Genomic DNA, 57671 nt, shown 5'->3' with positions numbered 1-57671 from the left:
CAGCGGTGGCATTGATTATTGGCGCGTGTTTGGGTCATTGGGGTGGTTTCGTGGTCAATGCGATTGGCTTGACGATCGGGAACTTGTTGCAAGTCCAATTATTTGCCCGTGTCAGAAATCATCGCAGTAAAAAGCCGGATTCGCGTGTTTACCGCGCATTAATTAAGATGCAACATCCAGCGCTTGGTGTATTAATTGGCTATGCAGTGCCGATGATTCCTACGGCCTTTGTCAACTTGGCGGCTGGAGACACCCACCTCACCCCCCGAGCACAGGGCCTGGCGTGTTTTGGGGGTTCAACGATTGTCGCGTTTATCTACGCCTTTGCGGGCGATTTGCTTATTTTGAAGCAAGATTGGAAGAGTTTATTGATTCTCTTGATAGTCGCTGTTGTGATTGGTTTAACGGAATATGGTATCCGGATGCGGCGGAGTGATAAAGCTCGCCAAAAAGTCGAACAGTTTGACGCATTAAATTAAAGTTAGAAGACGTCCTGAGGAGGGCGTCTTTTTTATTTGTGTGAAAATGTATATGATAAGGTATGATATTAAAAGTGATTGAGATACTGAAGTAAGCTCGTTAAACGAAATAACTTATACTATAATAAATATAAAAGAAAAATACATGGGGCACGCAATCGTGAGTAAGAAAAATACACTTTTGGTAACATTAGCATTATTATTATCCAACACAATGGCGGGACTCGATGGGACAATTATCAACACGGCTTTGCCCGCTATTATCAGTGATTTACACGGGATTCAATATATGGGCTGGATTGTGGCGGTTTTCCTTTTGGGGATGGCGGTTGCGACCCCCTTATGGAGTAAATTAGGCGAACGGATTGGAAATCGTGGGGCTTACCAGCTGGCGACATTATTATTTGCGGTTGGTTCGATTTTTCAGGCGGTTTCGGGGAATATCGTCTTCTTTCTGATTGCACGAACGGTGATGGGCATCGGTGCTGGCGGGATGAATACTTTACCATTCATTATCTATGCCGACTTATACAAAAATTTACGCAAACGCGCGCAGGTGATTGGTTATGCGACTGCGAGTTATAGTGCGGCTTCAATTGTAGGACCCCTAATTGGTGGCTGGATTGTCGATACGTTTAGTTGGCATTGGGTCTTTTATATCAATGTACCAATTGCCCTAGTATCAATTGTTTGTGTTCGTTATTTCTTTAAAGAAACGCTTAAATCACATCAAACCGGAAACGTCGATTATTTAGGTGCTGGGATTATGATTACCAGTTTGGTGACTTTATTGACGGGGATTCAAATGATTGGGACGGGTTCGCTAGCACTCGTTTTAGGATTGGTATTTGCTGGTTTAGCTTTATTAGTTGTCTTGTTTAGAGTTGAAGACCGGGCAGTTGATCCGATTGTGCCGAACCGCTTATTTAAAAATCCGCAATTGGTGACCGACTTTATTTTATTTGTTGTTTTATGGGGCGCATTTATCGCGTTTAATATCTATATTCCAATGTGGGCGCAAGGTTTACTTGGATTAAGTGCGCTACTCGGTGGAATGACGCAGATTCCAGGTGCGGTGACCAACTTAATTGGCTCATTGGCGGGTCCTGCAATTCAGCCTAAATTGGGTAAACACCGCGTTGTGACATTGGGAACAGTTGCGTTTTTAATTGCGTTTAGCGGTATGTTGATGATGGGCGACCAAGCATCGTTTTGGTTCTTACTGTTGATGGGGGCCTTTGAAGGTTTCGGGCTCGGGATGAGTTTTAACGTCCTACAAATCAGTGTTCAAGAAGATGCCGAAGAACGTGATGTTCCCATTGCGACGTCGTTTGCCTATCTCTTGCGAATTCTCAGTCAAACATTCATGTCATCGATTTACGGTGTGATTTTAAACCATGCCTTAACACGCGGCATTGCCGAATCGCACGGTCAAATTACGATGGCGATGATGAATAAGTTAAGCAATCTCCAACGCGTTCACGAATTACCAGCGCACTTATTACCAGCGATGCGCGCGATTATGTACCAAGGCTTGCATAACATCATGCTGATTGCGACAGTCCTATTGGTGATTGTGCTCGCGTTTAATATCTGGTTACAGATGAAGGCGAAAAAAGAAAATTAAAAAAAGTGTTGAAGGTCGTGAGTAAGTTGGCCCTCAACACTTTTTTTAATAATAATATTTTAAATCACTCGCCGGGCTTGGGTAGTTATAGATGGTATCGGTGAGTTCCGTTGCGGTTGTCTGATGTTTAATCAGGTTGGTAAAGTAATTAATGAGTTCTTCAGCAATTGTGGTGTAAGCCGCAGCACCGACGAGTTGGTTAGTTTGATTGTCAAAAATGGTGATGACCATTGCGTCGGATTCTTGAATACGATTGAAGGTATACCAATTTGTGACGGTTTGTTGATTAATGCGATATTGACTAGGAGCAGCTTGTGCAGTTGCAACAGAAACGCCTACTTGTGATATTTGTGGGCTTGCATATACCGTATGTGGAATGAGTGGGTAAGTAATGGGTGCTGTCTTTTTAGCGAGTAGTTGATTGGCGACATAGCGGCCTTCAAAACCAGCAACTGGTGTTAATTTGGGTTGGACACGATCTACGACGTCACCAATGGCAAAGACGCGGGGATTACTACTCATTAAATGGTCATTGACTTGAATGCCATGCTGGTTCGCTGTTACCCCAGCTTTTTCCAATGCCAGTTGGTCGATATTGGGTTTACGGCCCATTGCGGCAAAAGCGGCGTCGACTGTCAGTTTGAAATTAGCTTGATTACTGAGAGTTAGCTGATTGCTAGTTTGCGTAATTGTTGTGACGTCAGTGTCAAAATGAAAGTGAATGCCTTTTTCCTGAAGACTGGTGACGAGTTTATGTGTTAAAACTTCAGGGAAGTCGCGTAAAATACGCTCGTTATGTTGAATAATATGGACTTCTGCACCAGCAGTAACTGCAATATTTGCCAGTTCAATGGCGATATACCCGCCACCAATAAAGGCAACCTTTTCTGGTAAACGATCGAGGTCTAAAAATTCATTACTGGTTTGTAGTAAATCGTGACCCTCGATTGTAGGGAGCGTTGGTGTTTGACCGGTCGCAATGATGAAATGGTTGGCAGTGTAAGTGCCACCATTAATCTGCAAGGTTTGAGCATCACTGAAGTGGGCGGTGCCCGTGACGGTTTGGATGCCGGCATGTTGTAGACCGTTGAGGGTACCAGTCGGGATTTGTTGCGTATAAGATTGCTTAAAGGCCATCAGTTCAGACCAGTTAATAGCGCTAGTTCCGACTAAGCCATTTATTTGGAGTGCTTGTTGATTGTCGAGTGCTTCGACAGCTGAATAAAGCATTTTTTTAGGATCACAGCCACGGTTGGGGCAAGTGCCGCCCCATAAATCATTTTCAACGACTAAGACGGACTGTTGTTCAGCGAGACTGTAAGCCGCCGCTAAGCCGCCAGGACCGCCACCAATAATGATTGTATCAAAATGTGTTTGCATATTAAGACCTCCTCAGATTTCAATTCGGGTTCATCTTAGCATAGTCACAAAGCGAATCAAAAAAATTGGATTGGGCGTTTAAGCACGTCAATTGGTGGGCTGATTGCTAAGTGGTACAATAAGGTAACAAATCGTTAACCGGCAAAAGGAGTAGCACATGATTGAATTTGAAGGTGTCACTAAGCAATATGAACAAAGCTTAGCATTAGATGGCTTGACGTTAACCATTCCAGACAATGGTCTATTTGTTTTGGTTGGACCGAGTGGTAGCGGAAAGACAACAACGGTTAAAATGATTAATCGGTTAATTGAACCCACGAGTGGCACAATTAAGATTGACGGCCAACCCATCAATCAAATGGATCTCCAAACGTTACGGCTCAATATTGGTTACGTTCTACAAAACATTGCGTTGTTTCCACATCTCACAATTGAGGAAAATATTACCATTCAATTAGAGGTATTGAAATGGACCAAAGCTGATCGTCAAAAACGGGCACGCGAACTTTTGGAAATGGTCCATTTAGATCCGGATCAGTATGCTAGCCGTTATCCAAGTGAATTATCAGGGGGACAGCAGCAGCGGATTGGGATTATTCGTGCGTTAGCAACTAGTCCTAAGGTGATTTTGATGGATGAACCCTTTAGTGCACTTGATCCGGTGACCCGTACACAATTACAAGATCTCGTTTTGAGTTTACAAAAGCAGCTGCATAATACAATTGTATTTGTGACCCACGATATGAAAGAAGCGTTGCGCTTGGGCGATGAAATTGCGGTAATGCGCCAAGGCAGTATTCAGCAAGTCGGGACAGCAAAAGCGATTTTTAATCAACCAAAAAATGAATTTGTTCGCGAATTTTTTGACATTGAACGCCAACAAGCATCGTTGACAGTTCAAGATTTATTGGCGGCCGATTTAGGAACTGTTGTTAATAATCAGCCGCAAACGATTACGTCCAGTGCAACATTAGCTGAATTAGCGCAACAATTAGTAGACCATCCAGATGGGGGCGTAGTTGCCACTGATGGTCAAGAACAACGGCAATTGACGATGACCGATTTAACAATGCTCATTGCGAAACGGGGGCTATAACGATGATGCAACAGATTGAACAAATTTTAACGACCCAATCCGGTGAGTTGCTACAAGCACTTGGGCAACATTTGGAGATTTCGTTATTGGCGTTATTAATTGCGGCGGCTATCGGGATTCCGTTGGCGATTGTTTTAACAGCTCATCAGAAATTAGCTGAAGCAATGCTGCAAGTCACAAGTGTCTTACAGACAATTCCGTCTTTGGCGCTCTTAGGATTATTGATCCCGCTTGTCGGAATTGGGACGATTCCGGCTGTGATTACGTTAGTACTTTATGCCTTAATGCCGATTTTTCAAAATACATACACTGGTTTGATCGGAATTGATCCAGCATTAAAAGAGGCAGAAATAGCCTTCGGGTTGCCGCGCGCTAAACGGCTACTACGGATTGAACTGCCACTTGCGATGCCGTTGATTATCTCGGGTTTGCGGATTGCACTCGTGATGATTATCGGGACAGCTACCTTGGCGGCCTTGATTGGTGCGGGCGGCCTCGGGACGTTTATTCTTGTTGGGATTCAGTCAAATAATAACGCACTATTACTGGTTGGAGCGACACTTTCAGCGGTTTTAGCGTTAGTGGTCAGTGCATTAATTCGCTGGTTAGGGACATTATCCTTTAAAAAAATCACAGTCAGTTTAGCCATTTTTGTTGGCCTTTTCGGCGTGATCGAAGGAATGACACGGTTTCAAGCGCCGCAGACCACCATCACGATTGCTGGGAAATTGGGTAGTGAACCCGAAATCTTGATGAATATGTATCGTGATCTAATTTTAGAAGACCAGTCTAACTACAAAGTAACGATTAAACCCAATTTCGGTGGGACCACATTCTTATTTAACGCCTTGAAGGCTGATAAGATTGATATTTATCCTGAATTCACAGGAACGGTTTTACAAACGTTGGTGAAGTCGCCAACTAAGACAAACCAGAATCCAACTAAAACGTATCAACTTGCAAAAAAATCGCTACAAGAACAGTTCAATATGACGTACTTACTGCCAATGCGCTATCAAAACGGTTATGACTTGGCGGTTACTGCGGCCTTTGCCAAGAAATATAATGTCAAAACAATTTCGGATTTAGCCGCTTTGAATCAACCATTTACGGCCGGTTTTGATCCTGATTTTTATCACCAAAAAGATGGGTATCAAGGGTTAAAGGACACCTATCAATTAAATTTAAATGCTAAAATTATGGAGCCAAGTATTCGCTATAAAGCGATTGCGGACGGCAAGGTCGATGTGGTCGATGGTTATACAACCGATGCGGAAGTCGCACGGTACAAACTAGTTGTTTTAGAAGATGATCGTCACTTCTTCCCGCCTTATCAAGGGGCACCGATTATGAAAGCCGGCTTTGCCAAAGCGCATCCGGAAGTCGTCAAAGCATTGAATCGCTTGGCAGGTCAGATTACTGAAAGCCAAATGCAAGAGATGAACTACCAAGTACAGGTCAAACACCGCAAAGCACGCGATGTGGCCCACGATTACTTGGTTAAACAGAAATTAATCAGGCACTAACGAACAATGCTTGACCTTCACGTCACGTCAGGCCTTATAGTGGGTTTTGAAGGAGGGAAGGCAAATGGATTATCAGATTAAAACTTTCGCTGAATTGACCGGGGTTTCTGAGCGTACGCTACGTTATTATCACGAGCGCGGTTTACTGGTGCCAACGGTTGCTAGTAATGGTTATCGAATGTATTCGAGCCAGGATGCAGATCGACTGCAGTTAATCTTAATGTACCGTCAACTACAGTTTAGTCTGGCTGAGATTCAGCAGCTGTTGGCGTTACCACCGGCCGAGCGTCTGGAACGCTTAGCAAATCAGCGGGAACAACTGGTTAAACAACAAGCTACGCTAACGGCAACGTTAGCACAGCTAGATGCGACCCTTCAAAATCAAACCGGAGGAATTCAAATGACAGATCAAACTAAATTCAAACAGTTTAAACAACAGGCAGTGGCTGAAAATGAGCAACGCTACGGGCAAGAAGTGACGACTAACTATGGGAAACAAGCCAAGCAAGAAGCCGATCAGCACTTTTTAGGGCTAAGTGAGGCCCAATATGCAACGATGCAGGCGGCTGAAGACCGATTGAAGACGGCATTACAAACTTACTTGGACCAGCCGCAATTGCCATCAGAAGCGGCGCAAACAGCCTTTGAAGCCCATCAAACGTGGTTACAAACAGCGACTCCCCGGTATAGTCTAGCAATGCACCGCGGTTTAGCAGCCATGTATGTAGCAGATGAACGATTTACAGCATACTACACTAAGTTAATTGGAGATCAACGCGCAGCGGAGGCTTTACAAACGATTATTGAATATTATGCAATTGAAGCCTAAAAAAGGACTGACATTTGTCAGTCCTTTTTGATTATTTAGCGGGAATTTTCCGTAATACCCGTGCTGGATTACCAACTAAAATTACGTTACCCGGATAGGATTTGGTCACGACACTGCCGGCACCAACGACAACGTTATTGCCGAGCGTGATTCCTGGCAGAATTGTGACATTTGCACCGAGCCAGACGTGATTGCCGATAGTAATGGGACTAGAAATTTCTTTTTTTGTCGCACGTTCTAAGGGGTCAATTGGGTGGTAAGGGGTTAAGAGTGATACTCCTGGGCCAAATTTACAGTAGTCACCAATGGTGACTGGTGCTTCGTCACAAATAACGACGTTACGATTGGCGTAAAAATGATCGCCAATCGTAATGTTTTCACCGAAGCTAAATTCAAAACCGGTTTCGATGAAAAAATCGCTACCGGTATGACCGAGTAATTTTTGGATAGTGGCCATCCGTGCATCGTTATCTAAGATTTGGCTGGCCTTTTGTAAGGCAAGGCGGGTTGCATCCCGTTTTTGAATAGTGACCGCTGAATCAAAGTACCATTCCCCATTGGTCATCGCCCTAAAAGCGTCGTCAGTTTCGTGCATATTATAAGTCGCCTCCGTTAATTGTACTCTCTAACGATAGAACAATTTATCCTGGAGTGCAAATCGGGTTAGTGATTGCAGTTCGGAACTATCTATGGGATGCTAATCATAGATAATTTTTGGAGGGCAATACGATGGATACCAAGCAAAAGCTAGCAGATACCTTAAAAGAATTGATGAAAACAACTCCGGTCGATCACATTACGGTCAATCAATTGACGAGCAGTGCTGACGTTGCGCGCAATACGTTTTATTACCATTTCGCCGATATTAATGAGTTGGTTGCTTGGATTTATAATCGTGAAATTGTTACGCAACTGGCAGTGTATCAACGTGAACGGGATTGGGGCGTCGGTCTAGATGTCTTGGTAACTTATATTGAAAATAATCGGCATTTCTGTTTAAATACGTTTCATTCACTTAATCGAGATTTACTAAGTCGCTTTTTGTATCGAGTCGCTTTTAGCATGGTTGCAGGGGTTGTTCAAGATTTAAAGGTGGATTGTCCAGCGACTTTCCGAGATGAAATTGCCAATTTTTATGGTTGGGCATTGGCGACACAGATTACGCAATGGCTTGTAACAAATCTACAAGAATCTAAAGAGGAATTTTATCAGCGCATGCATCGCATGTTAAATGGTACTGTGAACCATGTTTTACAAAATAATCATTAGATTTGGACATTTATCCTGAATTGACCATACAGAAACCGCCAGCTTGCAGTTAAAGTAAGAATGTAATTAGCAATTATTTCTTTGGAGGTGACTGATATGTTTTTATTTCAAAATATTTCAGGAATGGATTGGCTAGTTTGGGGACTAGTGGTTATTGCATTAATGGTTTTAAATGAAGCAGCTCGGGCTAACAAATGGATTGGATTAATTCTCTTTGTTGGGTTGCCAGTCGTTTTAACGCTCTTTGTTTGGCCAACGACGGCTGGTCCTGGTAGCAGTACCGGGACTTGGTTCCACTGGGTTAAAGTGTACTCAGCATTAGCAGGTTGTTTAGGGTTTATGGCGCTGCGCTTTATCCCTAAGTTACAACACAACAAGTGGGCATTGATTTTCCCACCCGCAATTTTAGCGTTTAATATTATGGAAGCTGTGATTCGTGATTTTCAAGTTTCACACCTACATGGCTTAGTCGACGGTGTGATCATGAATGGTGGCGCGTGGAATATCATGAACGGGATTGCCGGAATTATTAACATCATCACAATCTCAGGCTGGTTCGGCATTATTATCAGTCATGACAAACAAAAAGACATGATCTGGCCCGATCAAATCTGGCCTTGGATTATCGCCTATGATGTTTGGAACTTCGCCTATGTTTACAATTGTGTTGGTGATCACTCATTCTATGCGGGCGCTGCATTATTAATTTCATGTACATTAGCAGCATTCCTGGTTAAAAAAGGGAGCTGGCTCCAAGCACGTGCGCAAACATTGGCTTTTTGGATGATGTTTACAATGAGTTATCCCGCTTTTGTAACGGATTCACAATTTTCAGTGCAAGGTACGCACAGTAGTGCTGCTTTGATGACAATCAGTGGTTTAGCACTGGTCATTAATGTGGCAGTCTTAATTCTCCACATTTATCGTGTCATGAAGTATAAACGCAACATCCTAACTGACGAAGTCTATGCTGGTACAAAGGCCTATGACCAAGTCGTGGCAGAAAACACGTCGGAAGGTAAATAAAACGAGGCTCAATGAAGGCGCAGTTCAATTTGAACTGCGCCTTTTTTTGCATTTTATAGTATGATAGATCCTATAAAGGTGGGATCAACATGACAACTTTTTATTTTGTACGGCATGGTGAAACGATGGTTAATCGAGCACAGTGTTTCAATGGTGGTGGGACGAATTCAACATTAACTGAGGCGGGGCAAGCGGCTGCTAAACGACTAGGTAGTTTATTAGCGGACCAGTCTTTTGATGCGTTACTGACGTCACCATTAACACGTGCCGTTGAAACAATGGATGCGATAGTGTCGCAGACTAATCAATCACAACCGGCAATCATGGTCGTGGATGATTTAAAAGAAATGGCACTTGGTGATTGGGAAGGCCAACCTGGTGCTAGTTTGACGAACCATCCACAATATGAAAATTACTTCCATCATCCAGAGTTGTTTGATGCCAAACAGATTCACGCGGAGTCCTACCAGGCGGTCTTAGAACGTGGGATGCTCGCGATTAAGACTGCTCAAACGACGTATCCTGATGGTGATGTATTAGTTGTTGCGCATGGGATTATTTTATTGTTTGTTATCAACACACTACTAGGGATTCCGTTTGAGGAAATTCGATCACAAAAAATGGTTGCTAATGCAAGTCTATCCGTACTAAAAAGTAAAGGCACGCAGTTTGAAAAGGTTGTGTGGAACAAAACGGTTTAGGAAGGATTTCTGGATGACAATAATTATGATTCTTTTGATCGTTGCGTTGGGCGCTTTTACCAGAACGGTTTTTGGGTTTGGCGAGGCATTAGTAACGATGCCATTATTGGCCCTAATAGCGATTGATTTAAAAGCGGCAACGGCTTTGATTGGCGCGCTGGGACTAATTGTGTCGATTCCGGCAGTGATTCGCCACCGCCAACAGATTGATATAGCGGTTGTCAGGCGACTAGTGATTGGTTCATTATTGGGTGTGCCAGTCGGGATAGCGCTGATGACGTATGTGCCAACGACGATTGTGTTGAGAACGTTAGCTGGTTTTTTAATCCTTTATGGCAGCTATAATCGCTATCAGTTACACCGACATCACGTGCAGCAGCAACATTTACAGTCACATCATTGGGATTATTTAGCTGGGATAATATCAGGCGTGATGGGCAGTGCCTACAATAGTCATGGTGTGCCGGTGGTGATTTATGGGACATTAAAAAAATGGCCAGTAGCATCATTAAGGGGCATTCTACAGGCCCATTTTATTTGTGTTGGGACAATCGTTGTAATCAGTCATATTCTAGCGGGCTTTTGGACCATCCAAGTATTGCAACTATTGGGACTTAGCTTACCATTATTGTTAGTTGTGATTCCGCTGGGAAATTGGGTGAGCACTCGAATTGATAGTCGAACGATGGTGCGGTATATTTATGACTTATTAATCGTTTTTGGTTGTTTGTTGCTGTATAAAACGTTGTAAAAGGTCATTAATAGGTGGTTGGTTTATTAAATGATGTAAAGCTTATGGACAGCGCCGCAGATAGTATACTAAAATGATAGTGTATAAAGTTTAAATACTAAGGGGCGGAAATTAATGAGTAAAGTATTAGTTGTTAAAGCGCATCCACTTGCTACAGAACAGTCACGGACGTTAACGATTTTGGCGCAGTTCATGCAAGTTTATCAAAAACAAAATCCAGCTGATGAAATCAGTTGGTTGGACTTGTACCAATCTGACTTACCAGAAATTGATCAAGAACTAATGACGGCATGGGCGGCGTTAAAAGAAGGGCAAGCTATGGCCACCTTAAGCGCTAGTCAGCAAGAGAAGGTCGCTTGGTTTAATCGCTATACCGACCAGTTCTTAGCAACCGATAAGTTTGTGATTGTTAATCCGCTTTGGAATTTAAATGTACCGACGAAACTTAAAGCGTGGATTGACACAGTGATGGTGGCTGGAAAAACATTTAGACATACTGAAACAGCTCCGCAGCCCTTAGTAACTGGAAAAAAAGCAGTTCATATTCAGTCAGCCGGAAGCGTTTATGCTGGCCAAGATTTTGCAACACAATACATTAAAACAATCCTTGGCTTTGCCGGTGTTAACGAAGTCATTAAAATTAATATTGAAGGAATTGATCATTCGCCAGAAAAAGCTAACGTGATCATGCAGGAAGCTATTGAAACAGCTAAACAAACGGCACAAGTTTTTTAGAGGCGATATAGTGGAGGGATAACCATGGATTTTGAATTACCGATATATCCAGAAAATCAGGCGGCAATGAAGAAATACATGCAGAGTCAATTTGAATTTAACGGTGTTAAAGCACCGGACCGCCATTTAATTGAACGCGAATTGTGGCAGTCTGTGAAACAATTGTCACCAGCAGAAATAATGCAGTTCATTGAGACTTTATATGCTCAACCAACGCGTGAGTATCAATATGTTGCCATCGAGATGGCATTGCGTTCAGTACGTTGGTGGGAACCGGCTGATATGGAACATTTATTAACGTTGGTGTTGGAAAAAGTTTGGTGGGACAGCATCGATGCTTGGCGAAAAGTATTTGGAGAGTACATCAGACTGCATCCTGAACAGTTTGATTGGGTTGCACAGCATTTTATAGGTGCTGAGAATTTCTGGCTGCGCCGGATTGCGATTACGCTACAACTCAGTTTTTACGAAAAAACGAATGTGGCGTTTTTGGAAGAAGCCATTCTGGCAGATATTGACACAGATGAGTTCTTTATCCAAAAAGCAATTGGCTGGGCTTTACGTAACTATAGTAAGGAAAATCCTGAGTGGGTGATGACGTTTGTTGAAGAACACGAACTAACAATCTTCGCCCAACGTGAAGCCTTAAAGAAAATCAAACAAAACAAAATGTTTCACAGGAAACATACAAAAAGCAGCACCCATGATAACTAATCAAGGGTACTGCTTTTTAATAACTTAATTTAAGAGGGTAACAGCTAATAACAAGTATTAATGGTACTAGGATAAGCTAATTTATTATTTATCTAAACCCGCCAGAACTTTAGCCGGAATTTGATTCTTGGACACAGTATTAGGCCCTTTTAAGACGCGTTTTGAATTAAATTCAACTTTGACATAGCTGTTGGGAGTGAGTGGCGTTGGATTTTCGCCAGTAACTTCGACAGGGACCACTTGGTGGCTACCATCTTCTTTCACCACATTTAGTTGGTAGTGATAGCTATACATATTAGTCACTGTTTTACCTGAATCATCTTTGGTGGCTTCTTTAGCTGGAGATTGAGCAGCAACTTTGGCGTAGCCTACTTCGCCGACATACGTATTTTTGTATTAACGGTAGCCAGCAAATCCGACGATGATGAGGGCGATTATCGCAATAATGCTAATTGTTTTTTTTCATTGAATGAGAACTCCTTATTCCGAATTGATAAAGTTATCATACGATGTTAAGCGTAAAAAAGCGACGATTTTAAGATCAGATGACAAAAGTGTTAGCCGAGTTAAGGCCATTGTCACCTAATGTTTAAATTGGCGGTATTGTGCTTCTAAAATAGCGCTATCTAAGATGTGACCGCGCATTGCCGCTGTCATTTGATTTAGGTAAAAGCCAGGCTGTAAATCGAGCGTGGTATCAAGTGCAAATACTTTAAGTGTATAAGTGTGATCGCGGTTAGGGGGTGTCATCCCGCCGTAGCAAGCACTTGCTTCTGTTGATAAATGGTCTGTTTTGGGACTGTGCCAAGTATTAACACCTTGGATGAAATCGGGCGCTTGTTGGCTAGCATTAGCCACGACAGTGGTCGTTTTTAAATTGGCAAGTGTCCAGTGAATCCAAGGAAACCCTTGCGTCACTTCGTAGGCATCTAGATCGTAGAAAACGGCAGCATAACTGACTGTATCGCTAGGTGCGTCTTGAATGTTAAACGGAATGGAATAAGTTGGCACACCTTCCGCGTTAAATTGAGTGCCATGACCGCCGTAGAGGTCGTCGAAGTAGCCGTGATGAATGCCAGAACTGATAATTTGCATGTTGAATCTCTTTTCTATTTTAGATTTTAGTCCAGTCGTCAATTGAGCGACCATTTGTGTCGCATAGTTCGAGCCAACTATTGGTGCCACCAAAGTACAAGAAGAGGCCGATTTCATTCACGCTCTTGAAAATAATGTCTTCAGTCGTTTGATTGTCTTGAATTTGCGCTGCATGTTCGTTGCGCAAGTGAGTGCCCATTTTAGCAGCAAAGCCAAACGAGCCATCCTTATTAAGTGGCGCGGTTGGCCACAATTGTGCCCCCGCTTTCAATAACATCTCTTTGCGCTTTTGCCAGATGGCTGTTCCTTGTGCTTCGCGCGTAGCAACAGTGAATTCGATTTGGCTGACGGCTTTTGTCCATCGATGACGTGTTTTAGCCGGTTTTGCTTTGACTGGTGCGCTTTTGGTCAGGGGATAACCAAAGCGGCTGAGGACCAAGATGATGGCTTCAACGGCTGGAGCTAAGGTTGTTCGGAAATTTTGAGAGACGTTGGACGGAAGCGAGGTGCTCGTTATCGGTGGTTGATTTTGTTCGGCTAATAGCTGCCCTACGTAGCCAATTTGTTCAGTCCACTCAGGATCCATGGTAATCCAGATACCCGTGTCAACTTGATCAGTCGAGGCTGTTTCAAGTGGGGAGAGTTGTTCAATTTGTTGCAGTTGTTGCTGCGCAAAACCGAGGAATAAAGCGGGGTGTGCGAATGCGGTTGTATTAGCCGGTGTTTGTTCAATTAAAAGCTGAGTAACGGGTTGTTCGATTAAATCGACGATCGTTTGGGTAGCCGTTAATGTTGCATTAATTTCCAAGGTCATAGGAAGCCTCCTGACAGTCTTTGATGCTTCTAATTAAACACTAAATCGCTGGTTTTGTCAGCCAGTAAGAATTGATTGAAGGAATGCTTGAAACTGAGATTCAATTAACCGGAATTAACGAATCTTTGTTATGATAGAAGGTAGGAATTTTAACGGGTGGGAGAAATGGCATGCAAGCACAAGCGGTACTAAAAGAAAAATTTGGTTATGATCACTTTAGAGAAGGTCAAGCAGATGTGATCGAATCATTGTTGGCAGGCACTAATGTCTTGGCGATTATGCCAACTGGTGGCGGGAAGTCATTGTGTTATCAAATACCAGCATTGATGCTACCCGGTTTAACGTTGGTGGTATCACCGTTGATTTCTTTGATGAAGGATCAAGTCGATGCGCTTAATGAAAATGGGATTCCAGCCACGTTTATCAATAGTACGCTAACGCAGGGGGAAGTCCAAGAACGCTTTAACCAAGCTGTGCGTGGTGAAGTGAAATTACTATATGTTTCGCCGGAACGCTTGGATTCGGATTACTTTTTAGCTGATTTAGCTGAATTAACGATTGATTTGATTGCGGTCGATGAAGCGCATTGTATTTCGCAATGGGGCCACGATTTTCGGCCAAGTTATCTACGCCTGACGGATACGATTCAGAGTATGCGCCAACGACCAACGATTGTGGCTTTAACCGCTACGGCAACCTCGCAAGTGGCAGCTGATATCATGCAACGGTTGAACATTCAGCACGAAGTTAAGACGGGGTTTTCACGGCAGAATCTTGCGTTTCAAGTAGTTAAAAATCAAAATAGTGATCGCTACTTAATCGATTATTTAAAGGTCAACAAACAAAAATCCGGGATTATTTACGCCAGCACACGGAAAGAAGTTGAACGGCTCACGAAGCTGATTGAAAAGGCTAAGTTAGATGTGACAATGTATCATGGCGGATTAAACGAAGCGGTGCGTCGTCAGAATCAAGAGGATTTTCTCTATGATCGCAAACCGATAATGGTCGCGACTAATGCGTTTGGCATGGGCATTGATAAAAGTAATGTGCGCTTTGTCGTGCATGCCCAGATTCCTGGGAGTTTAGAGGCTTACTATCAAGAAGCTGGCCGGGCCGGGCGTGATGGCTTGCCGAGTGAAGCGATTCTATTATTTAAAGTGAATGATGTGCAGATTCAGCATTTCTTTATCGATCAGTCGGAAATGGACGAAGCGCATAAGCAACAAGAATATGCCAAGTTGCAAGAAATGACGCAGTACGCCAATACGCAGCAATGTTTGCAACAGTACATCGTCAATTATTTTGATGATGATTGTGAAGCGTGCGGCCGGTGCAGTAACTGTCTGGATACGCGTGAAGAACAAGACATCACGATTGATGTACAAAAAGTCTTATCGTGCGTTAAACGGATGGATGAACGGTTTGGCAAAGTGTTGGTGGCGCAAGTATTGACGGGCTCGAAGAATCAAAAAATCATGCAATTCCGCTTTGATGAACTCCCAACGTATGGTCTAATGCGTGGTGATTCGCAAAAAGAAATCAGTGGTTTGATCGATTACTTAGTCGCTTCAGGATATTTGCAAGCTTCTGGCGGTCAATACCCAGTGCTGCAAATCACGGCGGCGGGAGTTGCAGTCTTAAAAGGCCAAGCGAAAGTGACGCGCAAGATGGCGGTCAAAGTGCAAAAAACGTTGCCTGAAGATAATGAATTATTTGAACAACTACGTGAGTTACGCCGCGATTTAGCGGAAGAACAAGGTGTGCCTCCGTTTGTGATTTTCTCGGATAAGACCCTATATTCAATGTGTGAAATCATGCCAACTTCCTTGACTGAAATGCTAGATGTCAAAGGGGTCGGCGAAAATAAACTAGAAAAATACGGCGAACAATTCTTGGATATATTAATGGCAGAATAGAGTGCTGAGCATTGACTGGATTTACCAAATTGGCGATGTAATCGCTGATTTGGTAAATTTGGTTAAGTGCAGAAATATGCTGGCGAGAACACGTTTCAACAAAAAAGCGTCAACGGATTCTAATATCCGTTGGCGCTTTTTTAGTATCTAGTATGGTGCATCTGCTGGATTACCATATTCAAAGTGTTGGTTTGACTTTGGATTGGGTTTCGCATCAGGTAGTAAACACGTATAACGTGTACCATCAGGACCTTCAGCTAGGAAGATGCGAGTAAAATCATTTTCAGTTTCGATCAGCTTGCAGTTTTCGTGGGTTAACCCATAAACATCAGTTACTTGCGTAATAATCATCTCTTTTTCTTAATTTGAAAGGAGTAGAGTAACCGTACATTCTACCACCGACTTAATAATAAGTATAGACTTTTATTGATAAAATTTCAAATTAATCCCCTTATTTGGTTTGAGTTTCAAGCTGGTGGAGGGTTTGTTTCAATTCAAGTCCGCCACGATACCCCCCAATTTGCCCGTCTTTACGGTAGACGCGATGGCAAGGAATAATCATCAATAGTGGATTGCGACCAATGGCAGAAGCCACTGCGCGAATTGCGGTGGGGTGCCCGACTTGAGCCGCCAAAGCGCTGTAAGTTGTGGTTTGACCATATGGCACAGCTTGCAGGGCGGTCCAAACACTTCTTTGAAAAGGTGTGCCGCCGATAATATCAATTGGCAGTGACCACGTGGTTTGGTCACCATCGAGATAAGCTGTTAATGATTCACTATAAGGAGCGATTGCGGCTTGATTTGCAACTAATTTCGTTTGGGGAAGAAAAGTGGTTAATTCACTGATAGTGCCATCGGGTGAACCAACAAAACAGATACCTTTGGGGGTTGCTGCAATAATAAATGATTGGCCAGCATGGCTAAAAGAACCATAGAAGATTGTTAGCATTTAGAAGCCCTCCTTTTGATTGCCCTCAGTATAGCATGCCCGTTAAAAAACGACCAAGCCGTAAACAGGCTCAGTCGTTTTTTACTTAGTTAAGCAACTGGTTGAAAGGTTTTATTTTGAAGATGATACTGAACATCACAACTTGCTGCGACTTCTTTTTCATGGGTGACAAGAATCACACATTTTTGTTGTTGATGGGCTAATTCTTGGAAGAGATGAATGATCTCCTGCGTATTTTGTTCATCTAAGTTACCGGTTGGTTCGTCGGCAACAACGATGGGGGCTGAACAGCACATGGCGCGAACGATGGCGACGCGTTGTTGCTGGCCACCTGATAGTTTTTGTACGTTCTTATGGGCGAGTTCGGGATTGATGCCAACCTTGCTGAGCATTTCGAGTGCGAAATCGGCGGCACTTTCATGCGTCGAATGAGTAATGGCCATCGCAGTCAAGACGTTGTCGAGTGCCGACATGTAGGGGAGTAAGTTGTAGGCTTGGAACACGATGGACACATAGCGATTGCGGTATTGGGTTAAGCCGATTTTTTGGATATCGGTACCTTCGTATAAAATACTCCCGCGGCGCGGTTTATCTAACCCTGAAAGCATGGTGAGTAAGGTCGTTTTTCCAGCACCACTGCTACCGATGATGCCGTAAAGTTTGCCGGCTTCAAAATCGAGATTAACATCTTTGTAAAGTGTATTTTCTTCAGTATCGTACCAGTAACTGATGTTTTTAGCTGTTAACATAGTGGACCTCCTATAATTATCCAATGAGAATTTTGCGTGGCTCGAGTCGTAAAATATTGAGTGATGCGAGTAAGACGGCAAATGCGATGATGGTGAAGCCGAATGCGCCAAGTTGCATTAAGGTGACGGCACTAATCTTCAGATCAAGGTCGCTTGCTTTGACGGCTTTTTTAGCAGATTGGCCAGGTTGTTGCATTTGACCACTTGGCCGATTGCCACCAGTTTGGCCACTAGGGGCTTGACCGCCACCAGGGCCGCCGTTACCGCCAGGTTGCATGTTATTTGTTTGTGAGCTGGTTGTCGTTTCGGTTGTGACGGAACGCATAACTTGTTTGCTAAGCGCTTGACCAGCGAATCGTCCGCCAATGCCGGCTAAAGCTAAACTGACAATCAGCAGCATGAACATTTCAACTAATAATTGGCCCACGATTTTGACGCGCTTTTCACCTAATGAGAGTAAAACGCCCATTTCATAACGCCGTTCGCGAACCATTAAGATAATAATTAATGCGAGGATAACAGTGCCAGCGATAGCGACTAACCAAACAATCTTATTAGCAAAACTGGCCATTTTCTGCATGGATTGTTTGAGTGATTGGTAAGTACTGTCATCAGCTGTTACCGTGAATTTCTTCGTATTGATAATCTTCTTCGCTGCTTTTACAAAACTATTTTTCTTAGTTGGGTCACTAAGCGTGAATGTGGCACTATCCACTTTGCCAGTTTGACCTTTAATTTGGTTAGCTAATGTGTATGCCGTATAGATGACGTTTGCGGGGTCTGTTTGTTGTGGACCCATGCCACCGCTACTTTGACTAGTCTTATAGATCCCGACTACTTTTAGCGTATAGGCTTTTTTGCCTGTCGTGCTGGCTTTGACTTTAATGGTGTCGCCGACCTTGAGGCTGTTTTCTTTAGCCAATTCAGATTCGATGACGACATTACTGGTGTTTTTGTCGCTACTATTTAAAGCGCGACCTTTCGTGATTTTACTTGTATTATCTTTAAAGTCGCTGAGGGTTGCGGTATTGAGCACTCCGGTGATTTGTAAGTCACCTGTTGAAGTGGATGACTCAGCGTTGCCGCCAGAGCCGCCGCCCATCATGCCACCACTATTATTTGAACTACTTGATGTCGTAATGGCTTCAATGGACGAGGCGTTCGCAGAAGTCGTGACGCTGACGTTATAATTTGCCAGCCCGGATAATTTCGAAATAGCCGTTACGTCTTTTAATTTGACGGAGGGCATGGTTAATTTAGGGCGCGTTGCTGTAGTACTTGGGGCATCACTGCTAGCCGAGGCGCGCATTTTCTTAAACGCTTGATCGCGATTTGCAGAAAGGGTGACGCTAGCGCCCACCTGTTGTTTGGTATTGTTGACGGTTGTAATGGCTGCATTTCTAATCAATAGACCAGCCATGATAAAAATCATGATGACGGTCATCACAATTATTAATAAGAAGCTACGCCCTTTTTTAAAGATGACGTTTTGCCAAGCACGCTTGATAAAATTCATAAGTATTTCCTCCTTAAAACTGAATAAATATTAGTTTAGGCGGGAAATATGAATAAATTGTGTTTGAAATGAAGTTTTTTTTAAGGCGTATTTGTGAAGATTAACCTTATAGGGCCAACTTTCTAGCTCCTAAATATGGTAAATTATAGGGTATCAAAGTTAATCGGAATGAGGAGAGTTAAATGAAGAAGCGACAACAATTTTTTACCTTATTATGGACAGGATTAATGTTAATAATGCCTGTTGTTTCAGTTATTGGTAGTGCACAAACGGTGTCTGCGAGTGAGACAAAGGTTACACAAGTGACACCACGTACTGCATCTAGTACGGATTATCAAAAAGCAATGGTGGCTGGGGCGCAACAGTTGTTGAATAATGGCCAACCAGATGTATGGTCAGCGTTAGCAGCTATTCAATCAGGCGTGACACTGAGTGCAGCGCAACGCTTGAGTTATCATAATGCCTTGGTTGCGGATGCACAATCAATGCTCGCTGATCAACGTTTTTCGGCAACCGATTTAGAAGTGTTGGTAATTGGGGTAACAGCACTTGGTGAAGATGCAACCAACTTCGCTGGTTTAAATATAATTGATAAAATTATTGAAAAAGCACCAACTGGTGGGATCAACGGGCAAGTTTACGGCATCATCGCCCTTAGCATGCGTGATTATGGTGCCAAGGCACAGCAAGCGATTGATAGTTTAATTCCAACGGTTTTACAAGCACAAAACGCTGAAAATGGCTGGGCTTTTTTCGGTAGTAAAAGTGATTTAGATACGACCGGGATGACGATGACGGCGTTGGGGATGCATCGTGACTTCCCAGGCGTTCAAGATGCGCTAGATAAAGCGGTAACGATGTTGAAAGAAAAAACATTTGTTGCACAAACGGGTGGTTTTTTAATCCCTAGTGTTTATATGACAGAAGAAAACTCAAATAGTACGGCAATGGTTGTCATGGGCTTAATTGCAGCTGGAGTTGATCCAGTCACAACATTTGTTGGCGATCAAGGCGCTAACCCGATTTCACGGCTGGTCGCTTATCAAAGAGCAGATGGACAGTTCCGCTGGAATATTAATAACGATATGGGATCGCTAGCGATGTCAACTGAACAAGCCGTTTATACGTTAGCCCAATACCGGTTGTTCCAAGCGGGAAAAGGCTCAATTTATGATTTTAAAACGCCAGTTATTGAAAAAGCATCGGTAAAGGTCCAAGCAGTTGATGAAAAGGGACAAATTTTAAAGAGTCTTCAATTAGCTGAACAACCCGTTGGTCAAACCATTACGGTGAATGCTAATCAAGTCGCAGTTGAGGGTTATGAATTATTAGGCAATGCACAACAAACTGTTCAAGTTGCTAAAACGGGAACGACCGTGACGTTCCAGTATCGGAAACAAATGATTGGGACAATTCCTGCAGCGCAGTTTGCTGACGTTACGGTGCAAGCAGTCGATCAAAACGGCAAAGTGTTTAAAACAATTCAATTGCAGCATCAAAGAGTTGGACGCACAATGTTGATTAATGCATCTGATGTTGCAGTTGAGGGTTATCAATTAAAAGACACGCCAACCAAATCCATCACGATTAATGCAGCGAATAATACAATCAGTTTCAAGTTTGAACGACAAGTGACTACGGTTGAAAAAGAAAATAAACACCAAGCAGACAATCAAGATCATGCTCAAATAAAGCAAAAGCAATTACCACAAACGGGTGTTAACTCAACAGTAGTTGCTTCTGTAGCCGGCTTGATACTTTTGACTGGGATTATTGGCAGTTGGTTCAAGCGTCAAGTTGAACATCGTTAGGAGTTAGATATGTCTAAAAAGAGAATCATTGCGATTATCGGTAGTTTAGTTATTTTAAGCGGCATCGGATACGGTACCTATCAAAGTGTGGCTCAAGATAATCCGTCTACGCGTAGTCAACATGTTAAAGAGGAACATAGATCAAAAAAACGGGTCAAGCCAGCAACTGTTGGTTTAGATGGTAAAGTTAAATCTAAGGCCTCTGAGTCACATAGTAGGGCGGTATCTGAAAGTCGGAAAACAGCTGAAACGCGCAAGTCCAGCAGTCAATCTGAACAGACAAATGAATCATCACAAAAATCGGCCTCTAGCAAACAATTAGCATCGCAACAAGCTGTAGAACAAGGCTCGGCAGTCCAATCGGCATCGACCCAATCCGCCATTAATCAATCGTCACAATCAACTGAAAGTAAACCAGTTACACCGCCCACTACGACGCCCCAACCAGTCCTTGAAAAGGTGAGCGTCAATGTTTATGGACCAATTAGTGAAGGTAATCCGAAATGGTTGAACGGTGATCAAGTTGAAATCAAGGATGGGGATATGGTGATTGATGTTTTAAAACGTGATTTGCAAAGTCGCGGGATGGCACTATCCTATCGTGGGACGGGCGGCGGCGTCTATATCAAAGGCATTAATGGGCTATTCGAATTTGATAAAGGACCGTTAAGCGGATGGCTTTATCGAGTGAATGGCAGTTTTCCTAACTATTCTTGTGGTAATTATCCTGTTAAGAGTGGAGATGTGATTGATTGGATGTATACGGAAAATCTCGGGAACGATCGCAACGCGCCTCAGGGTTAAAATCGCAACTGGTCTTTGATCAATTAAATCCAATCGTCATCTTTGCGTATTACGTGATTGCAATTGCGTTCTCAATGGTTTTTATTCATCCGATTTTTCTTGTAAGTGAATTGTTGATGATGATTGCAGTGAACTTGCTTGCGAAAAACCAGAAGAAAACACTGGGGACATTGCAGGGTGCATTGTTCATGATGCTCTTTATCGTCGTGATGAATCCTATTATGAATAATCATGGGGCGCACGTGATTGCGACGTTTGGTGGGACGGTGATCACAGCAGAGGCTGTCATGTACGGTTTTTTAATGGCGCTTTCGCTGGCGATCTTAATGCTAGTGTTTGTTTCCTATAATCAGAGTATGACGAATCATAAGTTCTTATATTTATTTGTGCGGATTTCACCGCAACTAACTTTATTAACGATGATTACGATGCGGTTTGTCCCACTATTTATTCGGCGGTTTACCAATATCAAGAATGTCCAAAGAACACGTGGTGTGCAGATGGAAACGGGGAGTGTTAGAGCCCGATCACATGCCGGGATGCGTTTGATGGAAGTATTATTGATTAATTCATTGGTTGACGCACTACAAACGGCTGATTCAATGACGGCCCGTGGTTATGGGTCACAGAAGCGAACGAGTTATCAACGTTATCGATTTACCCAACGGGATGGTTGGGTATTGGCAAGTCTTGTAGCAGGCAGTGCACTTTGTTTTTATTTTGCTAAACAGGGGATTGGCCGCTTAGCGATTTATCCAATACTTGGCTCGATTCATTTGAATCAAATTGGTTGGCTATGTTTAGTGTTAGTCTTATTAATTGATAGTTTGCCGCTATTACTAGAAGGATGGGAATATTTATGGTGGACATTGCGCAAATAAAACAATTTAATTTTCAGTATGCATTAGCAACCCAACAAAATCTGAAAGACATTAATTTAACCGTTCAGACGGGTGACTTCATTACGTTAGCTGGGAACTCGGGTAGCGGGAAGACCACCTTATTGCGCCAACTCAAAAAAGAACTCTGGCCCGTTGGTAAACGGTCGGGTGAGATTATTTTCGAGGGCCAACCGTTAGCTGATTTATCGCAAGGGTTAAGTGCGCAGAAGATTGGGATGGTCTTTCAAAATCCGGATAACCAATTAGTGATGGATACGGTCATTCAGGAACTCGCTTTTTCACTCGAGAATATTGGTGAAAAGAGTGCAAATATTCAAAAACGAATTGCCGAATTAGTCAGCTTTTTAGGTTTCCAAGATTTGCTGTATGCTTCCGTGCATGATTTATCGGGTGGCCAAAAACAACTGGTCAACCTAGCGTCGGTTTTGATTTTACAGCCAGATCTTTTACTGTTGGATGAACCAACAGCGCAACTCGACCCCATTGCGACCAAAGAATTTATTAGTTTATTGCAACGGGTACATGACGAACTCGGCATCACCGTGATTATCAGTGAACACCAGTTGGATGATATTTTACCGCTCTCTAATCAACTTTGGTTGATGGATGGCGGTGAGATAACGTATCAAGGACCGGTTGCTGGTGGATTAGCAGCAATTTGGGCGCAACCGGCATTGCGTGAATTCGTCCCAGATGTGCCACACGTCTTTTTACAAAATGAGTTGATTGCACCGGCTGATATTGCGGCATTACCATTGACCGTTGTCAGTGGGAAGCAATTGATTGAGCGGCAACAATGGCAGTTAACGCATGCTAAACGTAAAATAGCCACGAACGACCAAGTAACAATTCTGCAGGCCAAACATGTGAGCTTTCAGTATGAAAAAAATGACCCTTATGTTTTAGATCAGCTCAATCTAGAGGTTCATACCGGCGATTGGTTAGCGATTGTTGGTAAAAATGGGACTGGTAAATCGACGTTGTTGAAGCTTTTGATTGGTTTATTACAACCGCGCCATGGTGCAATCAAGTTACAGGGGAAGAAGATCGGTAAGTGGGCGCAAGCTGAACTTTTCAAAACAGTGGGTTATCTCTCACAAACACCGAGCGATCATTTCAGTTATGATAGTGTCCGTCAAGAATTTATCGAACGGGCGCGGCAGTTAAAACGCGTAACACCAGAACAAGTGGCAGAAGAGATGCTAGCAAAGCTCGGTCTTCAAACCCTTGCTGAACGTAACCCGCAAGATGCCAGTGGCGGCGAGCAACAATTGATTGCACTCGGGATTGTATTGCTAGCGCAGCCGCAGTTACTCTTGTTGGATGAGCCAACAAAGGGCCTTGATCCGATTCGCAAACGGGCGTTGGGTGAATTGTTAACGCGTTTACAAGCGGAAGGCTTAACGTTGATTATGGCAAGTCACGATATGGCCTTTAGTGCCCGGTTTGCTAGTCAGTGTGCCTTATTATTCGATGGGACGATTGTATCGGAGGAAGAACCTTATGCCTTTTTCGCGCATAACTTCTTCTATACGACAACCATCAACCGAATGTTACGCAGTCAATTGCCCGAAGCCCTGAATTGGGAAGAGGTGCACGCATGAAAGCTTTAAAAAATAGTTGGACCACGTTTGGATTGGCTTTCTTGATTATGGCGATTTTCATGTTGTTTATCGTCACTTTAAAAGGACAGCATTTTCTGATCTTCAGTTTTATCTGTTTGATTGCCAGTATGCTGCCATTTTATTGGCGGTTTGAAACCCGGGATATTCGCGCCCGTGAAATTATTTTCATCGCGGTTTTAGCGGCGATTGCGGCAGTCACTCGGGTACCATTTGCACCATTGCCCAGTGTTCAGCCAACTAGTTTTGTGATTATCGTGTCGGCATTAGTCCTTGGTCCAGAATCGGGTTTTATTGTCGGTTCGACCGCCGCGATTGTCTCGAATATGTTTTTGGGACAAGGGCCATGGACCCCATGGCAAATGTTTTGCTGGGGCATGATGGGCGTTACGGCAGGCTTAATTAGTCGCCATCAGTGGGCACAGAATAAATACTTGCTCTGTATTTTTGGGTTTGTCTGGGGCTTTATTTTTGGGTGGATTATGAATCTGTGGTATTTTGTCGCATACGTCAATCCACTGACGATTAAGACTTTTATTGCAGCCTATGTCGCGAGTTTCTATTTTGACTTGGCCCATGCTTTATCAAATGTTTTTTTTATTTTCTTCTTTTATCAGTCGTGGTACCGAATCATCAGTCGCTTTAAAGTGAAGTATGGTTTGTTGGCGACGGAAGATGAGCTATAAAATTGAGCCCTCACCAAAGTGGTGGGGCTTTTTTTAACGGACATCATTTCATACTTGAAAGTTCACAATTTGGTCCCAACTGCTTGGTATTCTATAAATATCAGATAAGCATCTCCCAAGTAAGTGAATCTGAGCAAGTTAATTTTATGAGACAATTCCTCCCTAAAGAAGTGTCTTAGCAACACCCAATGAGTTGTAGTTTAACGGTAGAACCAATCATCTAAATTGAAATTCCTCCCAAGAAAATCAAAAGCGATTGGCTATTAAAAGCGAAGCGTAAAATGAATGATTGATGTGGGTTCAATCCCCGCAACTCGATGACTGTTGTGTTAAAAAAGCCGCAACCAATTTGGTTGCGGCTTTTTTGCGTTTAGTAGACCAATCCCTGTTTACCAGTCGTATGGCCAGTTAACAGTTTATCAGTAATCATTTGGAGATTAGCGACCGTTAAGCCTGTGTAGTGGGCGGTGGTGATTGGATGCAGAATCCGCGCATCGATTAGCCGCGCAATTTGTTGGAGAATCGCCCCTTGACTAGTGGTTTGGAATTGATAGTCCGTTTTAGTGAACATGTACTCAAATGAAAATGAGGCTGATTTAGGCTTAAGCAGTGCGAGATCAAGTGGATGCGTATTGCTAACAATCGTACCGACTTGTCCAAACGGTTTAATCAGCCGTGCGACCTCTTGGAGATAGCTTTCAATATCATAAAGGACCGCGATGGCATCAAAGGTGTTATCCGGAAGACTGGCTAAGTTGTCTAAGCTGCTAGGTGAATGATAATCCAGCGGGTGATCAACTCCGTTTGTTTTTAGCCAGTCGAAATGAGTGAGACTGCTTGTGGCAGTGACGGTGAATCCGGCCCACTTAGCGAGTTGACTGAGAATTGATCCAACCCCACCGGCACCATTGATAATCAATAGTTGTTTGCCACGATTGGCATTTTGTTCAGCGGTAAAACCAAGCTTTTCAAAAAGTAATTCATAGGCGGTTAACGAAACAAGCGGTAAGCCGGCAATCTCCGCGGCACTGATTGTACTAGGCGCAAGCGCACAAATCGCGGCCGGAACACATTGATAGTGTTGGAAACTGCCATCGATCTGGGTACTGCCGGCATAGAAGACAACATCGCCAGGTTGAAAGTTGGTCACAGTGGCGCCGACCGCTTGCACGGTACCATACCCGTCATAGCCTAAAATGGTTGTGGTGCTAGCTCGTCTTTTAAGGTCGACAGGGTTGACGCTACTTGCCCTGACTTTGATCAGTAGCTCTTCAGGTTTAGGCGTAGGGATTTCACCAGACACTGCGTGCCAATTATGTTCGGTATCAAGTTGGATTTGGTGATTAGTGGTCATGATGACGTCATCCTTTCTGAATAAAATGGTTAGTCTAAGCCTACTGCTAATCACCGCATAATACAAAAAAAGACGCCCAATTAAGAACGTCTTGAGTTCATTTAAATTGCTTCAACAGTAACTTCTTCAGTTGGTTCATCTGCAGAAGTTGTCTGTAAAAATTGATCGCCTGCAAGATCTTTGTAGAATGCCATATAAGTTGCATTCTTATATGGCGTTAACCAGAAATAGCCAATGCCAAGTGAGAGGCCAGCTAAAATATCCCAACCTAAGAAGCTTAGTTGTAAGACGAAAAACCGGAATTTATGCCCATTCATTAACTCACGACTCTTAGTGATACAATCTAAAAAGCTAACGTCAGCTTGTGGATCGTTATCTGTTAAGTCCTTGAAGATATAAGAAGCTTGAGAATAAGCGTAGCCTTTAATGATCCCCGGAATAATGAATAACAATGCCCAAAGGAATGTAAATAAGCTAGCTAAAATTCGAATTAGAAAAGCGCCCAAGAAATAACGTTTTGAGAAGACACTGAAAGCTCCTTTGAGTGAACTAAAATCAGCATCTTTCGAACGGAGCCAATCTAAGAAAGTAAAATTAATCCCAAGTGTAATGAGCCCCAAAATGAAACTTGGAATTTGACCAGCAAAACTACTACCAGACGAATGGCCCGAAAAAGATTCATTGGCAGCCATTGATGGGTCGGTGTTTGCGGAGATGGCAATCATGGCCATCAAGACTGCTCCGACAATAATCACCCCAATAATTGATAGCAGAGTGGGGATGATGTTCAACGTAACGGCCTTTCCCCAATGACCAGCAAATAATGACTTAACTTCTTTTTTAAGTGAAGCGCGTGATTGATACTCTCTTTCCATGATAATTCCTCCCTTACTACGTAGATAAATTATACTATTAATTAATGGCTGAAATCAATTTATTTTTAAGTATCTTTGAAAGGATTGTTGGGGATTAGTTGTTGAATGCACTGGTACATCAGGCATTCTATAAATAATAGCACATCATAATTAAATAGTGTAAAATATAAAATTAGCTATTTTGGTTAAGGGGATGTATAGAATAAATAAGGGTCGATTAGAAGCATTTAGCGATGCTGTCATCGCGATTATTGTCACCATTATGATCTTGGAATTTAAAACGCCAGAAACACCGGAAATTAAGGCACTTTTGGAAAATGGTCCCTACTTTTTTGCGTATATCATTACGTACGTTTTCGTAGGGGTTGCTTGGTATAATCATTACTATATGTTTTCGCTGACGAAACGAGGAACAAAGCGTATTTATTGGCTGAATAATATTTGGTTATTATCCATGTCATTTTTACCCGTTGCAACGGCTTGGACGGGGCGGTTCATCAATGAACGCGGTCCGGAATATTTTTACTACGTGGTTCATCTGATTTGGTTATTGGCCTACTTCTTCTTGAGTGATGCATTGGCGAACGCCAATCGTGAAGTCGCCCCTGAGCGGTATCAAAAAATTAAAGCCATGCCGATCTATAGCACGATTACTAGACCTTATTTCTGGGTGATTCAAGTGATTCTATTAGTCGCTATTTATTTCTTTCCACCCATCGAATTAATTTTCGTAATGGTCGAAATTTATACGATTGGGAATCGTACCGACAAAGAAAGTGATCAATTATTCAATGATTAAAAAAACACCGCTAGCCTATTAGGTTAGCGGTGTTTTTTGGGAGATCTAGAATTTAATAACAACTTTCCCGGTTGAGTGATTCGTAGCACTTAGTTGATGGGCTTTGATCAAGCCATCAGCAGAAAATGGGAAGACAGTATCGATAATTGATTTGACTTTACCATCGGCCATTAATGCGGCAATCTTTTTAAGTTGATCACCATCTGGCATTAACCAGATGGCTTTGAAAGTCATATTGGTATCTTTAATGATGGCCGCAGTTTCAGGCGCTTCACCAACGATTGAAATTTGGCGACCTGTTTCAGGATTGAGGACAGCCCATGCATCGACTTGTCCTTGACCCCCGATAGTGTCGATAACGAGATCGACATTGTGGGCTTTATCGGCCACTTTTTCAGTTCGATAGTCAATGATTTCATCAGCGCCAAGTTCACGGACAAGATCGAAGTTCTTCGCACTAGTTGTGGTGATAACGTGGGCGCCCATTGCTTTTGCGAATTGGATAGCATATGAACCTACGCCACCTGAACCAGCTTGGACCAGGACGGTTTCGCCTGGTTGTAGGTGACCGTGGTTAAAGAGTGCTTGCCAAGCAGTTTCGCCAGCTAATGGGACGGCAGCCGCTTCTTCAAAAGTGACATTGACTGGTTTTGGTGCGATTAAGTTGTCATCAACGGCAACGTATTCAGCATAAGTACCACGATTTGAAGTGGCAGGTCGTGCGAAAACTTCATCACCAACGTGCCATTCTGTTACGGCTGATCCAACGGCAACAACGACCCCGGAAAGGTCCCAGCCAAGAACGATTGGGAATTCCCATTGGAACATGCTTGTGAGATGACCTTCACGTAATTTCCAGTCGAGTGGGTTGATTGCTGTCGCTTTAGATTGAATTAGGACTTGGTGTTCACCAATTGTAGGCATCGGTAAAGTAATCATTTCAAGTTGGTTTTCGTCACCATATTGTTGGATGGCAACAGCGTGCATTGTTTCTGACATATGAATAGCCTCATTTTCTTATTATTAGTAAGTGTAGTGTACCAATCAAATGGTTGTTAAGTCAATTAACAGGCTTAAAAAGTAAAAGAAAAGCACCCAATTTGGTTAATTGGATGCTCAGAAAATAATGCTGTTAATCCTCAAAGTCTAACCCGTTTGAGTCAGCACTCTATAGTTCTTCTTCTGCTATTTTTGCTAGTGTTGTTTTTGATGGGATGAAGAATAGGGCACCAGTTGTTGGTTCACTGAAGTCGAGTAGGTGGTCATAATTGCCGGCTGGTTTGCCGACGAACATGTTGGTTAACATGCGTTTTGTCACTGACCATGTTCGAGAATAGCCGATAAAGTAAGTACCGGTCATTTTTTCGCCAGGGTTTGCGTATGGAACGTTCATGCGAACAATCTTATGTTCCACACCGCCTTCGTTATCTTGTGAGACAACGTTGTGCGCGTTGGTTGGCTTTTCGGCGTCAGCAAGTTCTAAGTCAGAAAACTTTTTGCGGCCAATTGTTTTTTCTTGTTCTTCAGTTGAAGTATGGTTCCAGCTGTCCATGGCATGGATATATTTCTGTGCAAAAGCGTATGAACCGTTGATGAATTCTGGATCTTCATCGCCGACTAATGCGTATTCAGCAGTTTCATCGATAGCGGGATTTTCCGTACCGTCAATGAAGCCGATGATCGCGCGGCCTTCGAAGTAACGGAATCCGTGTGTTTCATCAATCGTTGTTGCGTTATCAGAAATGAATTGCATCATTTGATCTAATACTTCATAACAAACCGCCATTTCTTTGGCCCGAATATGGAAGAAAAGATCGCCTCCGGTTGCGACGGCATCATGTTTAGGGCTTGGAATTGCCTTGAAGGGTTCCAATTCCTTTGGTTTTGGTGCGTTAGGGAATAAGTAATCCCAAGCATCCGAGCCAATCCCGAAAGCCACGCGTAAGTGGGCATCTGGGTAACGGATATTCATGCTATTGATGATCGCTGGAATGCGCGCTGCTAATTCGGTAACAGCCGCTTTGTCCGTCTCGGCATCTTGCCGATTCAATTTCTGGGTGACGAAAATGATGTTCTCGCCAGCATCTTTAAAAACGTCTTGTGCATCTGTGGGTGTAATTGCCATGTTCAGAACCTCCAAATAAAAATTTAAAGTTAGTTATTTATAATCATTATTATCTAGCTCAGTGCAAGCATACCAAAAAATGGTTTTTTTTACCAGTCCCAATAATTAAAAAAAGACATATTATTTGTAACGCTTATATTTTAAGCGGTATACTTAAGTAAGTGAAACATAAAATCATCAGGAGGTCTTTATTAATGGTAGCACAGAAAATAAACGCATCAGATGCAATGTTAAAAGTCATGGCAGACTGGGGAATTGACCATATTTTTGGTTTACCCGGTGGCTCGTTTGATTCAACGATGAATGCACTACATAACCAGAAAGCGATTATGCGTTACATTCAAGTGCGCCATGAAGAAGTCGGTGCACTAGCAGCGGCGGGTGAAGCCAAAGCGACTGGCAAGATTGCTGCTACATTTGGCTCAGCCGGACCTGGTGCAGTCCACTTGTTAAATGGTCTCTACGATGCTAAATATGATAATGTTCCTGTATTAGCATTAGTTGGACAAGTTGCTACGGGTGTGATGAATACGGATTATTTCCAAGAAATGAATGAAAACCCCATGTTTGCTGATGTGGCAGTCTATAATCGGACGGTAATGACGGCTGAACAGATGCCACTTGTAGTCGACCAAGCCATTCAACAAGCCTATAAACACCGCGGCGTAGCAGTTGTCACGATTCCAACTAACCTAGGCTGGGAACCGATTGAAGATAACTTCGAGGCCACTGCAAACTTATTCCAAATGGGCAATTATCCAGAGCCAAGAAGCGCGGATATTGATCGTACATTACAGTTAATTAAAGATGCAAAACAACCCATTATTTATTTTGGTCAGGGTGCACGTGCTGCGGGTGAAGAATTGGTTGCTTTATCTGATCGGTTGAGTATCCCAATGATGTCATCAGCCCTTTCAAAAGGGATTGTTGCCGATGACCATCCAGCTTATATGGTTTCAGCTGGGCGAGTAGCCACGAAACCCGGAGTTGATTTGGCAGAAGCTGCTGATCTAATCTTATTTGTCGGTAGCAATTATGAATTCGGTCAATACTTCTTCAAGCCAGATGCCAAATTTATTCAAATTGATATCGATCCTACTAAACTAGGACACAGACACCATGTGGATGTCGGAATTTTAGCGGATGCTAAGACGGCATTAAAGGCATTGCTAGCCGCGAGTGAACCAGTTGCCAAAAAATCTGCCTTTTATAAAGCAGCACTCGCCAACAAAGAAAACTGGAATGAATGGAAAGCCAGTTTTGAAGAAAACGATCAAACACCGTTACGTGTGGAACCCGTCTTCAAACAAATCAATGAGATGGCCACTGACGATGCCATCTTTAATCTCGATGTTGGGAATGTTTCAATCGATGGGGTGCGTTTCTTGAAAATGCATCCAGGCCAACGTATGACGTTATCAGCATGGTATGCCACAATGGGTTGCGCAGTGCCTGCAGCAATCGGGACCCAGGCTGCCTACCCTGACCGTCAAATCTGGTCGATTAGTGGTGACGGTGGCTTCACGATGGTGATGCAAGATATTATCACGCAAGTTAAATACCAAATGCCAATCATCAACGTTGTATTAAGCAACGATTCATTCGGATTCATTGAAGCTGAACAAGATGATAAGGGTCAACCACACTCAGGGGTTGCCATTCAAGGGGCAGATTACGGTGCAGCAGCAACAGCGATGGGCGCAAAAGGATTTACGGTACGGACATTAGCTGAATTGAAAGCTGCTTTTGCTGCTACTAAAGGCACGAAGGAACCTGTTGTGATTGATGTTAAAATTGCTAACGAACGTCCGTTACCCGTTGAACAACTCGTGATTGATGATCAAACACAGGATCCAGCAGAAGTAGCGGCCTTTGTTGAAAAATATCATGCACAAGGATTGAAACCATTTCGGACGTTCTTAGAAAGTTAAGATTTTTTAAATCAGACTAGCGACCGATAAAAAATAATGTTGAATGTGGTAAATTATAATTAAAATTAACCTTGGAAGGAATTCAGCGGATGAGTAGAACAATTTCAAGATGCTTAATCAGCGCAACGTCTCTCATGGCATTAATCGGAAGCATCTCATTGGCTATTTATTGGTCTCGGCTTGGTCTTTTTAATAACACGACCGCGTTGCAGGCGTATTTGGGGCACTCTGTGCTAATTGGTCCGCTGATTTTCATCACGATTCAGATTATTCAAGTTGTGATTCCTGTCATTCCAGGCGGGATTAGCACCGCAGCCGGGGTTTTGGTATTCGGCCCACTTTGGGGGTTTGTTTATAATTACGTCGGGATTGCAATTGGTTCTATCTTGAACTTCTTATTAGCACGACAATTTGGGAAGCCGTTCATCTTACACGTCATCAGTGAAAAAACGTATGACAAGTATATCGGGACAATTACGGAAAAGAAAAACTTTGCGCGCTTCTTCGCACTTGCGATTTTCTTACCGGTCGCACCAGACGATGTCTTGTGCTTGATGGCTGGGCTCACCGAGATGTCATTGAAGAAATTTACATGGATCATTATTTTATGCAAGCCAGCTTCAATTGCAGTGTATAGTTTTGCGCTGGTGTATGGCGGTCAATTCCTAATGCAATTAATATAAAAAAAGGCCCAGGATATTTTATCCTGGGCCTTTTTTGCGTGTTTAGGCGGTTTTTCTCTTTAACCCGATGCCAGTAACGGCACTGAGAATTGAGAAGATTGGTGATAAGAGACTGAAGAAACAAAATGGAAGGTAACTCAAGGTAGGGACGCCTAAAGTATTAGCGGCAAAAACGCCAGCGACGCCCCATGGAACGAGGTAGTTGATAACTGTCCCACCATCTTCAAGGGCGCGCCCTAAAGCAAGATTACTCAAGTTTGATTTTTCAAAGGTGCTCTTGAAGGCTTTACCAGGGAGAATCACAGAAAGGAATTCTTCACCGATAAAGAGGTTAACGCCAATCCCAGAAGCAATAACGGCGCTGAGCAATTGACCTGGCGTCTTAAGATGGGTAGCAAGAGGGGCCATCACGCGTTCGATTAAACCAAGCTTCATTAAGAGGCCACCGAGGGTTAAGGTTAAGATAATTAAGGCGACGGTGCTTAACATGCTATTAATCCCACCGCGTGAGAGCAAGGCATCGATACTTTTATCGCCGGTGTGGGCAACAAACCCATTTTCAATGTAACTCGCAATTTTAGCAATTGGTGTGTGTGGGTTGTGGAAAAAGATTAAACCGATTGAAACGGCAATGTTTAAAAAGAGTGTTGGAATTGCTGGCATTTTAAGGCGAGCACAAACGAAAATTAAGATGATTGGAATTAGTGCAAGTAGGCTAACTGAAGTGTGCGTGTTTAAGACAGCAACCGTCGCACCAATTTTATCGAGGGAGACATTTTTCGAGGTGTGGCCAATGATAGCGTATAAAATTAATGAGCCAACAAACGCTGGAACCGTGGTCCACATCAAGTTCTTAATATGTTCAAATAGATCTGTTTCAGTAACCGCTGCGGTTAAGTTTGTTGATTGTGAAAGTGGCGATGACTTATCACCGAATATTGCCCCGGAAATAATAGCTGCGGCCACGATGGTAGTGTTTAGTCCGAGTGTGGCTCCAATCCCGAAGAAAGCAATGCCGACGGTTGAAATGACGGTAAAGGCGCTCCCGATGGCACTGCCGACAAGCGCACAGACGACGAAAATCGAGGGAATGAACCAGTGGACACTGACCATTTTGAAGCCCCAGACCATCAGGCTAGGAATCACACCGGCGGCAATCCAGATACTGATTAAGGCGCCGACGAGAATGAAAATAATGATAGGAATGATTCCGCTTTTGAGACCATCTTCGATACCAGAATGAATGGCGTCCCAGCTAAAGTGCCGCCAACGGGCCCATAGAATCAAGAGGGCAATCGCCGTTAAGACGGGTGTTTGTGGTGAAAGTTGGAAAACAATCACGCCGCTACCCATGATGGCTAGCAGAATAAGTAAAACGATACTTGCTTCTAATAAACTAGTTTTGTGTTTTGTCATTTAAATCGCATCCTTTTAAGTTTAATGGTTAGGCTGGTGCGACAAAAGACTGATAACGGAGGATTCCCCCGCACGATGCAATCTTGAACATGAAAATCCCTCCATAGTTGAAATGTGTTTTTGATTGGCAATGTTCTATGCAAATGTTTAGATATTAAGCGCTAAATCACGCACTCTACAAAAAAAGTCCCTACTCGCTGATGCGAATAGGGACGATTGGAAACCGCGGTACCACCCAGTTAACGTGTCATTTTAAGGTAACACACCACTCTTACAGGTGATAACGGTCCTGTTAATTAGCCGAATCATCCATTCAGTATTTCGTAACAATTACCCTGATCGGTTCGCAGCAACCACCGACTTTCTGACACCCAGATAATGCACTACTTAGTTTGAATTAAGATGACTTATGATTGTTATTCAATTTACGGTAGTTCGAATTAAAAGTCAAGCATGAACTTTAGAAAAAATTTGTATCTTGCAAATTGTAACTGTAATCTAACTGGTAAGAATCGCTTGGTAATGGGACAGTTTCAGCAAAACGCTGCTCGAATTCGTCGAGGGGCAAGCTTGTCCACAGACGAAAACTGTGATCATCATAAGCGGCCCAATCACAAATTTTAGTTAATTCGGGATACCGTTGTAAATCAGGAACAGGTGTCTCAATAAAGTGTAAAAAATAATCATAGGATTCGGCTTGTTGAGAAACGGTCGAAAATAAATGGAAATAATCGCGGAATGTCATCGGTATGCTCGCTTTCTACAAGAGTAATTAATCGTTATTAGTATAAACTGAAAAAGTGGTATACCATAACTTTGGCGCTTTTGTTTAATGGAAACATAAGAATTTACTTGGCGCAACACTGTAAGTGGGTTACTATGAGTGTTGATATGACAAAGGAGTTGTTCCAGATGCAGATTAGGACTGCCACAACTGAACTACGGCATTTTCAACCAATGGATCTTGAAGTGGTCTATCAAATTGGTTGTCAAAAAAAGATTGTGACGCAGCTAAATATGACGGCTTTTCAATCTCAACAAGAAGCACAGTCGTTTCTAACAATGTTGATGAATGATGAGGATGCTTGGGCGATTGTTGATCGCACAACGCAGGTGGTGCAAGGATTGATAATGCTCGCCCCTACCCTTAGTGCGGATGGACAATCAGTCGCGGCATATGAACTCAGTTTTGCCATCTTACCGGCATATCAACGACGTGGGATTATCAGCGCAGTATTGCCGGCAACGATGCAAGCCTATGCGCAAGAAACTGGTGTAAACACCTTTAATGCGGCCTGCTTTTTAACCAACCAAGCATCGCAAGCGAGTTTACAGAAAGTTCAGTTCGAGAAGACTTATCAATCACAACTACCGGATTATTTAGGCGGGCAACGAGTTCAGTACTACCGCCGAATAGTGAACGTTTTCAAATTGTAAAAATAACATGGTTATAACCGTAATAAATCACGGTTTAAATGAGAAAGCTATGGTATAATCGGTTTGAAAGACAAATGGGGGTTAATCAAATGGCAAACGAAAACGACCAAGCCTATGCACGGAAGTTAGCGCAAATTGAGGCAAACGAAAATTTGACGATTCTATCAAGTATGAACCAGGTTAATGATGAAAAGGTTAAGCAGTACATCGTCTATACAGACTATCGCGAAAATGGTCAACAAGAATCGACAAGTTCGATTTTTGTCTACACACCATACGCTAACGTCGACCGCTTTGGACATTCAACGGTTGATTTTCAAACACAACTCTTATTTGAAACCAATAAATGGAAAAAAGAAATGCACATTACAGTTCTTGAAACATTGGGAGCAGCTTCACGCTTAGCTGTTTATGATTTCCAAAATCTTGGTTTAGCACAATTGGCAGTGAAAGCCTTCTGTAATTTAGCGAATAAGTTGGAAATTGAAACAATTGATGGTAATATCAGTACGTTCGATAGAGATGATTTTAAGAAAGTTGCACACATTCTTGAAAAATATGGGTTTGAGGTACAAACCGACGCAGGTCAATCCTCTGGTTCATTCATTAAGACGCGAAAGGCGTAGTGCGCGACTGTTAAAAAGGGGATAGGGCTAATGCATTTAACACGGGCGTTTGAACAAGCAACTTGTATTATCGTACTTTTGGCGACGCAAGATCCTGAACACACAATTTCGTCTGAAGTCATTCATCATCGCTTAGGCGGGTCACAGACTTACCTACGCAAAATTATTCGTAAGTTAGTAGTGGCTGGGCTAGTGAAATCGGCTTCTGGTAATAGTGGTGGTTTTACACTAGCGCGGCCAGCCGATGAAGTTTCAATCTACGATGTTGTGTTGGCCACGGAAGGACAAATTAAGTCTTATCCAGATACGGGTAAGTTGGATACGGTCTTCAATGACTTCCAACCCGTTGCTAAACAAGGAACATTGATTATTAACGCTGCGTTCCACAAGGCGGACATGCTATGGGCGAACGAGTTAAAACGGCAAACTGTTTCTGGCTTGATTATTGAGACAATTGGGCATCAAGCCATTCCAGTGATTGATTGGAATCAATCAGCCGAACAGCGTGAATTACTCATCCAGAAGATCATTAAAAATTTAAAATAGAGTGAAAGCAATCCGGTTGTTGGATTGCTTTTTTTGTGCTGAAATTGAAAATTAGTTTTCAATTGATTAGTTGATAGTTTCAGAAAATTGAGAATTTATTTAAAAAATGGACAATGGCATATCCAATTAACGCCGTACCACTTGTTAACAAAGGATTAAGATTAATAGTGAAGAAAATAATTAACACCAAAATTAAAAATATATATTTGCTGAAAACTTATTATTTTATTACATAAAACGTACTCTGAATTAGAAGGAGTAGCGAATAGAATGAGACGAATGAAGCAACGATTTGGATTGTTATTAGCGGTGGTTGCCACTTTTGACCTGATGTTGATGGTTAGTCATCAACCAGTTCAGGCGGAGAAAGTGACTTATTCGGTTACGCCCGTCTATCCTGATAATCAAACGGATACGGAGTTGGGCTATTATGATTTAAAAGTTACTCCTGGTCGAAAACAAGAAGTTGGTGTGCGGGTTCAAAATAGTGGAACAAAACCAATTACGGTCGATGTGACCCCTACGACAGCGACAACCAATGAAAATGGATTGATTGATTATACAGGAACCAATACTAAGCGAGATAGCACGTTAAAGTATTCGTTTAGTGATATGATGTCGGGCGCGCAACGGGTAAAGGTACCGGCTAACGGTGAACAGACGGTGACTTTCGATTTAACAGTGCCAAATGAATCATTTAAAGGGCTGGTTTTAGGTGGCTTTTATATTTCACAAGTCCCTAAGAGTCAGGTTGATCAGGCGTTGGAACGAAAAGGTGGGGCTACTTTAACCAACCAATATGCCTACATTCTTGCAGCTAAACTGACTGAATCAGATGAAATGGTGCATCCTAGTCTACGGCTGAATAAGGTGAAAGCAGGATTGATCAATAGTCATACTGCCGTTTTAGCCAATGTTCAGAACGTCAAAGCTAATTCAGTCGGTAAGATGGTTGTTAAAGGTGAAATCCGCAAAGTTGGGTCAAACAAGGTTCTGTATCAGAACAAACGCAGCGACTTAGAGATGGCCCCTAATTCAAACTTTAATTACGGGATTGATTTAAAGAATCAACCATTAAAAGCCGGTAAATATAATATTAAGTTACGCGTAACATCGAATAAGGGGAGTTGGCTACTTTCTAAAAACTTCGAGATTACCCGTCAGGAAGTTGCAAAATATAACGATAAGGCCGTTGAATTACCAGAGAACAATAACTGGTGGTTATATGTCATTATCGGTATTATGATTGTCATTATCCTACTATTGATAATTCTTTTATGGCGGAAATCACGCAAAGATAAAGAACAATAAGCAAAATGAAAACCACGATTGAAATAATCGTGGTTTTTTAATGGAAATAATTGACGTGGTTGTGTGAATTCTGTATACTCATTTCTAACAAGATAAGAGGTCGCAAAAACCATGAGTCGTTACCCTGAACTGACTAAGCAGTAATGAGGGATAATTAAAGGGGAATTTGCCGAAATGTCAATTTGCTTATTCATTTTGATGTTGGGACTTGGTTGAATAAATCAAGGACTGTCGTAACGAAATGTTACGGGGCGCTATCAACGGATATTATAAGGCTATCAGTCTTTTTGTCGTTTTTAGCAGACAAAAAGACTGTTTTTTTGTTTGCTAGAACGTGGTTGGGGCTTTTTCTTGAAATCATAGAGAAAAGAGCGAAGTATTATGGCAGGAAATGAAATGAAGCGGGAGTTAAAGACGCGGCATCTTTCGATGATTGCGTTGGGCGGTAGTATCGGGACGGGCTTGTTTGTGACAAGTGGTTCAGCAATTGCAAAGGCAGGTCCAGGTGGTGCATTGTTAGCCTATTGTGGGATTGGGATTATGGTCTTCTTCTTGATGACCAGTTTGGGTGAAATGGCAACGTACTTGCCTGTCTCAGGTTCTTTCTCAACCTATGCAACGCGGTTTGTTGATCCAGCCCTTGGTTTTGCGTTAGGGTGGAATTATTGGTTTAACTGGGCGATTACGTTGGCGGTTGATATTAGTACCGCGGCACTCGTTACGGAATTCTGGCTTCCTGATATGCCAGGGTGGATTTTTAGCTTAGTCGCACTATTATTAATTTTCTTGATTAACATCACGAGTGTTAAATCATTCGGCGAAACGGAATATTGGTTTGCGTTAATCAAAGTGATTACGGTCATTATTTTCTTAGGTGTTGGGTTACTAACGATTCTCGGGATTATGGGTGGCCATCATACTGGCTTGAGTAACTTCACTTATAAGAAGGCCCCATTTGTTGGTGGGTTACCAATGATGTTGAGTGTCTTCGTCATTGCTGGCTTCTCATTCCAAGGCACCGAACTAATTGGGATTACAGCTGGTGAATCAAAGACCCCAGAAAAGAGTATTCCAAAGGCCATTAAACAAGTTTTCTGGCGCATTCTGCTATTTTATATTCTTTCAATCTTCGTGATTGCTTGTTTAATTCCTTATGATAGCCACTCATTGTTGGGCGCGAGTGAAACGAATATTGCTGTTAGTCCATTTACGTTAGTGTTCAAACGGGCTGGGTTAGCTTCTGCAGCCAGCATCATGAACGCAGTGATCTTAACATCAGTGTTATCAGCGGCAAACTCAGGGATGTACGCTTCATCCCGGATGTTGTGGTCAATGGCTGAAGATGGCTATGCAGCTAAAATTTTCGCTAAGACAAGCAAACGTGGCGTCCCAGTAATGGCACTGATTGGTACAACAATCATAGGAGCTTTAACCTTTGTGACAAGTATTTTTGGAACTCGGATTTATTTATTCTTAGTGGCAGCTAGTGGGTTGACTGGGTTTATTGCTTGGTTAGGAATTGCTGTGTCACATTATCGTTTCCGTCGTGCGTTCAAGGCACAAGGTCATCAGTTGAGCGAATTGAAATATCATGCACGTTGGTTCCCATTTGGTCCCATTTTTGCATTCGTGCTTTGTTTATTGGTGATTGCAGGGCAAGATATTCAAGCCTTTAAGAACTTCGATTGGACAGCGATTGGGATTAGTTATATGAGCATTCCATTGTTTGTCGTACTATATGTTTACTATAAAGTACGGTACAAAACTAAGATGATTCCACTAGAAGAAGTTGATTTATCAAAACATAAATAGCGTGCGGCTTACGGAGCACGTTTAGATTACAAAAAGGCCCGACAATTTAAGTTGTCGGGCCTTTTTGCGTTATTGTAGCGAGCGTTGATCACCAGCTTTGAAATATTGTTGATAAGGTGTTAATCGTTGCTTGAAGAGCTCGTTGACTGTCACGAAATGTCGTTTTTGAGCGGTTTGTTCTTTAGCAATTGCGGGTAATGCCTTAATCGTTGCCTCACTTGTGTGCAGTAGGACAAGATCACCACCTGTAATACGCTCATTTACATTTTTGGCAATTGTCGGCGCATCAATATCTAAGCGCCAATCTTCCGAATCAACACTCCAAGCGATTAGTGCCCGGCTAGCAGCGGTTGTTAATTCCGTACTAGGGGTTTCGGTTGTGACCCGTAATAAGTGTGGCAATTGACCACTGGCTTTGAAGTAGGCGGCATCGGTTTGCTTGAGGTTATCGGCAATTTCTGACGCGCTCATTGTATCCAAGTCATCATCGTTGTTATACGCTTGGGTGCCAACGACATGGCCAGCTTTGAGTAATTGCTTCAGTTGATCCGGATGTTCTTTAGCTGCTTTACCAGTAGTGAAAAAAGTTGCTTTGATGTTTAAATCGTTTAGTTGATTAATGACACTCGTAATAGTGCTAGGTTTTAATGTCGTATTAAAGGTGAGTGCAATCTTTTTAGCACCACCTTTTTTGGAAGGCATTTGATTGTCTTCTGGGACAAGGTTGGGATTGAGGTATGGACCAACCGTTGCCATTGGCAGGGCAATTGTTTCAATATCAAGAGGATTCTTTGCGAATTTCAATGTTAGACCATCTGTTGTAAAGTCAAAATTGGTTGCTTGATCATTTCCCGGGAAATCAAGTGCTTCCAATTGTGTAAGTTGTTCGGGGGTATAATCATGGGCTTGTAATTGTTGGTTAATTGCAAGTTGACGAATCATCGGAATTGTTGTGCTATCTTTTTGTAAATCTTTAAACGAAACCGATGTTGTATTGTGCTGCATATCATAGATGGCTTCAGTTCCAGTTTGTGAAAATAAGCGTTGATAACGGGTCTTAAACCGTGATTTTACAAAACCATAAGCCTCGGCGGTTGGCTTAAAAGCATACGTATTGTCTTGCAAGTTCTTAGCAGTATAACTGACGTACAACGTGATATGGTCAATGTCGGGTGATTCTTTGTGTGCTTTTGCATAAAGCTGATTACCGAGTGCGACTTCTTGTTTTTGTAAATCGATATTGGCCCCATTTTGGTTTTGTGGGACAAAATAATAGATTTTTCCATGCGGTTTGGCTACAGCGTAGATTTTAAAGGCCGCGTACTGACCGCTTGCTTGGTCATTAAAATCACTTAAAGTTGACTGCTGCATATTCTTTTGCGACTGTTTAAACTGCTCTCTCATAAAATATTGGTTCTCAAAATACATAATGGGTATTAAGAAGAGTGTCAGAACAATCAAAGTCCATTTTTGCCAAGTCCGCATGAATACTATCCTCCAGTAAGTTTGTTTATCTAAATTTAGTATACTGAATTTAATCGCGACTTGAAAGTATTATTCGTGAACTAGTCTACATACCCGATGCTCCGATTTCACCCAATCATGATAAAGCCGTTTTTGGTCAGGGCCACGATTTTCCAGGCATTCAGGTGCCTGAGATTCGCTCTGTCACATTAGCTGATCCGGGTGCCAAAAATGCACAGTCTGTAAAATCGAATGGCCATGCGCAGTTTAATTATGCGGATGGCACACTGCATGCGGCCCCGCAGTACGGGATTACAGGACAAGTCGACCTAGTTAACCCGCCTGATTCTTTTGGGTTATACTATCGTGTTAATGCAGATCAAAATGCAGTGTGGCAACCGGTGATAACCGATTCGCAGTTGCATTTATCGGAGAGCTTTATGGCACAGCTAATTAATGCTAGTCAGAATCAGACAGGGAATCCGACTACTACGGAGCAAGGGCTGCATTGTGATGTCATGCGGACAAGCGACATTGAGTTTGCGTTGTCTGAAAAGGCGGCAAGTGCACCTATTGCAAATGATGATTTAAATCCAATTGATAAATTCCAATTCAAATTAACTTTAAACGGGGCAGTAGAAGTTGGCATCCCGAAAACAATTACGTTTGATGACGAAATTTTGGGTCAAAGTAGGGGGGACTAATCGGACGATTGCGCTAAATGAGGTACCAAGTGTACAACTAAAAGTGGCAGATAATGGTACACCAAAAGCGCCGAAAGTAGTCGTATGTAATCCGTTGTGTAGTCATTTTGATTTACAACTAGGCTATCTGGGGATAAATCAACGACCCAATAATCCCTTTTATATGCAAGAAAATTTTAAATACCGCTTAAATGATAGTGATGCAAAAGCATTAACTAATGAGTCACCCGATAATCAATGGATTGATGGGATTCTACAGCGGCCAATCAGTGAGCAAGATTTAACGAGTTATGGAACCACAGTTGGTTGGAAACAAAGTCAGTTACAGTTATCACTACCTTATAATGATGCTTATCAGATTGGCCCATATAATGCTGATTTGAAATGGCAATTGGTGATTTAAGTTATTAGCGTGTCAGGTTTAATTAGAGCTGATGACGAAATTATTTTCAGCTTTTGAGGCGGTGTGTGTTAATAACGCATTGCCTTTTGTTATACGCAACAAATATCGCTGTAGAATGGTTATGCTTTAATATCGATTGATGGTAAAATATATATCAATTATTTGGAACAAGGGGTTAAGCAATGTGGATACCAATAGTGTTTATTTAACATCGGCAGAAAAAGATAAGTATGCTCTTTTCTTAGATATTATTAATGTCAAATGGGATGAATTACCCATTAAAAAACGAATGAGCATGGCTAAAAAGGGCGAAGCACTAATCGATGACGTCAATTTGAAGCAAGTGGCAACATTGTTAGACCGTAATTATAGTAGCTTATACAATACGTATGTCAGTATTGTTGGGGATCTGCAGGCAATATTAGGGACGGAGGAAGATGATGTTAAGCGACTCTTCGCAATTCCAAGTGATGTCTATCATTTATATTTAGTACAACATTCTGACATCTATGATTTCGTACAGATTCTATTGCGGGGCGGGGATATATCGTTTAAAACCTTCTTAGCAGAGCATGATAGTAGTAAAGCAACTGTATTACGTCATTTGAAGCAAGTCCGCGATCTAACCCGCGCCTTCAACTTACGGGTTTCATACGAACCAATCCGGTTGGAAGGTGATGAGAAGACAATTCGATTGGTCTTATCCGCCTTATACTGGTTGGCGTCTGGTGGGCATCAATGGCTATTTGAAGAAATCAATCACGAATGTGTTTTGTCGGCCTTTGACTATGTCTGTGATGAATTTCAATTGCAAAAGCCTAACCTATTAACGCACGAAATTGGCGCCACGATTCTGGCAGTAACTTATTATCGAGTGATGGCCGGTGCAGTCGTGCAGCCCGATGAAAAATTAGCAACTATTCGGTATCCCTATCCTAATTTAATCAGTGATTTACTTGCAGCCGATTTCACTAAAGAATCAACGGGATTACGAACTTGTTTGGCAGAGTTAACGTTAACGGAAGGGCGTTCAGAAGCCGCTGGACTATTCTTCTTGTTACGGTATTGTCCAGTACCGTTACGCTCAATAACAAGTACTAAGGTGACTGCTGATTGGGCAGATGAACGTTATATACCAGAAATTCATCGTTTTGTGACTGCCTTTTTGGAGCGTATTCCATTTGATATTATGCATGAGTTAGAGATTTCGCAGCACACATATGATATTTTCAAAAATGCGTTGTTAACGACTACGGTGACGACCTATATCCTTGGGATGGACGCGACCTCTGTCGTTTTTAATGAATTAGTCATTCGTATGCCGCAGCTAAAACCCAATGAACTACTCCATAAAAAAATTAGTGATACCGTAGATTACCTCTTATTCGAACCAGCTTTTAGTTTTTTAGCAAGTGGGCGGGAGAATTTGATAAAGGCTTACTATAATTTAATTCAACAAGTCATCCAGCAGTATCATCCTGTAAGCCAGGTGAAGGTCGCACTCGTGATTGAGCAAGATTACATTGGCTATATGGATATCTTAACAGCACTCGATAATATCAAATATGTCGCTGTTAGTACGACCGATGAAGCTTTACGGGATGCAGACCTGATTGTTCGGACGTCGAGCATTGCCTTACCCGAAAACGTTAATCCGGAGGCGTTATATTTTACGTGGCGCTTAAATGCTAGTAGCGATCACTATGCCCGGCTGTATGGCATTATTCATGAATTATGGATGCAAAAAGGTACCCAAGCATAATAAAAAAGCCGTTCGACAATTTGTCGAACGGCTTTTTTTGTGCAATTAGGCACCCATATTTGCTTCTTGTTCTGCGTTTAAGGCTTTCACCCGTTCGTCAATCATTTCGATGACTTTTTGACGATCAGCTTCGTTTTCAACGAAGTCTAATTTGTCACCATCGATTTGCATCTTGGGACTTTCGTCATAGGCTTCATACCAAGCATCATAACGGCTGTTTAATTCTTTATAATAGTCGTAGAGGGTTGGATCGGCTTCTAGTTGTTCGTATGAACGACCACGTTTTTGAATCCGTGAAAGCATTGTTTCGAAACTAACGCGTACATGGATTAATAAGTCAGGGCGTTTCTTGTGGGCAGCAAATGGCAATTCTTGCATCATGTTGGCTAATAATTCGTCGTAGACACGGACTTCGGTTGCGGTAGCGCGACCAAGATCAGCGTTCAAGTGGAAGAGTAATGAATCTTCGAAAATTGAACGGTCTAAGATGTTGTTATCATCTGTATATGCTTGTTTGATACTATCAAATCGTTTGTTTAAGAAATAGATTTGTAGTAAGAACGCATATTTAGTTGGATCTTTGTAGAATAATGGTAATACTTCATTATCGTCTACTGATTCGTAAAAGGCTTCAGTGCCTAAGTGATCAGATAGATATTTGGTTAAACTAGTTTTTCCTGCACCAATTGTGCCAGCAAGTACGAGCAATGTCATCAGTCTCCCTCTTTTGACCATAAAATGTGTTTAAATTATTATTGATATACAACATATGGTGTTTTACAACCAAACGTCACTTAAATATTCTAGCATTTCTGACGTAAAAAGCAATCTTTGATTTTAAACAACGCAATAGTTACTATTTGCACAATTTATGGTAGGATTAATTACTAATTATAAGGATTTTTACTAGGGGGAATCGGTTTGAACGCAAGTGAGAGTATTTTTCTAACGCAAGCGGAAAATGATAAGTACGCCTTATTAATGGAGATTGTTGGTTTAAAACGGGATGAGTTGCCTGTTAAAAAGCGGATTGAACTATCGCGTAATAATCAGCCGCTCGTTGAAGATGTGAATCTAAAACAAGTAGCAATGCTATTAAATCGCAGTTACGGTAGCTTGTACAATATGTACATGAGCATTATTGGGGACCTAAAGGAAATTATCGGACCGGATGTTGATGATATTAAAACCTTGTTCAGCGTTCCAACAGATGCCTATCACTATTTATTAGTGAATAAGTCAGAAGCGTTTGATTTTATCAAAATCTTACTCAAGGGTGAGACCGTTACATTCCAAGAATTCTGGGAAGCCCATGATACGAGTAAGGCAACGGCGCTACGCCATTTAAAAGGGGTGCGCGACTTAATTCGCTCATTTGATATCCGTATGTATTATGATTCACTTCGGTTAGAAGGCGACGAAAATAAAATTCATTTAGTCTTAACGATGTTATTCTGGATGGCAACGGAAGGGCATACCTGGCCCTTTGAAGATGTTAAACGAGACGATGCACTTAAGGCGTTCGATGTTGCGATTGATCGGTTCCAATTGGAAAAAACCAATATTTTGACCCGTGAACTAGGGGCGTATTCAATCGTCCTAACCTATTTCCGATTACTACAAGGTCACACGGTTTCAACTGAACTAGATGGCGATTTTATCCGTTATCCAGTTCCCAATATGGTTTCTGAATATCTAAAATAGCCCTTTGAAGACCAAGCTTTACGGATCAAGAGCATTCTTGCACAAATGACCCAAGAAGAAGCGATGGCTGAATCATTCAATATATATGACATCATTAATTTTGGACCGATTCAGATTCAGGATGCTAATCCCTACATGGAATCTTACGAAACGCGATACAAGCGGTATATTCCAGTGATTTACGAATTTGTAGAAGCTTTTATTGATCAAATTCCATTTGATATCAAGAAATACCTAAACTTAGACGATGCGAATTATCAAGGTTTCGTGCAAACGATGATTTCGATGACGATGACCACGTACATGTTTAAACAAGATGTGACATCGGTGCTCGCTGACCAAATGATGGAAAGTGTTGAATATCTCAAGCCAAATGATGTCCTAAAACAAAATATTGATGATACGGTGGATTACTTATTAATCAATCCGAAAGTGTCATTCTTAGTCAAATTACGTGAAGAATTGGTCAGTGGTTACTACAACGTCTTGCGTCAGATGATTCAACGGTTTGCACCGATGAATAAAGCGAAGGTTGTCGTTGTGACGGAACAATCCTTCCTCGGGTACTTTGATTTGATGACTGCACTGAATAGTGTTTTGTATGTGGATGTTAGTCAATCTGACGCGGATTTAATGGATGCTGATATGGTGGTTACGACTTCGATCATTGATTTAACTGGCATCGTTAACCCAGAAGCGGTGATGTTTAAATGGCATCAAAATGCAGATAGCGATCATTTTGGACGTATGCTCGGTTTATTACGGGGTCTATGGATTCAAAAATCATCTATTGATGATTGAATTTAAAGATTAAATGCGGTATTCTTACATTAAGAAGTAAACACGTGAATAAGCGCCTATATGGATTGACAGAGAGATACCGGTTGGTGGAAGGTATTGAATCCAGCATTCCAGCGCAATAGTGGGTAGTGATGAACTACACGGTTCCTGGCCGTTATCAGTAATTGAGGGCACCTATTATTTGTAGTGGGTGAACTTGGGTGGTACCGCGAATTGAAGTCTTTTCGTCCCAATTAAGGGATGAGAAGGCTTTTTTATTGTTGTTAATTAAAGATCATTAAAAGGAGAGAGTGCAATGTTAGATATTAAAGTCATTCGAGAAAATGTCCAATGGGCAAAGGATAAGTTAGCTAGCCGCGGTGTTCAAGCTGCAGAAATTGATGAGGTCATCGCATTAGATGAAAAACGCCGTGCCTTAATTGTGAAGACCGAAGAATTGAAGAAAAATCGCAATGCTGCTTCAGAAGCCATTGCCGTTGCCAAGCGCAATAAAGAAGATGCGACTGAACAAATCGCTGCCATGAAGAATGTTGGGGCCGAAATCAAGGCTTTGGATAGTGAATTGGCTGAAGTGAAGGCCAAAGTGGACTACATCTTAGTCCGCTTACCCAACTTCCCAGATGATTCAGCACCCGTTGGCCCAGATGAAAGTTTTAGCCGTGAAGAACGCAAATGGTCAACACCCCGTGAATTTGATTTTGAACCATTAGCACACTGGGATATCGGTGAAAAATTAGGCATCTTAGACTTTGAACGCGCCGCTAAAGTATCAGGTAGTCGCTTTGTTTACTATAAGGGTGCCGGTGCACGTCTTGAACGGGCCATTTATAACTTCATGTTGGATCAACATGCTAAAGAAGGCTATGAAGAAATGATTACGCCGTACTTAGTGAATGGCGAATCAATGTTTGGGACTGGCCAATTTCCTAAGTTTACGGAAGATGTTTACACAATGACCAACGAAGGCGAACCCATGACTTTGATTCCAACCGCCGAAGTGCCATTGACGAACTTCTACCGCGACGAAATCTTGGATGGCGCACAATTGCCAATCTACTTCACTGCCTTATCACCAGCTTTCCGTTCAGAAGCAGGAAGTGCCGGCCGTGATACCCGTGGTTTAATCCGGATGCATCAATTTAACAAAGTTGAAATGGTGAAATTCACGAAACCAGAAGAATCATTCAATGAACTAGAAAAAATGACCGCCGATGCTGAAAATATCTTAAAAGCATTGAACTTGCCATATCACGTCATCACATTGGCAACTGGCGATGCCAGCTTCACATCAGCTAAGACATACGATATCGAAGTTTGGTTACCAGCTCAAAATACGTACCGTGAAATCTCAAGTTGTTCAGATTGTACAGACTTCCAAGCACGCCGCGCCCAAATTCGTTATCGTGACGAAGATGGCCATGTCAACTTGGTCCACACATTGAACGGCTCAGGCTTAGCAGTCGGCCGGACAGTTGCCGCCATCTTGGAAAACTATCAAAACGAAGACGGCAGCGTCACAATCCCAGAACAATTGGTACCATACATGGGTGGCATGACGAAGATTGAAGCAAAATAATTAATTTAATAGGAAGTCATTTGTTTCTTCCATAAGGGAGACGGTTGTTATATAAATAACGACCGTCTTTTTTTGTTAGATTAGAAACAGTTGTGAATAGAGAATAGTTTGGCGCATAAGACTTGAAATTTAAATGAAAAAAGGTTAGACTAATTTAGTTATCGTGGATATTGAATGTAATCAATTAAGCAACTTATATAATTAAAGGAGATTTTAGCATGAAGATGATCCAAAACGAATTTAAGTTCATTGCCAAGAATCGTTTAATCATGATTTCGTTAATCGCAATCGTGTTTATTCCATTCTTGTACAGTATCTTTTTCCTTAAATCTGTCTGGGACCCTTATGGTAGCACTGGTGAATTACCAGTCGCTGTCGTTAATAATGATCAGCCAGCCACTTACAACGGTGAAACGTTGAGCGCTGGTAAAGATATGGTAAAAGAATTGAAGAAAAACGACCAACTTGGTTGGCGTTTCGTATCAGCAAAAAAAGCACAACAAGGGCTTAAAGATAAGGAATACTACACTGTAGTGACCCTACCTAAGAACTTCTCTGCCAATGCTGCTACAGTCTTGGATAAGAATCCTAAGAAGATGCAAATTCAATACAAAACCAACGATTCATTGAACTTCATCGGTGAAGTTATCAGTGAAATGGGTGCCAAGGAATTGAACGCCCAAGTTCGGGAAACTGTCACAAATGCTTACGCTAAAGTGATGTTCAAACAGGTTAAGACTGCCGGTAAAGGGTTCAGTACTGCTGCCAAGGGTGCCAAACAATTAACAGACGGTTCTGTAACGTTATCAGACGGTTTGAACGTTTATACAGCCGGTGTTGCTCAAGTCAACGATGGTATCATGACGATGAAAACAAGCGTTGTGCCATTATCAGATGGTGTTAAACAATTAGCTGATGGCTCAAACACACTTAACAACGGCTTACTACTATTAGATAGCAAGACGGGTGCACTCGCATCAGGCGCAAGCCAATTAGATAACGGTGCAGGTCAGTTAAACGCTGGTCTCCAAACATTGAACAGTAAAACAGGTGCGTTATCTAGTGGTGTTACTCAGCTAAGTACTGGTTTAAACACATTAAATAGTAGTAGTAGCCAACTAGTCGGTGGTGTCGGTCAATTAGATGGTGGGACTGATCAATTAATTGATGGTAGCCAGAAATTGAATGTAGCATTAACAGATGTCGCTCAAACCATTGATAATCAATTAGAAACTGGTGCACCAGAGATTGACCAGTTAACCTCGGGACTTACTCAGGTGAACGATGTTATTCAACAGTTATATGCAGGTATCAATAATCCGGCAACTGATCAAATTAGTAATCAAGTGACGGCTGATTTAACATCAATTGCTACAAATACTGCAAGTACAGGTAGTTCGCTCCAACAAGTGAATACAAAGCTGTATGATCAAGATTCAAGTGCAAGTGCTGCTAGTCAGGTCGCCAATACTGGTGCTCAATTAAAAGCAATTACAGAGGTTGTTTCAGATCCACAGATTCAAGCAGCCTTAGGGAGTAATCCAGCCTTGGCTCAGAAATTAACAAGTGCTTTACAAAGTGCGGGTGCAAGTGTTGCTGCAACGGGTAATCAACTAGCTTCATCTGGTACTGACGTTAATTCAATTAAGGCAAATACACTTGATAATAAGGCACATTTGAAATCGATTCAAACACAGATGACTGCGTTGATGCAGAGTCTTGCACAGTTGAAGCGAGGAATCAATGGTATTGCTCCAGTTTCGCCAGTTCTTAAAGATGGTGTTAATTCTGCAATTAATCAATTGACGGGTGGATTGGCTGCTGTTAGTGCCGGATTGACTAGAACAGGTAACACACCTGAAACTATGGGTGCTATTCAAGCAACTACAACAATTAATGCTGGTTTACGTCAAATGAAATTAGGCCTTGTTGGTACACCAAGTCAAATGGGCTTAATTCCAGGATTAAATGCTTACACTGCTGGTGTTTCACAAGCAAGCGCAGGTACAAACCAATTAAACGGTCAAATTCCAGCCTTAACAGGCGGTGTTAGCCAATTAGCAACTGGTTCATCTGCACTTGCTGCCGGTACTGGTGCTTTAAATGCCCAAGTACCTCAATTGACAAGTGGTATCAGTCAATTGGCAACTGGTTCAACAGCCTTGAACAATGGTCTTGGTCAATTAAATGGTCAAATTCCAACGTTAACAAGCGGTGTTGATCAATTAGCTGCTGGTACAAATCAATTAACGGATAACTCAGCTAAGTTAACAGATGGTGCTGGTCAATTAACAGATGGTAATAAAACATTAGCATCTGCATTGAAATCTGGTGCAAATGAAGTTAACTCAATTCAATTAACGGATAAGACAGCCGATATGTTTGCTGCACCTGCTGAATTGAAACATTCAAATTACAGCTATGTGCCTAACTACGGTCATGCCTTAGCACCTTACGTCCTTTCAGTAGCATTGTTCGTTGGCGCAATTGTCTTCAACTTTGCTTATCCAATTCGGAAGATCTCAATGACTGGTCAATCATCAACAGCATGGTTCTTAAGTAAAATCACGGTTGGCGCTTTAGTCGCTGTCGGGATGGCAATTATCGAACCTGCCTTAATGATGGTTGCTGGATTAAACGTCGATCATCCAGCACAATTCTTCCTAATGGCAATTACCTTCTCACTTGCTTCGATGTCGATCATTATGTTCTTATCAATGACATTTGATAATCCTGGTCGTTTCTTAGCAATGGTCCTCTTGATGCTTCAATTAGGGGGGTCAGGTGGTACATTCCCAATGGAAATCACGAACCACTTCTACAACGTCATTCACCCATTCTTACCAATGACGTATTCAATTCTAGGGCTCAGAGAAGCAATTACATCTGGTTTAGGTACCGGTCAAATTGTTCAATCATTCTTTGTTCTCTTAGCCTTCATCGTCGTAGCACTCTTGCTATTATGGTTAGGAATGAATCATTTACAAAAAATCGGCAATGGTGGTCGCTCACAATTAGACGACAACCAAAAATTACAAGATGTCGAAAAATAATCACTAGAAAAAGCCTGTCAGCTAAATGCTGGCAGGCTTTTTTTAGTGCAATTAAGTATTCTTAACGTCTAAGAATGTATAACCGCGGCGATCATAACGGTTGCGACTTCTTGAGTATTCAATCGGTTGGCCATTATCGAGATAAACAACTTGTTCAACTTCTAAGACGGGATCAGTTGGGGCGCAGTCCAGATATTGCTGGTCATATTCATCGGCCTTGTCGGCTTGAATATTGCGAAAGGCACCCGCGAATGTGAGGTGTAGGGTCTCCTTAAGGTAGGTATAGATTGACTGTGCGAGAACATCATCAGTTAATCCGGGAACTAGACTCACTGGCATGTAGGTATGTTCGAGGACGCTATTAACGCCGTCGATAATCCGTAGTCGAATGATTTTGTAGACGGGCTGTTGATCAGCAAGCATTAAGCGCTCTTTAATCTCAGGCGTTGGGAAAGTCACCTCAAACGTGATGACCTTACTTGAGAGTGTTTTACCAATGTCGGCTAAGTCGCGTGACATCCCACGGTATTGATCCGCTGGTGCCGTTGATTTATTCCAAAAAGAGTGGTCTAACACCTTTGTACCAGCGCCGCGTCGTGATAGAACGAGTCCTTCCATCGTTAAAATCGTGATTGCTTTTTTGATCGTCATTCGACTGGCATCGAATTCTTGAACTAAGTCGGTTTGATTGGGTAACAACGTATTAGCAGGATAGCGCCCTTGTTTAATCCGTTGTCGAATAATGTTGGCAATTTCTTCGTATTTTGGCAAAAAAAATACCCCGCTTTCTACTTATAGTTTAGTGGAAACAACGGGGTAAAACAATCTTTAGTTTGCCAGAGGATCTTTTTGGCGATCTAGCATTTTAATGAATGGGAACCAGATGAGACCGACTAGCACAACGTCAATGAGTTGTAAGATCCCGCCGAGTACTGAGTTGGTTGCGAGCATCCCACTGAAGAAGATTGGGACGGTCCATGGGACTGAAACCCCAGTTGGCGCAGGCACCAATCCGATTGCCATTACAGTGTAGTTGAGCGCTGTGACAATCAGTGGTGCAATCAGCCATGGAATGAAAATTGTGGCGTTTAAAACGATTGGGAACCCGAAAATGACAGGTTCGTTAACGTTGAAGACAGCGGGTGCCAAGGCCAAACGTCCGACATCGCGGTATTGTTTTTTCTTCATGATAAAGGCCATCAGTAAGACGACGGCTAATGTCATCCCAGAACCACCGAGACCTACGGTGAAAGTTTCCATGAATGGTTTCGTGACAATATGTGGTAAAGCATGGCCAGCTTTGTAAGCTTCCAAGTTTTCGAGCATTAATGTGTTCCAGATCGGATCCATTACAGAGTTGACGATAATTTGCCCGTGAAGACCGAAGAACCAGAGCAATTGGACAAAGAACAATGCGATTAGGGTTGCAGGAAGACTGCCACCTAAACCAACGAGTGGTTTTTGAATAATTTCATAGATCACGTCGTGCAAGTTAACATGGAATAAACCAGTGACTGCCGCTTGAATGACTAAGAAAATGGTTAAGGTTAAAATAGCTGGAATTAAAGCGGCGAATGATTTCGCAACTGCAGGTGGGACACCGTCTGGCATCTTAATTTGCCAGCCTTTTTTAGTAATCCGGCAATAAATTTCTGCAGCGATAAATGCCGCAATCATCCCAATGAACATCCCTTTAGCGCCAAGTCGATCGAGACTTAAAACACCGCTAACGTCAACGCCTTTATCGGTGGTCATCATGAATGGGGTGAGGATTAGGAAACTGGCGAATGAAACAGCACCGCCGAAAATTCCGTCCACATCATATGAATTAGAAAGATAATAACCAATCCCGAATGTGACGAAGACCGTCATGATTGACATTGTGGCATTTTGTCCATTACCAAGGAGTTCCGTTAGGGTCGCTTTGGTGGCATCGTTGAAAAATGGCAGGTTAGTGATAACGACGATGATTGATCCAAACATCGTCAATGGGAATGAAAGCATAAATGCGTCTCGTAGAACAGTTAGGTAACGATTTTGGCCTAACTTATTTGCGAAAGGCATGATTTTCTTGCTAAGCGTGTCCATAAAAGTATTCACGTAGAGCACCGTCCTTTACATGTGTTTGCAATCGATTACATTCTCAATATAGCACGCTCTTTTTGAAAAGTCTAGACATTTAAATAAAAGAGTTGGTTTTTTAAAAAGAAGCTGATATACTGAGGCTATTCAAACAAGAAGGAGTGCTAGCGATGACTTTTTATGACTTTCCAAAGGATTTTTGGTGGGGTTCAGCAGCAAGTGGTCCCCAAACAGAAGGCCGGATTGACGGTGATGGTAAGGGCGATAATATTTGGGATTATTGGTATCAACAAGCGCCAGAAAAGTTTTTTAACCAAGTGGGCCCAGCGCGGACCTCTGATGTGTATCAACAATTCAAAAGTGATATCCAATTGATGAAACAAACAGGACACAATAGTTTTCGGACATCGATTCAATGGAGTCGGTTGTTTCCACAAGGTACGGGGGAGATTAATCTACAAGCTGTCGATTTTTATAATGCGTACATCGACGAATTAATCGCAAACGGCATCGAACCGTTTATGAATTTATACCATTTTGATATGCCGCTAGCACTCCAGAAAAAAGGTGGTTGGCTCAATCGTGAGACGGTTGATGCTTACGTTCATTATGCTGAAACCTGTTTTGAATTATTTGGGGATCGGGTGAAGAAATGGTTCACACACAATGAACCGATTGTGCCGGTTGAAGGCGGCTATTTATATCAGTTCCACTATCCAGCTGAAATTAATTTAGCGCATGCGGTACAAGTTGGTTATCACGAAACATTAGCGAGTGCGATGGCGATTCAAAAATATCACGCACGCAATCAAGGGGGACAAATTGGCATTATCCTTAACTTAACCCCAAGTTATCCCCGGGATGCGACTAATCCGGCAGATGTGAAAGCCGCACAAATTGCAGATGCTTTTTTCAACCGTTCATTCTTAGATCCTGCCGTGAAGGGGGAATTCCCCGCTGATTTGGTCGCGATTTTAAAAGATCTAGCCATCTTACCCGACTATCAACCAGCTGACTTGGCATTGATTAAGGCGAACACTGTGGATTTATTGGGGATTAATTATTATCAACCACGGCGCGTGAAGGCCAAGGAAACCCCAATCGACCATACAAACGGCCCGATGCCGGATGATTTTTTCGACAATTACGATATGCCGGGTAAGAAAGTCAATCCGTATCGCGGGTGGGAAATCTACGAACGTGGGATTTACGATATTTTAAAGAACGTCCGCGAAAATTACGGCAACATTGCTTGCTTCATTTCGGAAAACGGGATGGGCGTTGAAGGCGAAGAACGTTATCGCAATGCCGATGGCCAGATTGATGATGACTACCGGATTGAATTTGTACAGGATCATTTGAAGTATGTCCATCAAGCCCTCCAAGAAGGGAGTAGCTGTCTCGGTTATCATATGTGGACGTGTATGGATAACTGGTCATGGACCAACGCCTATAAGAACCGCTACGGTTTTATTGCGGTGGACTTAGACCATGATTGCCAACGGACGATTAAAAAATCAGGTCATTGGTTCAAGCAAGTCGCTGATCAAAATGGGTTTGAAGCCTAATCGAATTGAAAAAGCACAATCGACGAAACAATCGTTGATTGTGCTTTTTTGTCTGTTATATTCGGGTAAACTTGATAACCATCAAGTTCTTAAAATCGGCTTTCTTCTATACTAAAGACAATCGTTAGGAAGAAGGGATTTTAAATGAAATTTCAAAGATGGTTACAATCCGTGAAGAATCAGATTGCGCTGACTGTTGGCGGATTGATTGCAGTGGCCTATGGCTGGTATTGGCTTGGTGGGGCGGTAATTGTGATGCAAGGGCTGTTATTGGTTGCGTCAATGATGGGGGTTACACCGATTTTGATGCAGGCGTATCAAGCGCTAAAAGTGAAAGTCATCAGCATTGATTTGCTGGTCACGATTGCGGTATTGGGAGCGCTAATCATTGGTGAGTTCAATGAATCGGCGATTGTCACGTTCCTCTTTTTATTCGGGAGCTATCTTGAACAACGAACCTTGAAAAAGACACGAGAATCAATTCGCGCATTGTCTGAAATGGCGCCACAAACGGCACAAGTGTTAGCGGCCGATGGCACTACTACGACGGTAGATGTTGATGATGTCGAAATCGATGATCAAGTATTGGTTAAAGCTGGCGCTCAGGTGCCGGTTGATGGGCAAGTCGTCCAAGGTAGTGCCTATGTCAATGAAGCTAGCATCACTGGCGAAGCACAACTCGTTAAGAAAATAGTGGGTGATGCTGTTTATTCCGGGGCAATTGTGGATAACGGGACATTGACGGTTACCGCAACGCAGGTTGGGGATGATACAACTTTTGCCCAAATTATTGAATTGGTTGAAGAGGCCCAAGATAGTAAGTCACCCGCGGAAAAATTCATTGATCGTTTTGCGACCTATTACACACCGGCCGTTTTAGTGTTGGCATTAGCGATTGGCTTAATCACGCGCGACTTTAAACTCGCGATTACGATTCTGGTGCTTGGTTGTCCAGGTGCGCTAGTAATTGGCGCGCCAGTTTCAATCGTGGCGGGGATTGGCAATGGTGCGAAGCATGGGGTTTTGATTAAAGGCGGCGAAGTCGTTAATGCGATGGCTGGCATTGATACGATGGTCTTTGACAAAACTGGGACATTGACTAAAGGGGACACGGCTGTTGCACATGTGCAATTTTATACAGCGGCAGAACAAGCAACGTTGGCAGTGACTACCGCGGTTGAAGCACAGTCAGATCATCCACTGGCGACTGCGATTGTGCAGTATGCACGGGGACGAGGGGTGACAGACTTACCAACTATTGAACGAATTGAAACGCTCAAAGGGTTGGGGGTACAAGCTGAAGTCGCTGGTCAAACAATTCGGATTGGGCGGGCCAAGATGATGACTGAAGCAGGGATCCGGTTAACCGGTGCGCAGATTGCGGCGATCACGGCCAGTCAAGCAGCAGGGCAATCAACCGTGTTAGTCGCAGTTGACCAACAAGTTGTTTTATTAATTGGGATTGCTGATACGGTTAAACCGGAAGCCAAGGCAGCATTAACGCGTTTGAAAAAAGCAGGCGTTAAACATTTAGTCATGTTGACGGGCGATAATGACCAGACGGCCGCAGCAATTGCCAAAGCCGTCGGGATTACTGAATACCACGCGAATCTTTTGCCGGCAGAGAAGGTTGAATTCATTAAGACCTACCAAGCAAACGGTCAAAAAGTGGCTTTTATCGGGGATGGGATTAATGACAGTCCTTCGCTCGCACTGGCTGACATTGGAATTGCGATGGGTTCTGGGACAGATGTCGCGATTGAAACTTCGGATATTGTGTTAATGCAATCGACGTTATCCGAATTAGTGTATGCCGATTACCTCACGAAGGCGACGGCACGTAATACAGTTCAAAATATTGTGATTGCTGTTGGAACGGTCGGATTGTTATTGCTTGGCCTGATGCTTGGCTGGGTACAGATGGCTAGTGGGATGTTTGTTCATGAGATTAGTATTCTGGTCGTGATATTCAATGCGATGCGCCTGATTCGGTTTAAAGTTCGCTAAACTTGATGGCGGTCAATTTTTAATCATGCAGCGCGCGATATAGTAACAGTAATCAAACGAAAAGGTGGTCATTGAAATGGCAAAATTGGTGATGCAATTAGACGAGCTATCATGTCCGTCATGTATGCAAAAGATTCAAGCGGGTGTCAGTCAACAAGATGGGGTTGAATCAGTGAAAGTTCTCTTTAATGCTAGTAAAGTGAAAGCAGAATACGATGAAGCCGTGACAAACCCAGATGAATTAACACAAGCTGTAACTGACTTGGGCTACAGCGTTCAAAGTATCAAAGTGAAATAGGGGGCAATTAATATGTTATCTAATGAAGAAATCGAAACACGTTACCAAGCAGAAGTTAAACAAGCTGATGTTGATCACCATACACCAACCGCGGGTGCCATGATCGGCCATGTGATGGCTAACTTAACGATTCAACGGCGTAAACTCCGTCAAATGAAGTGGTACGCTAAAGGAATCAATAACCAAGCTTTTAAAGCGCAATTAACCACATTGCTTGCAGAAAATGATATGCTATTAGACAAGACGGCCGAACGGCTACTAGACGAAGGTGAAGTGCTTCCGACGACGCAAGCTGAGTATACCGAGTATGGGATGCTGACAGAAGAGCCGCGGA

Annotated in this window: 54 protein-coding genes, 1 pseudogene and 1 riboswitch (2 of these 56 only partly in view); of the genes and pseudogenes, 36 read left to right on the top strand and 19 right to left on the bottom strand. The window is 42.5% G+C overall.

The window, feature by feature from the left end:
- Positions 1-479, top strand: the 3' portion of a protein-coding gene (locus LCU_RS07515) for a TVP38/TMEM64 family protein (protein WP_054644096.1). Its footprint begins 229 nt before the window's first position; 479 of the gene's 708 nt are visible here — the last part of the coding sequence; the start codon falls outside the window, past its left edge; the stop codon is at positions 477-479.
- 145 nt (positions 480-624) lie between these two features.
- Positions 625-2106, top strand: a complete 1482-nt coding sequence (locus tag LCU_RS07510; protein WP_198929469.1) for an MFS transporter — start codon at positions 625-627, stop codon at positions 2104-2106.
- 45 nt (positions 2107-2151) lie between these two features.
- Here the strand turns inward: LCU_RS07510 and LCU_RS07505 are convergent, their stop codons facing one another.
- Entirely contained in the window at positions 2152-3486 is a 1335-nt protein-coding gene (locus tag LCU_RS07505; RefSeq protein ID WP_056966156.1) for a dihydrolipoyl dehydrogenase family protein, read from the bottom strand.
- 157 nt (positions 3487-3643) lie between these two features.
- Between LCU_RS07505 and LCU_RS07500 the strand changes: the two genes are divergently transcribed.
- From LCU_RS07500 to LCU_RS07490, 3 genes are all read left to right on the top strand, one after another.
- On the top strand, positions 3644-4582 hold the full coding sequence (locus LCU_RS07500) for an ABC transporter ATP-binding protein (protein ID WP_056966158.1): 939 nt from the start codon (positions 3644-3646) through the stop codon (positions 4580-4582).
- Between the two features lie 2 nt (positions 4583-4584).
- A complete protein-coding gene (locus LCU_RS07495; RefSeq protein ID WP_056966160.1) occupies positions 4585-6108 on the top strand; it encodes an ABC transporter permease/substrate-binding protein in 1524 nt (507 codons plus the stop codon).
- 64 nt (positions 6109-6172) lie between these two features.
- The gene (locus tag LCU_RS07490; RefSeq protein WP_056966162.1) at positions 6173-6937 is read left to right on the top strand and encodes a MerR family transcriptional regulator; all 765 of its coding nucleotides are present in this window, start codon (positions 6173-6175) and stop codon (positions 6935-6937) included.
- A 31-nt stretch (positions 6938-6968) separates the two neighbouring features.
- Here LCU_RS07490 and LCU_RS07485 read toward each other — a convergent pair whose 3' ends face one another.
- Entirely contained in the window at positions 6969-7532 is a 564-nt protein-coding gene (locus LCU_RS07485; protein WP_056966165.1) for a sugar O-acetyltransferase, read from the bottom strand.
- A gap of 134 nt (positions 7533-7666) precedes the next feature.
- On the opposite strand from LCU_RS07485, the gene LCU_RS07480 reads away from it, so the two are divergent.
- The 6 genes from LCU_RS07480 to LCU_RS07455 all read left to right on the top strand — a co-directional run bounded on the left by LCU_RS07480 (position 7667) and on the right by LCU_RS07455 (position 12133).
- A complete protein-coding gene (locus tag LCU_RS07480; protein WP_054644101.1) occupies positions 7667-8206 on the top strand; it encodes a TetR/AcrR family transcriptional regulator in 540 nt (179 codons plus the stop codon).
- Between the two features lie 96 nt (positions 8207-8302).
- Positions 8303-9232 (top strand): DUF5692 family protein, encoded by a 930-nt coding sequence (locus tag LCU_RS07475; RefSeq protein ID WP_056966167.1) that lies wholly within the window; start codon positions 8303-8305, stop codon positions 9230-9232.
- 89 nt (positions 9233-9321) lie between these two features.
- Positions 9322-9933, top strand: coding sequence for a histidine phosphatase family protein (locus tag LCU_RS07470; protein WP_056966169.1), 612 nt, complete (start codon positions 9322-9324; stop codon positions 9931-9933).
- Positions 9934-9946: 13 nt separating this feature from the next.
- Positions 9947-10684 (top strand): sulfite exporter TauE/SafE family protein, encoded by a 738-nt coding sequence (locus tag LCU_RS07465; protein WP_056966171.1) that lies wholly within the window; start codon positions 9947-9949, stop codon positions 10682-10684.
- Between the two features lie 114 nt (positions 10685-10798).
- A complete protein-coding gene (locus LCU_RS07460; protein ID WP_056966173.1) occupies positions 10799-11419 on the top strand; it encodes an NAD(P)H-dependent oxidoreductase in 621 nt (206 codons plus the stop codon).
- 24 nt (positions 11420-11443) lie between these two features.
- The gene (locus tag LCU_RS07455; protein ID WP_056966174.1) at positions 11444-12133 is read left to right on the top strand and encodes a DNA alkylation repair protein; all 690 of its coding nucleotides are present in this window, start codon (positions 11444-11446) and stop codon (positions 12131-12133) included.
- 84 nt (positions 12134-12217) lie between these two features.
- On the opposite strand, the pseudogene LCU_RS07450 reads toward LCU_RS07455, so the two are convergent.
- The 3 genes and pseudogenes from LCU_RS07450 to LCU_RS07440 all read right to left on the bottom strand — a co-directional run.
- Positions 12218-12508 (bottom strand): annotated as a pseudogene (locus LCU_RS07450) (DUF1093 domain-containing protein); the annotation flags it as partial.
- Between the two features lie 207 nt (positions 12509-12715).
- Positions 12716-13228 (bottom strand): YbhB/YbcL family Raf kinase inhibitor-like protein, encoded by a 513-nt coding sequence (locus LCU_RS07445; protein ID WP_056966176.1) that lies wholly within the window; start codon positions 13226-13228, stop codon positions 12716-12718.
- 19 nt (positions 13229-13247) lie between these two features.
- On the bottom strand, positions 13248-14042 hold the full coding sequence (locus tag LCU_RS07440; protein ID WP_054644102.1) for a hypothetical protein: 795 nt from the start codon (positions 14040-14042) through the stop codon (positions 13248-13250).
- Positions 14043-14212: 170 nt separating this feature from the next.
- Here LCU_RS07440 and recQ point away from each other — a divergent pair, with 170 nt between their 5' ends.
- Positions 14213-15961, top strand: a complete 1749-nt coding sequence (gene recQ / locus LCU_RS07435; protein WP_128486132.1) for a DNA helicase RecQ — start codon at positions 14213-14215, stop codon at positions 15959-15961.
- A gap of 147 nt (positions 15962-16108) precedes the next feature.
- On the opposite strand, the gene LCU_RS07430 is transcribed toward recQ, so the two are convergent.
- The 4 genes from LCU_RS07430 to LCU_RS07415 all read right to left on the bottom strand — a co-directional run bounded on the left by LCU_RS07430 (position 16109) and on the right by LCU_RS07415 (position 19175).
- Entirely contained in the window at positions 16109-16312 is a 204-nt protein-coding gene (locus LCU_RS07430) for a hypothetical protein (protein ID WP_004270112.1), read from the bottom strand.
- A 100-nt stretch (positions 16313-16412) separates the two neighbouring features.
- On the bottom strand, positions 16413-16910 hold the full coding sequence (locus LCU_RS07425; RefSeq protein WP_054644103.1) for a methylated-DNA--[protein]-cysteine S-methyltransferase: 498 nt from the start codon (positions 16908-16910) through the stop codon (positions 16413-16415).
- Between the two features lie 89 nt (positions 16911-16999).
- Positions 17000-17659: an ABC transporter ATP-binding protein gene (locus LCU_RS07420; RefSeq protein WP_056966899.1), complete on the bottom strand. Its 660-nt coding sequence runs from the start codon at positions 17657-17659 to the stop codon at positions 17000-17002.
- A gap of 16 nt (positions 17660-17675) precedes the next feature.
- Positions 17676-19175 carry an ABC transporter permease gene (locus tag LCU_RS07415; RefSeq protein ID WP_056966898.1) on the bottom strand — a complete coding sequence of 500 codons (1500 nt, stop codon included), beginning with the start codon at positions 19173-19175 and terminating at the stop codon, positions 17676-17678.
- A 182-nt stretch (positions 19176-19357) separates the two neighbouring features.
- Here LCU_RS07415 and LCU_RS07410 point away from each other — a divergent pair, with 182 nt between their 5' ends.
- Genes LCU_RS07410 through LCU_RS07390 form a run of 5 tightly spaced genes read left to right on the top strand, consistent with a single transcriptional unit; the run spans position 19358 to position 25000 of the window.
- Positions 19358-20986: a MucBP domain-containing protein gene (locus LCU_RS07410; protein WP_056966896.1), complete on the top strand. Its 1629-nt coding sequence runs from the start codon at positions 19358-19360 to the stop codon at positions 20984-20986.
- 9 nt (positions 20987-20995) lie between these two features.
- Positions 20996-21790, top strand: coding sequence for a DUF4430 domain-containing protein (locus tag LCU_RS07405; RefSeq protein ID WP_056966894.1), 795 nt, complete (start codon positions 20996-20998; stop codon positions 21788-21790).
- Positions 21739-22671 (top strand): energy-coupling factor transporter transmembrane component T, encoded by a 933-nt coding sequence (locus tag LCU_RS07400; protein WP_056966892.1) that lies wholly within the window; start codon positions 21739-21741, stop codon positions 22669-22671. The genes LCU_RS07405 and LCU_RS07400 overlap by 52 nt, the downstream gene beginning before the upstream one ends.
- Complete coding sequence (locus tag LCU_RS07395; RefSeq protein ID WP_128486131.1) at positions 22650-24296, top strand: ABC transporter ATP-binding protein; 1647 nt, start codon at positions 22650-22652, stop codon at positions 24294-24296. Before LCU_RS07400 ends, LCU_RS07395 begins: the two co-directional genes overlap by 22 nt.
- Positions 24293-25000 carry an ECF transporter S component gene (locus LCU_RS07390; protein WP_056966267.1) on the top strand — a complete coding sequence of 236 codons (708 nt, stop codon included), beginning with the start codon at positions 24293-24295 and terminating at the stop codon, positions 24998-25000. The genes LCU_RS07395 and LCU_RS07390 overlap by 4 nt, the downstream gene beginning before the upstream one ends.
- A gap of 370 nt (positions 25001-25370) precedes the next feature.
- Here the strand turns inward: LCU_RS07390 and LCU_RS07385 are convergent, their stop codons facing one another.
- Both LCU_RS07385 and LCU_RS07380 read right to left on the bottom strand, forming a co-directional pair.
- A complete protein-coding gene (locus LCU_RS07385; protein ID WP_054644108.1) occupies positions 25371-26354 on the bottom strand; it encodes an alcohol dehydrogenase catalytic domain-containing protein in 984 nt (327 codons plus the stop codon).
- A 101-nt stretch (positions 26355-26455) separates the two neighbouring features.
- Positions 26456-27229 carry a DUF975 family protein gene (locus tag LCU_RS07380; protein ID WP_056966265.1) on the bottom strand — a complete coding sequence of 258 codons (774 nt, stop codon included), beginning with the start codon at positions 27227-27229 and terminating at the stop codon, positions 26456-26458.
- Between the two features lie 193 nt (positions 27230-27422).
- Here LCU_RS07380 and LCU_RS07375 point away from each other — a divergent pair, with 193 nt between their 5' ends.
- On the top strand, positions 27423-28028 hold the full coding sequence (locus LCU_RS07375; RefSeq protein WP_371857628.1) for a TMEM175 family protein: 606 nt from the start codon (positions 27423-27425) through the stop codon (positions 28026-28028).
- Positions 28029-28073: 45 nt separating this feature from the next.
- On the opposite strand, the gene LCU_RS07370 is transcribed toward LCU_RS07375, so the two are convergent.
- Both LCU_RS07370 and LCU_RS07365 read right to left on the bottom strand, forming a co-directional pair.
- Positions 28074-29015, bottom strand: coding sequence for an NADP-dependent oxidoreductase (locus LCU_RS07370; RefSeq protein ID WP_056966270.1), 942 nt, complete (start codon positions 29013-29015; stop codon positions 28074-28076).
- A 181-nt stretch (positions 29016-29196) separates the two neighbouring features.
- Positions 29197-30153, bottom strand: coding sequence for a Dyp-type peroxidase (locus LCU_RS07365; RefSeq protein ID WP_056966263.1), 957 nt, complete (start codon positions 30151-30153; stop codon positions 29197-29199).
- 194 nt (positions 30154-30347) lie between these two features.
- Here LCU_RS07365 and spxB point away from each other — a divergent pair, with 194 nt between their 5' ends.
- On the top strand, positions 30348-32084 hold the full coding sequence (spxB, locus tag LCU_RS07360) for a pyruvate oxidase (RefSeq protein WP_056966261.1): 1737 nt from the start codon (positions 30348-30350) through the stop codon (positions 32082-32084).
- A gap of 89 nt (positions 32085-32173) precedes the next feature.
- Positions 32174-32767 carry a TVP38/TMEM64 family protein gene (locus tag LCU_RS07355; RefSeq protein WP_056966259.1) on the top strand — a complete coding sequence of 198 codons (594 nt, stop codon included), beginning with the start codon at positions 32174-32176 and terminating at the stop codon, positions 32765-32767.
- A gap of 42 nt (positions 32768-32809) precedes the next feature.
- Here the strand turns inward: LCU_RS07355 and nhaC are convergent, their stop codons facing one another.
- Together nhaC and LCU_RS07345 are read right to left on the bottom strand one after the other, a co-directional pair.
- Complete coding sequence (gene nhaC, locus LCU_RS07350; RefSeq protein ID WP_004270096.1) at positions 32810-34183, bottom strand: Na+/H+ antiporter NhaC; 1374 nt, start codon at positions 34181-34183, stop codon at positions 32810-32812.
- A 460-nt stretch (positions 34184-34643) separates the two neighbouring features.
- Positions 34644-34928: a hypothetical protein gene (locus LCU_RS07345; RefSeq protein ID WP_056966257.1), complete on the bottom strand. Its 285-nt coding sequence runs from the start codon at positions 34926-34928 to the stop codon at positions 34644-34646.
- Positions 34929-35095: 167 nt separating this feature from the next.
- Between LCU_RS07345 and LCU_RS07340 the strand changes: the two genes are divergently transcribed.
- The 5 genes from LCU_RS07340 (at position 35096) to LCU_RS07320 (ending at position 39915) form a co-directional block, all read left to right on the top strand.
- Entirely contained in the window at positions 35096-35620 is a 525-nt protein-coding gene (locus LCU_RS07340; protein ID WP_235805400.1) for a GNAT family N-acetyltransferase, read from the top strand.
- 89 nt (positions 35621-35709) lie between these two features.
- A complete protein-coding gene (locus LCU_RS07335; protein WP_056966253.1) occupies positions 35710-36246 on the top strand; it encodes a hypothetical protein in 537 nt (178 codons plus the stop codon).
- 30 nt (positions 36247-36276) lie between these two features.
- Entirely contained in the window at positions 36277-36792 is a 516-nt protein-coding gene (locus LCU_RS07330) for an Rrf2 family transcriptional regulator (RefSeq protein ID WP_004270106.1), read from the top strand.
- A gap of 270 nt (positions 36793-37062) precedes the next feature.
- Entirely contained in the window at positions 37063-38103 is a 1041-nt protein-coding gene (locus LCU_RS07325; protein ID WP_056966251.1) for a WxLIP family cell surface protein, read from the top strand.
- An 86-nt stretch (positions 38104-38189) separates the two neighbouring features.
- A riboswitch (Lysine riboswitch) is annotated at positions 38190-38367 on the top strand.
- A gap of 117 nt (positions 38368-38484) precedes the next feature.
- Entirely contained in the window at positions 38485-39915 is a 1431-nt protein-coding gene (locus LCU_RS07320; RefSeq protein ID WP_039098828.1) for an amino acid permease, read from the top strand.
- A 69-nt stretch (positions 39916-39984) separates the two neighbouring features.
- Here the strand turns inward: LCU_RS07320 and LCU_RS07315 are convergent, their stop codons facing one another.
- Entirely contained in the window at positions 39985-41400 is a 1416-nt protein-coding gene (locus tag LCU_RS07315) for a polysaccharide deacetylase family protein (protein ID WP_056966249.1), read from the bottom strand.
- 164 nt (positions 41401-41564) lie between these two features.
- Between LCU_RS07315 and LCU_RS07310 the strand changes: the two genes are divergently transcribed.
- The 3 genes from LCU_RS07310 (at position 41565) to LCU_RS07300 (ending at position 44248) form a co-directional block, all read left to right on the top strand.
- Positions 41565-42083: a hypothetical protein gene (locus tag LCU_RS07310; protein ID WP_054644114.1), complete on the top strand. Its 519-nt coding sequence runs from the start codon at positions 41565-41567 to the stop codon at positions 42081-42083.
- Positions 42022-42486: a hypothetical protein gene (locus LCU_RS07305; protein ID WP_208642714.1), complete on the top strand. Its 465-nt coding sequence runs from the start codon at positions 42022-42024 to the stop codon at positions 42484-42486. Before LCU_RS07310 ends, LCU_RS07305 begins: the two co-directional genes overlap by 62 nt.
- Before the next feature lie 184 nt (positions 42487-42670).
- Entirely contained in the window at positions 42671-44248 is a 1578-nt protein-coding gene (locus LCU_RS07300) for a helix-turn-helix domain-containing protein (RefSeq protein WP_056966247.1), read from the top strand.
- Positions 44249-44293: 45 nt separating this feature from the next.
- Here LCU_RS07300 and LCU_RS07295 read toward each other — a convergent pair whose 3' ends face one another.
- Positions 44294-44962 (bottom strand): deoxynucleoside kinase, encoded by a 669-nt coding sequence (locus LCU_RS07295; RefSeq protein WP_004271313.1) that lies wholly within the window; start codon positions 44960-44962, stop codon positions 44294-44296.
- A gap of 207 nt (positions 44963-45169) precedes the next feature.
- Here LCU_RS07295 and LCU_RS07290 point away from each other — a divergent pair, with 207 nt between their 5' ends.
- From LCU_RS07290 to LCU_RS07275, 4 genes are all read left to right on the top strand, one after another.
- On the top strand, positions 45170-45952 hold the full coding sequence (locus LCU_RS07290) for a helix-turn-helix domain-containing protein (protein ID WP_056966246.1): 783 nt from the start codon (positions 45170-45172) through the stop codon (positions 45950-45952).
- 45 nt (positions 45953-45997) lie between these two features.
- Positions 45998-46753 carry a hypothetical protein gene (locus LCU_RS07285; protein ID WP_054644118.1) on the top strand — a complete coding sequence of 252 codons (756 nt, stop codon included), beginning with the start codon at positions 45998-46000 and terminating at the stop codon, positions 46751-46753.
- 295 nt (positions 46754-47048) lie between these two features.
- Complete coding sequence (gene serS / locus LCU_RS07280; RefSeq protein WP_128486129.1) at positions 47049-48329, top strand: serine--tRNA ligase; 1281 nt, start codon at positions 47049-47051, stop codon at positions 48327-48329.
- Positions 48330-48553: 224 nt separating this feature from the next.
- Positions 48554-51382: a YhgE/Pip family protein gene (locus tag LCU_RS07275; protein ID WP_174795734.1), complete on the top strand. Its 2829-nt coding sequence runs from the start codon at positions 48554-48556 to the stop codon at positions 51380-51382.
- 51 nt (positions 51383-51433) lie between these two features.
- Here LCU_RS07275 and LCU_RS07270 read toward each other — a convergent pair whose 3' ends face one another.
- Both LCU_RS07270 and celB read right to left on the bottom strand, forming a co-directional pair.
- Positions 51434-52153: a GntR family transcriptional regulator gene (locus tag LCU_RS07270; protein ID WP_004270964.1), complete on the bottom strand. Its 720-nt coding sequence runs from the start codon at positions 52151-52153 to the stop codon at positions 51434-51436.
- A gap of 57 nt (positions 52154-52210) precedes the next feature.
- Positions 52211-53482 carry a PTS cellobiose transporter subunit IIC gene (gene celB / locus LCU_RS07265; RefSeq protein WP_056966845.1) on the bottom strand — a complete coding sequence of 424 codons (1272 nt, stop codon included), beginning with the start codon at positions 53480-53482 and terminating at the stop codon, positions 52211-52213.
- 152 nt (positions 53483-53634) lie between these two features.
- On the opposite strand from celB, the gene LCU_RS07260 reads away from it, so the two are divergent.
- The 4 genes from LCU_RS07260 to LCU_RS07245 all read left to right on the top strand — a co-directional run.
- Positions 53635-55032 carry a glycoside hydrolase family 1 protein gene (locus tag LCU_RS07260; RefSeq protein WP_056966847.1) on the top strand — a complete coding sequence of 466 codons (1398 nt, stop codon included), beginning with the start codon at positions 53635-53637 and terminating at the stop codon, positions 55030-55032.
- A gap of 144 nt (positions 55033-55176) precedes the next feature.
- The gene (locus LCU_RS07255) at positions 55177-57039 is read left to right on the top strand and encodes a heavy metal translocating P-type ATPase (protein WP_056966849.1); all 1863 of its coding nucleotides are present in this window, start codon (positions 55177-55179) and stop codon (positions 57037-57039) included.
- Positions 57040-57115: 76 nt separating this feature from the next.
- A complete protein-coding gene (locus LCU_RS07250) occupies positions 57116-57337 on the top strand; it encodes a heavy-metal-associated domain-containing protein (protein WP_035186794.1) in 222 nt (73 codons plus the stop codon).
- Between the two features lie 12 nt (positions 57338-57349).
- Positions 57350-57671, top strand: partial view of a ferritin-like domain-containing protein gene (locus LCU_RS07245; protein WP_004270965.1) — the 5' portion only. Its footprint extends 227 nt past the window's final position; the window shows 322 of its 549 coding nt (coding positions 1-322); it begins with the start codon at positions 57350-57352; the stop codon falls past the right edge of the window.

The organism is Latilactobacillus curvatus JCM 1096 = DSM 20019, from assembly GCF_004101845.1.
GTDB classification, from domain to species: Bacteria; Bacillota; Bacilli; order Lactobacillales; family Lactobacillaceae; genus Latilactobacillus; species Latilactobacillus curvatus.
Note: the sequence above shows the minus strand (reverse complement) of the source record. Positions and strands in the feature narration are given on the sequence as shown.

Excerpts from the sequence above, each read along its gene's own strand:
- LCU_RS07385 (WP_054644108.1), bottom strand. The coding sequence starts at position 26,354 with ATGACCACTAATCACCAAATCCAACTTGATACCGAACATAATTGGCAC.
- LCU_RS07420 (WP_056966899.1), bottom strand. The coding sequence starts at position 17,659 with ATGTTAACAGCTAAAAACATCAGTTACTGGTACGATACTGAAGAAAAT.
- LCU_RS07395 (WP_128486131.1), top strand. The coding sequence starts at position 22,650 with ATGGTGGACATTGCGCAAATAAAACAATTTAATTTTCAGTATGCATTA.
- LCU_RS07380 (WP_056966265.1), bottom strand. The coding sequence starts at position 27,229 with ATGGAAAGAGAGTATCAATCACGCGCTTCACTTAAAAAAGAAGTTAAG.
- LCU_RS07475 (WP_056966167.1), top strand. The coding sequence starts at position 8,303 with ATGTTTTTATTTCAAAATATTTCAGGAATGGATTGGCTAGTTTGGGGA.
- LCU_RS07355 (WP_056966259.1), top strand. The coding sequence starts at position 32,174 with ATGAGTAGAACAATTTCAAGATGCTTAATCAGCGCAACGTCTCTCATG.
- LCU_RS07275 (WP_174795734.1), top strand. The coding sequence starts at position 48,554 with ATGATCCAAAACGAATTTAAGTTCATTGCCAAGAATCGTTTAATCATG.
- LCU_RS07325 (WP_056966251.1), top strand. The coding sequence starts at position 37,063 with ATGAGACGAATGAAGCAACGATTTGGATTGTTATTAGCGGTGGTTGCC.
- LCU_RS07470 (WP_056966169.1), top strand. The coding sequence starts at position 9,322 with ATGACAACTTTTTATTTTGTACGGCATGGTGAAACGATGGTTAATCGA.
- LCU_RS07390 (WP_056966267.1), top strand. The coding sequence starts at position 24,293 with ATGAAAGCTTTAAAAAATAGTTGGACCACGTTTGGATTGGCTTTCTTG.
- LCU_RS07500 (WP_056966158.1), top strand. The coding sequence starts at position 3,644 with ATGATTGAATTTGAAGGTGTCACTAAGCAATATGAACAAAGCTTAGCA.
- LCU_RS07320 (WP_039098828.1), top strand. The coding sequence starts at position 38,485 with ATGGCAGGAAATGAAATGAAGCGGGAGTTAAAGACGCGGCATCTTTCG.
- recQ (WP_128486132.1), top strand. The coding sequence starts at position 14,213 with ATGCAAGCACAAGCGGTACTAAAAGAAAAATTTGGTTATGATCACTTT.
- LCU_RS07260 (WP_056966847.1), top strand. The coding sequence starts at position 53,635 with ATGACTTTTTATGACTTTCCAAAGGATTTTTGGTGGGGTTCAGCAGCA.
- LCU_RS07415 (WP_056966898.1), bottom strand. The coding sequence starts at position 19,175 with ATGAATTTTATCAAGCGTGCTTGGCAAAACGTCATCTTTAAAAAAGGG.
- LCU_RS07345 (WP_056966257.1), bottom strand. The coding sequence starts at position 34,928 with ATGACATTCCGCGATTATTTCCATTTATTTTCGACCGTTTCTCAACAA.
- LCU_RS07370 (WP_056966270.1), bottom strand. The coding sequence starts at position 29,015 with ATGCACGCTGTTGCCATCCAACAATATGGTGACGAAAACCAACTTGAA.
- LCU_RS07315 (WP_056966249.1), bottom strand. The coding sequence starts at position 41,400 with ATGCGGACTTGGCAAAAATGGACTTTGATTGTTCTGACACTCTTCTTA.
- serS (WP_128486129.1), top strand. The coding sequence starts at position 47,049 with ATGTTAGATATTAAAGTCATTCGAGAAAATGTCCAATGGGCAAAGGAT.
- LCU_RS07250 (WP_035186794.1), top strand. The coding sequence starts at position 57,116 with ATGGCAAAATTGGTGATGCAATTAGACGAGCTATCATGTCCGTCATGT.
- LCU_RS07425 (WP_054644103.1), bottom strand. The coding sequence starts at position 16,910 with ATGCTAACAATCTTCTATGGTTCTTTTAGCCATGCTGGCCAATCATTT.
- LCU_RS07340 (WP_235805400.1), top strand. The coding sequence starts at position 35,096 with ATGCAGATTAGGACTGCCACAACTGAACTACGGCATTTTCAACCAATG.
- LCU_RS07440 (WP_054644102.1), bottom strand. The coding sequence starts at position 14,042 with ATGACCTTGGAAATTAATGCAACATTAACGGCTACCCAAACGATCGTC.
- LCU_RS07335 (WP_056966253.1), top strand. The coding sequence starts at position 35,710 with ATGGCAAACGAAAACGACCAAGCCTATGCACGGAAGTTAGCGCAAATT.
- LCU_RS07410 (WP_056966896.1), top strand. The coding sequence starts at position 19,358 with ATGAAGAAGCGACAACAATTTTTTACCTTATTATGGACAGGATTAATG.
- LCU_RS07365 (WP_056966263.1), bottom strand. The coding sequence starts at position 30,153 with ATGGCAATTACACCCACAGATGCACAAGACGTTTTTAAAGATGCTGGC.
- LCU_RS07485 (WP_056966165.1), bottom strand. The coding sequence starts at position 7,532 with ATGCACGAAACTGACGACGCTTTTAGGGCGATGACCAATGGGGAATGG.
- nhaC (WP_004270096.1), bottom strand. The coding sequence starts at position 34,183 with ATGACAAAACACAAAACTAGTTTATTAGAAGCAAGTATCGTTTTACTT.
- LCU_RS07490 (WP_056966162.1), top strand. The coding sequence starts at position 6,173 with ATGGATTATCAGATTAAAACTTTCGCTGAATTGACCGGGGTTTCTGAG.
- LCU_RS07460 (WP_056966173.1), top strand. The coding sequence starts at position 10,799 with ATGAGTAAAGTATTAGTTGTTAAAGCGCATCCACTTGCTACAGAACAG.
- LCU_RS07255 (WP_056966849.1), top strand. The coding sequence starts at position 55,177 with ATGAAATTTCAAAGATGGTTACAATCCGTGAAGAATCAGATTGCGCTG.
- LCU_RS07375 (WP_371857628.1), top strand. The coding sequence starts at position 27,423 with ATGTATAGAATAAATAAGGGTCGATTAGAAGCATTTAGCGATGCTGTC.
- LCU_RS07295 (WP_004271313.1), bottom strand. The coding sequence starts at position 44,962 with ATGACATTGCTCGTACTTGCTGGCACAATTGGTGCAGGAAAAACTAGT.
- LCU_RS07285 (WP_054644118.1), top strand. The coding sequence starts at position 45,998 with ATGACCCAAGAAGAAGCGATGGCTGAATCATTCAATATATATGACATC.
- LCU_RS07510 (WP_198929469.1), top strand. The coding sequence starts at position 625 with ATGGGGCACGCAATCGTGAGTAAGAAAAATACACTTTTGGTAACATTA.
- LCU_RS07495 (WP_056966160.1), top strand. The coding sequence starts at position 4,585 with ATGATGCAACAGATTGAACAAATTTTAACGACCCAATCCGGTGAGTTG.
- LCU_RS07430 (WP_004270112.1), bottom strand. The coding sequence starts at position 16,312 with ATGATTATTACGCAAGTAACTGATGTTTATGGGTTAACCCACGAAAAC.
- LCU_RS07405 (WP_056966894.1), top strand. The coding sequence starts at position 20,996 with ATGTCTAAAAAGAGAATCATTGCGATTATCGGTAGTTTAGTTATTTTA.
- LCU_RS07445 (WP_056966176.1), bottom strand. The coding sequence starts at position 13,228 with ATGCAAATTATCAGTTCTGGCATTCATCACGGCTACTTCGACGACCTC.
- LCU_RS07480 (WP_054644101.1), top strand. The coding sequence starts at position 7,667 with ATGGATACCAAGCAAAAGCTAGCAGATACCTTAAAAGAATTGATGAAA.
- spxB (WP_056966261.1), top strand. The coding sequence starts at position 30,348 with ATGGTAGCACAGAAAATAAACGCATCAGATGCAATGTTAAAAGTCATG.
- LCU_RS07465 (WP_056966171.1), top strand. The coding sequence starts at position 9,947 with ATGACAATAATTATGATTCTTTTGATCGTTGCGTTGGGCGCTTTTACC.
- LCU_RS07505 (WP_056966156.1), bottom strand. The coding sequence starts at position 3,486 with ATGCAAACACATTTTGATACAATCATTATTGGTGGCGGTCCTGGCGGC.
- LCU_RS07455 (WP_056966174.1), top strand. The coding sequence starts at position 11,444 with ATGGATTTTGAATTACCGATATATCCAGAAAATCAGGCGGCAATGAAG.
- LCU_RS07330 (WP_004270106.1), top strand. The coding sequence starts at position 36,277 with ATGCATTTAACACGGGCGTTTGAACAAGCAACTTGTATTATCGTACTT.